We start from the raw sequence: 55357 nt of genomic DNA on the forward strand, positions 1-55357 counted from the left end.
GGGGCAAAGCGGTTGGGACAGGAGATCGCCTTATCAGGCGAAGAACGTTGAACGTTTCGCCTATCGCCTACGGCGACAATCCGAAATCGGATCGTGGGGGCCCCCCCCCCCCCCCCCCCCCCCCCCGCGGGGGGGGGGGGGGGGGGGGGGGGGGGGGGGGGGGGGCCGCCCCCCCCCCCCCCCCCCCCGCCCCCCCCCCCCCGCTCCTACACGGGATCCGCATCATGCAGGCGCCCATCACGCAGCCACAGATGCCGGTCGACGAGGCCGGGCGGCAGCGCGCCGTGGGTGATCAACAGCAGGCTGCGGCCGGCCAGCAGTTCAGGCAGTTCGCGCAGCAGCGCGTCGGCGGTGTCGTGGTCGAGGCCTTCGGTCGGCTCGTCGAGCACCACCAGCGGCGCATCGCGCAGCAGTGCGCGCGCCAGGGCCAGGCGCCGGGCCTGACCGGCCGACATTGTGACGCCTGCCTCGCCGACCCAGGCATCGAGACCGCCGATCCGCTCGGCCCAGCCCTTGAGCCGCACTTGCGCGAGCATCGCCCACAGCGTCGCGTCATCGGCCTGCGGCGCGCCGAACATCAGGTTGTCGCGCACGCGACCGGCGAACACCGGGGCGTTCTGTGGCAGCCAGGCAATGCGCGCGTACCAGTCCGCCTGCGCCATCGCGCGCAGGTCTACGCCCGCCCAGGTCACCTGCCCGGCTTGCGCTTCGGCGCTGCGCAGCAGCAGCGCGCTCAGTGTGGATTTTCCGGCGCCGCTGTCGCCGCTGATCGCGATGCGCTCGCCGGGGGCGATGCTCAGATCCAGCCCATCCAGCACCGGACGTGCATCTGCTGCCCAGGCGAAGCGCACGTCCTCGAAGCGCAACGCGCCATGGGCCGGCACTGCGACGGGTTGCGCGGGGTCTTGCACTGCAGGCGATGCGCCGGCCACCGCATCGAGACGCGTGATCGAGGCGCGCGCGGCAAGCAGCGCCTGCCAGGCGAGGCCTGCTCCGGCCCAGGCCTCGAACAATCCGATCGCGATGAAGAAGATGGCTGCGGCATGCGCGGCCGGCAGCGCGCCGGCGGTGAAGCCGGTGGCGACGCTCCACAGCAGACCGAGCAGTCCGACCGCGGCGATACCGCCGTGCAGGGCCTGCGCATCGGCCAGGCGACGACGGCGCGTGCGCTCGAGATCGGCGATGTCATTCGCGTCTGCCTCCACGCGCGCGAGCCAGCCGGCGGTCGCGTCGAGCGCGGCGAGATCGGCGCGGCCTTCGTAGAGTTCGTGCAGGCGTGCGCGCAGCGCGGCGCGTCGTTGCGCGCGCAGGGATTCCTCCGCCGCACGGCGCCAGGCCACGCACGCCGGCACGACGATCGCGAGCAGTACCGCGATCAACGCCAGCCACGCCGCACTGGGCGGATGCAGCCAGGCGACGACACCAAGTCCGAGCACGCCGATACCGAGCAAGGCCAGCAGTGGCCCGGTCGCGCGCAGCAGCAGGCCGTCGACGGCATCGATGTCGTCGAGCAGCCGGGCGAGCAGATCGCCGGTGCGCAGGCGGCCCAGCTGCGCCGGACTCAGACGCAGCGCGCGGGCGAAAAACCAACTGCGCAGATCACGCGCGATGCGCAGCATCGTGTCGTGGCCCAGCAGTTTTTCCAGATAGCGCGAGACGATGCGCGCCAGCGTCAGACCACGAATGCCGGCCGACGGGGTGAAGAAATTGAAGCTGCCGAGCACGCCGTAGGTCAGCGCCGCGCCGGTGAGAAACGCACCCGACACGCCGAGCAGCCCGACGCCGGCCAGCAGTGTCAGCAGCATCAGCGCAACGGCAAGCAGCACGCCGCGGCGATGGCCGCGCAGCAGCAACCGTGTGGACTGGATGCGGCTCAGGTCCTGACCGCTCACTGTGCGACCTCCACTGGTACGGGCACGTGCCATTGCGTGCCCGCCCAGGCCATCACCGCCTCGCTGTGGGTGGCGACGATGACGGTGCAACCCGGCAGATGGGCATCCAGCGCGGCCAGTAGCGCGGTTTCGGTCGCCGGATCGAGGAACGCCGTGGGCTCGTCGAGCAGCAGCACCTGCGGACGCAGCAGCAACGCGCGGGCCAGTGCCACGCGGCGCGCCTCGCCGCCCGACAGGCCGAACCCGCGCTCACCGATCACCGTGTCCATGCCGTCGGGCAACTGCGACACGAATCGGGTCACCTGCGCCACGCGCGCCGCCTCGGCGAGCTCGGCATCGCTGGCGTCGGGCGCGCCGATGCGCAGGTTGTCGGCGATGCTGCCGTGGAACAGCCACGGCCGCTGGCCGGCGAGCGCGATGCGCGTGCCAGGGGCGATGTCGATACGTCCGGATTCGGGCGTCAGCCAGCCGGCCAGCGCGTCGAGCAGCGTGCTCTTGCCGGAACCGCTGGGGCCGACGAGGGCGAGGCGCGCGCCGGGTTCGACTTCCAGCGATACGTGCTGCAGTGCGGGGGTGCGGGCTTGAGGATGGCGCAGGGTGATGTCTGAAACGCGGACGGCGGATGGCTGGGACGATTGCGAGGGATGGATTTCTGCGCGCACGCAAGCCTCGCCCCCATCCCAACCTTCCCCCACTTGTGAGGGAAGGAGCGAACCCGAAGCGATCATCGGCAGCCCATCGAACGCCGCTTCGATCTCCGCCACCGCTGCCAGCGCGTTCGCGCGGTCGTGGTAGTTCGCCGCCAACCGCCGCATCGGTGCGTAGAACTCCGGGGCGAGCAGCAGACAGAACAGGCCGGTCGACAGCGGCAGGGTCACGCCACGCAGGTCGAGCATGCCCAGATACGTGAAACCGAAATACACCGCGACCAGGGCCACGCTGACCGACGCGAAGAACTCCAGAACGGCGGATGACAGGAACGCGATCCGCAGCACACGCATGCTGCGCACCCGGATGGTCTCGGTCGCCTCGCCAACCTGCGCCAGTTCCGCGTCGCCGCGGCCATAGACGCGGATCAGGTCCAGTCCGCGCAAGCGGTCGGTGAAATGCGCACCGGCGCGCGCGAGTGCGGCCAGCTGGCGGCGACCGGCGGTCTCGGCGCCCATGCCGATCAGCATCATGAAGATCGGCGCCAGCGGCGCGGTCAACAGCAACACCAGGCCGACGATCCAGTCGGCGGCGAAGACGGCGATCAGAATCGCCACCGGCACCAGTGCGAGTTCGGCGCGCGCCACCAGATAGCCGCCGTAATAGCCGGCAGTCGCATCGACGTGCCCGGTCGACAGCGCGACCAGTGCGCCGCTGCGTCGGCCACGCAACCACACCGGACCACGCTCGGCGACGGCGCCGGCAAGACCGGCGCGCACGCGTGCGAGTACGGACTCGACGACATCCGCCTGCAGCCGCTGCCCCGCCCACACCAGCAGCATGCGCACGAGCAGCGTCGCGGCCAGCAGCATCAATGGCGCATGCAGGGCGTCGAGCCCGGCGCGCGCGAACAACAAGGCATCGAGCGCCCAGGCGATCGCGGCGGCCTGGGGAATCCACAGCCAGCCGGCCAATACCTGACAGGCGCAGGCGCGGCGATGACGCGTGCGCCACGGTGCGAGCTGCGTGTCGAGCCAGCGGGTGCGCTGGCGGCGCGCCTCCGCTGTCGTGTCCGGCAAGGGCGCGCTCATGCGGATGTGGTCATGCGGGGGACGGACATGCAGGTTCCGGAACGCGGACACCGCACATCGGTATCGCGAGCGCTAGTATCGCAGCCCGCCGCGTCGGGAACGCGGTCGCCATCGCCGGCGACACGCGGACGCAAAATTCCCTTCACGAAGTGCTTGCCCTCCCCGCGGGTGCATCAGTAGAATGCGCGGCTCACCTTCGGGGTGTAGCTCAGTCTGGTAGAGCGCTACGTTCGGGACGTAGAGGTCGCAGGTTCGAATCCTGTCTCCCCGACCATCCGCAGTCATGCGGTAGGTGATATCGAAAACCGGCCCTCGCGCCGGTTTTTTTCGTTTTCACGGCCGTGCCCGGTTCACGGCGATGGATGGTTCCCCCGCCGCCATGACTTCGCGCCCCATCGCGCATCCCGCGTCCCGTCTGCTGCCCGCGCTGGTGCTGGCCGGCATCGCCCTGTCGGCGTTCAACCTGCGCACCGCGGTGACATCGCTGACACCGCTGCTGGACGTGCTCGGCACGGTGTTCGGATTCGGCTCCACCACCGCCGGCCTGCTCGGCATGCTGCCGACCGCAGCGTTCGCGGTCTTCGGCGTCGTCACCCCGGCGCTGATCCGCCGCATCGGACTCGAGCGCACCGCATTGCTGGCGATGTCGCTGGCGGGCGGCGGCCTGGTGCTGCGCTCACTCGCCGACAGCGTCGGTGTGCTGGGCCTCGGCGCCGCGATCGCGCTGGCCGGCATGGGCATCGGCAACGTGGTGCTGCCGCCACTGGTCAAACGCTGGTTTCCGACGCGCGTGGGCGCGATCAGCACCCTCTACATCACCGTGCTGCAGCTCGGCACGATGCTGCCGGCATTGCTCGCGGTCCCGCTCGCCGATGCAACCAGCTGGCGCTTCGCCCTGGGCATCTGGTCGCTCACCGCGTTCGTGGCCGCGGTGCCTTGGTTGTGGCTGCTGCTGCGCCATCGCGAGGCGCTCGCCCCGCCTGCGCCGATCGTCGACCCGCACGCCGTTGCCGCATCAGCCGGGCGCGCCTGGCGTTCGCCGATCGCCTGGGGCATGGCCTTGATGTTCGGCATGACCTCGCTGATCACCTACGCGATGTTCACCTGGCTGCCGCTGCTGCTGACCGAGGCCGGCGCCTCCCCCGCCTTCGGCGGCACGATGGTCGCGCTGTTCTCCACGCTCGGCCTGCTCGGCGCGCTCGGCATGCCGTCGATCGCGGTGCGTATGCGCAACCCCTTCGTGATCGTGCTGCTGTGCGCGTGCTGTCACCTGACGGCCTTCGCCGGCCTGCTGTTCGCGCCGATGGCCGCGCCGGTGCTGTGGGTGATCCTGTTGGGCCTCGGCCCCAGCACCTTTCCGCTGGCGCTCACCCTGATCAATCTGCGCACGCGCACGCCGGTCGGCTCGGCGGCGTTGTCGGGCTTCATGCAGGGCACGGGCTACGCGCTCAGCTGCGCCGGCCCGCTACTGTTCGGCGTCCTGCATGACGCGACCCGCGGCTGGCACTGGCCGTTCGCGATGCTGGCCGTCGCGGTTGCAGTGCTGGTGGTCGGCGGCTGGCTGGCCTGCAGGCCGCGTTGGCTCGAGGACACCTGGTGACCCTGGTCGACGGTGCGGCGGCATCCGGTGTGATGCGGCAGCAGATATGTGGACGACCGCCTTGACGCGCATTTCGACGCGGATTGGCTGAATGCGATCACTTTAAAAGTGATACATACGTCACGGAATTTCCCGTACAGGTCCGGTTGAGAATTTTCTCAAGCTGCTGAATCTGTTCGGAAGTTCGCCGATTCGGCTCCTATCTTGACCCATCTGATGCACGGATCTTCCTCAAAAACACGTCCCGGCATTGCCTGAACATACGCGACCGCGACTTTCCTGTCTCCAGCATCCCGCCTCCCGCTGCGCACTGCGCGGCTGACGCCAAGCGAGATGCCGTGCGAGTTCGCCCCTGCAGTGCCGTTTCCTCCCGCCCGCCTGCACCGCGCACACGCGCACTGCGCCATGCCCTGGCGCTTGCCTGCCTCGCCGGGTCACTCGCCGGCCCGGCCTTCGCGGCCTCTGATCCTGCAGTGCGCAGCCAGGCGGAGCAGCTGCGTACACAGGACCGACCGGCGGAAGCGTTGCTGGTCGTGGAGCGCCGGCTTGCGGCCGCACCCGATGACGACGATGCCTTCCGCCTGCGGGTGTTGATCCTTACTGATCTGGGCAGCTCGCGACTCGCGGTCGAATCGATGCGTCAGCGTCCGCACCTGTTCGCGGATCACGAGCGCGAGCGGATCGAGGGCGATGCGGTCGCCCGCGCGATTGGCTGGGGCCGGGTCGAGCCGGAAACGCCCGACGCCCGCCTCGCCGAATCGCGCGCCGCGCTCGCCGAACTCGAAGCGCTGCAACGCGGTGCGCCGCGCCAAACCAATTGGGAATCCACGCGCCTGCGCGTCGACGCGTTGTCGGCGTTGAACCATCTGCAGCAGCACGAGGCTGTGGTGGCCGGCTATCAGGCACTGCTCGACGAGGGCATCGAAGTGCCGGCCTACATCCTCGGCACCGTCGGCGATTCGCTGCTGGCCCTGCGCCGCCCGGCCGACGCCATTCCGGTACTGGAAACCGCGATCACCCATGCGCCGCACGACATCAACGCCCGCATCCTGCTGGGCTACGCCTTTATCGAAACCGAGCGCTTCGATCGCGCCCTGCCGCTACTCGAGAGCCTGGCCGAATCGCAGGCCGCCTGGCCGCACCAGCCCGGCGCGTTGCGCGGCTACGAGAACTGGGACCGCTACAGCGCCGACCTCAATCACGCGCTTGCGCACTCCTACGCCAACGACAACGCACGTGCGGAACGGATGCTGCAGTCACTGGCCGGCATCGGCCCGAACAATCCGGGCCTGCAGGCCGCCTACGGCGCGGTGCAGTCGCGCAGGTCACGCCCGTCCGCCGCACTGGAACGCTACGAGATGGCACTCACCATGGCGCCGCAGGACCGCGACGCCCTCGCCGGCCGCGTCGGGGCGCTGACCGCCCTCGCCCGCATCGACGCAGCGCGCGATGCGCTGACCACCTTGCAGCGGGCGCATCCCGAGGATCCCCGGCTGGATCGTGTGGAACGCGATCTGGACCGCCACCGCGGCGTCCAGGCCACGCTGTCGGCAAACCGCGGGCGCAGCCGGCAACGCGACGGCGCGGGCACCTCGATCTCGCCGTTCGGCAGTCGCGACGGTGGCTGGGCGCTCGAAGTGCGGTCGCCGCTGATCGACGACCGCTGGCGCGTCGGCGTGTTCGCGCTCGAAGACTGGGCCGATTTCATCGACGGCCGCGTGCGGCATCGCGCGGCGGGTGTCGGCACCTGGTACCGCCACGACCGTCTCGGTGCCTGGGCGACGCTCGGCGCGGCAAGCGGTGCATCCAGCGGTGCGACCTGGACGCTCGGCGCCGACTGGCGCTTCAACGATGCCTGGCGCACCGGCGTGGAACTCGCGCGCAACGCGCAGGACACGTCGCTGCAGGCGCGCCGCCTCGGCATCGATGCCGACAGCGCGACGCTCACCGCGTCCTATTTCCCCAGCGACACCTTCGCGCTGCAGGGCCGGCTGTCGCGGTTGCGCTACGACGACGGCAATACGCGCGACCAGCTCGGCGTCGATGCCTCGCAGCGCCTGCTCACGCGCCCGCACCTGATGGTCGACGGCCTGCTGTCGGCCTACACCAGTCGCGGCTCGCGCGGCGACACGGTGGGCTACTTCAATCCAGAACGCGACGCGTCGGCGAACGTCGGTCTGCGCCTGGACCACATCACCTGGCGGCGTTACGAGACCGCCTTCCAGCAGCGCGTCGAGGTGATGGCCGGTCCGTACCGGCAGCAGGGCGCCGGCACGCACTGGGTGCCGTCGCTGGGCTATCGCCATCTGTGGCTGCGCGACGGCCACGAACTGGAATACGGCGTGGCGTGGTCACGGCCGGTCTATGACGGGCTGCACGAGCAACGCGTCGCCTTCGATGTCGAGCTGCGCTGGGGAGGTGCACGATGATCACGTCCACGCGCATCTGGATCGCGGCGGTGCTGCTAGCGCTGCTGTCCGTCTTCTCGCCGGCACAGGCCTCGCTGCTGGTGCTCAGCTACCACGACATCCGCGACGATGTCGCACCGAAGGGCGACCCCGATCCCTACGCGGTGTCGACAACCAACTTCGCCCAGCACCTCGACTGGCTGCGCGCGCACGGCTATCAGGCGGTCAGTGTGCGGCAGGTCATCGAGGCGCGCGCAGGCCGCGGCACCTTGCCGAACAAGGCAGTGCTGCTGACCTTCGACGACGGCCTGCGCAGCGTCTACACCCACGTGTTTCCGCTGCTGCGTGCCTACAACTGGCCGGCACTGGTGGCGCCGGTGACCAGCTGGGTCGAACTGCCGGCCGACCAGGCCGTGCCCTACGGCACGCGGGATTTCACCACCGGTGATTTCCTGACCTGGGCGCAGCTGCGCGAGATGCACGCCAGCGGCCTGATCGAGATCGGCTCACACAGCCACGATCTGCATCGCGGCTTGCAGGGCAACCCGTTCGGCAACCAGACCCCGGCCGCGGTCACACGCATCTGGAGCGAGGGCAGCGGCTATGAAAGCGAGAACGCGTGGCGTGCGCGCATCGAAGCCGACCTGCAGGCCAGCCGGACGTTGATCGAACGCAACGTCGGCCAGGCGCCGCGCGTGATCGTGTGGCCCTACGCCGCCTACAACGATGTCGCCAACGGCATCGCCACCGCGCTCGGCATGGACCTGTCGTTCGACCTCGAAGGCCGCGCGCAGGAAACCGACCTCGGCCTGCAGGGCGAGGACCACGCCGACCAGGCCTCACTGGCGAGCCTCGCGCGGCTGCTGATGCACGGTAATCCGGACGTGCGTGATCTCGCCGGCGAACTGCGCCGTGATCTGTCGCTCGATGGCATGCGCGCGATCCAGGTGGATCTCGACTACGTCTACGACGCGGATCCGACGCAGCTGGCGCGCAATGTCGACGTGCTGGTGCAGCGCATCCAGGACATCGGCCCGAGCCACGTGTGGCTGCAGGCGTTCGCCGATCCCGACGGCGACGGCGCCGCCGAAGCGGTGTACTTCCCCAGCCGGCACATGCCGGTGCGCGCCGACCTGTTCAACCGCGTCGCCTGGCAGCTGCGCACGCGCGCGCAGGTGCGGGTCTATGCGTGGATGCCGGTGCTCGGCTTCAAACTGGCCGACCCGGCCTTGCAACGCGACCTGCAGATCGTCGCGACCGGCGAGAACGAGATTCCACGACTGGATCCTGGCGATCCGCGCACGCTCGACATCGTCTCGGACATCTATGCCGAACTCGCCGCGAACAGCCATTTCGACGGCCTGCTGTTCCACGACGACGCCTACCTGCGCGACGACGAGATTCCCGGCTACGGCGGTGGCGTACCGGCCGCGCGCACGCAGGGCCTGATCGACTTCACGATGGCGCTCAAGACGGCGGCCCAGCGCTGGCGGCCCAAGCTCATGACCGCGCGCAACCTGTTCGCGCGGCCGGTGCTGGAGCCGGCATCCGAAGCCTGGTTCGCGCAGCGGCTCGAGCCCTTTCTCGCCGCCTACGACACCACTGCACTGATGGCGATGCCGCACATGGAGCAGGCCGACGATCCGCAGGCGTGGCTTCGTACGCTCGCCGCTGCGGTGCGTGCCACACCCGACGGCGTCGAACGCACGCTGTTCGAACTGCAGACCGTCGACTGGCGCGTGCCCGCGCCGTTGCCGGGCGACACGCTGCGCGCGCAGTCGCGAATGCTGCAGGCGGCCGGCATCCGTCACCTGGGCTACTACCCCGACGATTTCATCGGCAATCAGCCGACGCTCGAGGACGCGCGCGACGCGATGTCCGCGCGCGCCTTCCCCTACCTGGAGCGCTGAGCCGATGGACTGGTCTTCGATTGCGTGGACGCGCTGGATGTTCAATTTCGCGTTCTTCTACCCGATCATCATGGCGTTCTTCTGGATGACCGGCGGCGTCTATTACTACCTGCGGCGCGAGCGCAATGCGCCCAGGCCCGACGCGCCGCCGCCGATGCCGCATACGCCGTTCGTTTCGGTGCTGGTGCCCTGTTTCAACGAAGAGGACCACATCGTCTCGACGATCACCGCGCTGTCGGCGCAGATGTATCCGGATTTCGAGATCATCGCCATCAATGACGGCAGCAGCGACCGCACGCGGGAACTGCTCGACGCGCTGGTCGCCGACCATCCGCGGCTGCGCGTGGTGCATCTGGCGGAAAACCAGGGCAAGGCCAACGCGCTGCGCATGGGCACGCTGGCGGCCGCGTCGGATTACCTGGTCTGCGTGGATTCCGATGCCATGCTCGATCCGCATGCGGTGCGCTGGATGGTCGGCCATCTGATCGACGGCCCGCGCGTGGGCGCAGTCACCGGCAACCCGCGCATCCGCAATCGCACCACGCTTCTGGGCCGCATGCAGATCGGCGAGTTCTCCGCGATCATCGGCCTGATCAAGCGTGCCCAGCGGACTTACGGGCGGCTGTTCACGATCTCGGGCGTGATCTGCGCGTTCCGCCGCACCGCGCTGCACGACGTGGGCTACTGGTCAGACCAGATGGTCACCGAGGACATCGACATTTCCTGGCGCCTGCAGATGGCCGGTTGGGACATCCGCTACGAGCCCAACGCGCTGTGCTGGATCCTGATGCCGGAAACCCTGCGCGGGTTGTGGTCGCAGCGGCTGCGCTGGGCCTGCGGCGGCGTGGAAGTCCTGCTGAGCCATGGCCGCAGCGTGCTGGCGTGGCGCAAGCGCCGCATGTGGGGCGTCCTGCTCGAATACATGCTGAGCCTGGCCTGGGCCTACGTGATGCTGACGATCATCGTGTTGTGGCTGGTCGGCATGTTCGTGACCCTGCCACCGGCCTGGCACGTGGAGACGATGCTGCCGCGCTGGCATGGCGTGGTGCTCGCCTTCGTCTGCATGCTGCAGTTCGCCACCAGCCTGATGATCGAGCGCCGCTACGAAAGCAGGATGGCCCGGCACTTCTACTGGGTGATCTGGTATCCGATCGCCTTCTGGATGCTCGGCATGTTCACCGCCGTCGTCGCCTTTCCGCGCACGCTGCTGCGCCGTCGTCGCCGCGCCGTCTGGACCAGTCCCGATCGAGGAGCTCCCGCATGACCCCACCCATCATCGACCACATGCCCGCGCGTCGGCCACGCAAGCGCTTCGCTTCCGGCGCGCTCACGGCCGCGGCATGGACGATCTATGCCTGGCTCTGGGTGCCACTGATCACGGCCGTCGCCTGGTTCGTCGGCGTGCGCACGGCCTATCTGCGGCTGTATCTCAACGACAACGAGATCGACGCGTTCCTGCTGCTCGCGTTGCCGGTGATCGCCCTGGTCTGCAGCCTGCTGCTGCTCGGCTGGGCGGAGTACAACCGTGTGCGCTTCTCGAAAGCGGATCGCCGCAAGCGCCGCGTGCCGATCGACGACGAAGAGGTCCGCGTCGCCCTCGGCGCGAGCGCGGCCCTGGCGACCAAGCTGCGCGAAGGACGCATCGTGCAGCTCGCGCTCGACGACGACGCGAATCCTGTCGCGGCGACGACCGGCAGCTGACTCAGGGCGCGGTCGCGTTTTCGACGTGCCGCACCTGCCCCGCCCCGTCGACGACGAAGCGCTCGACGGTCAGCGCCTCCAGGCCCATCGGTCCGTAGGCGTGCAGACGCGTGGTGGAGATGCCGATCTCCGCGCCCAGTCCGAGTTCGCCGCCATCGCTGAAGCGCGACGAGGCATTGACCATGACGACGGCCGAACAGAGCGATGCGATGAAGCGCTGCGCATTGACGTCGTCGCGTGTGGCGATGACTTCGGTGTGGTCGGATCCGAATCGCCGGATGTGCGCCAGTGCGGCATCGATCGAATCGACGACGCGCGCAGCAATCACCAGATCGAGAAATTCGGCGGCGTCATCGTCTTCGCCGATCGGCACGATGCCGCCCGCGCGCGCGGCGATCTGCGCATCACCGCGGACCTCCACGCCCCGCTGCTGCAAGGCTGCGATCGCCCGCGGCACGAAGACATCGGCGATGTCCGCGTGCACCAGCAGCGTTTCCAGCGCATTGCAGGCGCTGGGCCGGCCTGTCTTGCCGTCGAGCAGCAGGCGCAGCGCGAGGTCGGGATCGGCGCTGGCATCGACGAACAGATGGCAGACGCCCTTGTAGTGCTTGATCACCGGCACGCGCGCGTGCTCGGCGACGAAGCGGATCAGGCCTTCGCCGCCACGCGGAATCGCGAGATCGACGATGTCACTGAGCTGCAGCAGTTCGAGCATCGTCTCGCGGCGCAGGTCAGTAACCAGGGTCAGCACATCGGCGCCGATGCCCTGCGCCGCGATCGCCCCGCGCAGCGCATCCGCGATCGCAGTGTTCGAATGGATCGCCTCGCTGCCACCGCGCAGGATCACGCCATTGCCGGCCTTGATGCACAGCGCCGCGGCATCGGCGGTCACGTTCGGCCGCGCCTCGTAGATCATCGCGATCACGCCCAACGGCACGCGTACCTTGCGCACGCGGATGCCGTTCGGACGCACATCGTCGCGGGTGATCTGGCCGACCGGATCCGGCAGATCGGCGACGTCGCGGATCGCGGCGGAGACGCCCGCGAGCCGGGATGCGTCGAGACGCAGACGGTCGAGCAACGCGCCGGTGATGCCGCGCGTCTCCGCGGCCTCGATGTCGCGTGCATTCGCGGCGAGGATCGCGTCGGCCCGCGTGTCGAGCGCATCGGCCATTCCGCGCAGTAACGCATTGCGCGCATCGGTATCGAGCATCGCCAACTGGGCGGCGGCATCGCGGCAGGCCAAGGCGGCGGTTCGGATCTCGCTCATGGATGTGGCTGTGATGTGGGGTGCGACAACTTAGCGCGATGCGGCAACGTGCGCGACGCTTGCGGTGGCAACTGACGGAGCCACTCATCTGTCAGCGCAGGAAATACCTGGAATCGTCATTCTGGCGAATGCCGGAATCCAGAGACTTCGACTTGACGATTTACGAGATCAGACCTGAGTCGCTGGATCCCGGCGTTCGCCGGGATGACGGCCCTCGATCATTCCGTCGATCCGTCAAACCAGCACTAGATCATCCCGATGCACGATCGTCTCGCCATAGCTGTAACCCAGCGTCGCCTCGATATCACGCGAGTGCCGCCGCGCGATCCGGCGGATGTCATCGGCCGAGTACTGGGTCACGCCGCGTGCGATCGGCTCGCGCGCTTCACCATCGCGCAGCACCACCGAGACCAGATCGCCGCGCCGGAACTGGCCTTCGGCGGCGAGCACGCCCCCGGGCAACAGCGAGGCGCCCTTCTCGACCATCGCATTCGCGGCGCCGCTGTCGACGAGAATCGCGCCGGCCTCCGCCGGTGCGTTCTGCAGCCAGTGCTTGCGCGCGGCCATGCGCGTGCGCAGTGGATGGATCCGTGTCCCGCGCAGGCGGTCATGGGCGAGACCTTCGAGCACGTCCGCGCGGCGGCCGTTGAACAGCACCGTCGCGACGCCCGCCGATGCGGCGCGCTGCGCGGCTTCGAGCTTGGTGCGCATGCCGCCGGTGCCGACATTGCTGCCGGCGCCGCCAGCGACTGCCAGCAGTGAGGCACTCATCTTCGCCACGACCGGCATCGGCCGCGCGTGCGGTTCGATGCGCGGATCCGCATCAAACAGGCCATCGATATCGGTGGCGATGAACAGCACGTCCGCATCGACCAGCGCGGCGACGATCGCGGCGAGGTTGTCGTTGTCGCCGAGCTTGAGCTCGTCGACCGAGACCGTGTCGTTCTCGTTGACCACCGGCAGCGCGCCGTGGCGCAGCAGCGCGGTCAGCGTGGCACGTGCATTGAGATAACGACGGCGATTGCGCAGGTCGTCGTGGGTCAGCAGCACCTGCGCGACCGGGCGTTCGAAGAATCCCTGCCAGAAGCCGGTCAGCCGCGCCTGGCCCAGTGCGGCCAGTGCCTGGCGCTCGGCCATCGGCGCGCCGGGCGCGGGATTCGCATGCAGGATCGCGCGGCCCGCCGCGACGGCGCCTGACGACACCACGACGATCTCGCGCCCCGCGGCATGGCTCGCGCGGACGAAGCCGGCCAGCGCCGCGGCGTACTGGTCCGACAGACCACCGCCGTCGGCCGCCAGCAGGCTGCTGCCGACCTTGAGCACCGCACGCCGCCAGGGCGGCAGCGGTTGCTCGGGAAACGCGTCGGTGTCGGGCACATGCATCGGTCGGCTGCGCTCAGCGGGTGTTCCACTCGTGGACGACGAGCTCGCTCGCATTCTGCAGTGCCAGCGGGTCAGCCGCGACGATCGCCTGCGCCTCGGCCAATGTCTCGATTCCGCTCAACAAATACGCACCGCCGGTGCCGTCCGCAAAGCCGCCGGTCATGTCCAGCAGACCACGCGCACGCAGGTCATCGAGGAAAGCCTGATGCGGCGCGACGACGGATGCATCGAAGTCCGGGCGACGCATCGCGATGACGAGAAAGCGTTTCATGTCGGCGGCTTCACGGTTGGACCGAAGGTCAGGCCAGTGCGTCCCAGCGCGCACGCAGCGTGTCCAGACGCAGGTCGGCCGCGCCGCCCGGCGAGGTGCGTGCGGCGAGGCTGCCTTCCGGCGTGCGCCCCTGCCCGGCCGTGTCGGCGCTGGCCGCGGCGGCCTGATAGGCCTCGCGGAACGGCACGCCGGCAATCGCGGCTTCCACGGCGACGTCGGTCGCGTACATGCCCGAATCGACCGCGGCGCGCAGGCGGTCCTCGCGCCACTCCAGGTTCGCCAGCAGCGCCGGCAGCAGTTCCAGCGCCGCGAGTCCACGACCGAAGCCGTGGAAGATCGCGCCCTTGGAACTCTGCAGGTCGCGGTGGTAGCCCGACGGCAGCGACAGCAGCTGTTCGATCTCGGTGCGCGCCGCGGCGACGCTGGCGTGCGTGGCGCGCATCAGCTCGACGACATCAGGATTGCGCTTGTTCGGCATGATCGAACTGCCGGTGGTGTACTGCGCCGGCAGCGCGACAAAGCCGTATTCGGCGCTGGTGAACTGCGACAGGTCCCAGGCCAGACGACGCAGGTCCAGCGTCGCGCTGCCCAGCGCCTCCAATGCGGCGAGTTCGAACTTGCCACGCGACAGCTGCGCATAGACCGGCGAGACCTGAAGCCGCGCGAAGCCGAGTGCGGCTGTGGTGTGGTCGCGATCGAGTGCGAGGTTCACGCCGTAGCCGGCCGCGGTGCCGAGCGGATTGCAGTCGATCAGCGCGAGCGTGTCGCGCGCACGTACAGCATCGTCGATGAAGGCCTCAGCCCAGCCCGACCACCACATGCCGCCCGAGGACAGCACGGCGCGCTGGATGTGCGTGTAGCCGGGAATCGGCAGCTCTGCTTCCGCTTCGGCGCGGTCGAGCGCGACCGTCGCGATCTCGCGCGAGAGCGCAGCCAAACGCGCGAGCTTTTCCTTCAGCCACAGGCGCGTGGCGACCAGCACCTGGTCGTTGCGGCTGCGGCCGGTGTGGATGCGCCGACCGGCATCGCCGAGGCGTTCGGTCAACCGGTCCTCGATCGCCGAATGGCCGTCCTCGAAGCGCGCGTCGAGCACGAAGGCACCGCTGCGGAAGTCGTCAGCCAGCGTGGCGAGTTCGCGCTTGAGCCCGTCGAGCTCGTCGTTTGAGAGGATGCCGACGCGCTGCAGGCCTTCGGCATGCGCGGCGCTCGCGGCGATGTCGTGCAGGAAGAATTCGCGGTCGAGGATCACGTCGTCACCGGCGAGGAACGCCTGGATCTGCGTGTCGACGGCGACGCCGGGCTTTTGCCAGAGGAGAGTGCTCATGTCGGTGTCCTTGCAGGAACTGTAGGAGCGCGCTCGCGCGCGATGAGGCTGTGCCGGTGAAGCGCGTTCGCGCGCAAGCGCGCTCCTACATTGAAAATCAATGCGGAATCGACGTCAGCTCGTCGAAACCCAGCGCGAGGTTGAGGTTCTGCATCGCCTGCGTCGCCGCGCCCTTGAGCAGGTTGTCGAGCGTCGCCACGACGACGACGCGACCATTTCCCGGCGCCATCGTGAACGCACCGATCTGCGCGCCGTGGCGGCCGGCGATGCGGCTGACCCACGGCGCGTCGTCGATGACCTCGACCAGCGGCTCGTCGGCATAGCGGGCCTCGTACAGCGCCTTGACCGCATCGCGCGACATCGGGGCCGAGAGCCACAGGTTCACCGTCATCGTGATGCCGCGGAAATGCGGCGCGACGTGCGGCATGAACTCGACCGGCAGTGACAGCTGCTTCGACACCTCGCGCTCGTGCACGTGGTTGGTCAGCGCATACGGCATCAGGTTGTCGGCCAGCAGCGCGGTATCGTTCTTGTCCGACGGCGTGGTGCCCGCGCCCGAGTAGCCGGACACGCCGAAGCACTGCGGCGGGCCGGCGAGATGTTCGACCAGCGGCGCGATCGCCAGCTGCATCGCGGTGGCGTAGCAGCCCGGATTGCTGATCCGGCGCTGGCCGGCGTACTGCGTACGGGTGCGTTCCGGCAGGCCGTAGTACCAGCCGGCGTCGAAGCGGTAATCGGCCGACAGGTCGACGATCACGGTGTCGGGTCTCACGGCATCGATCGCGGCGACGAACGGTGCGGCCTTGCCGTTGGGCAGCGCGAGGATCACCGCGTCGACGCCCTTGGCGGCGACCGCGTCGGCATCGAGACTTTCGAAGCGCAACTCACCCGCAAAACCGTCGTTGTGACCGGCGACGCGCTGACCGTCGAGCTCGCGCGAGGACACGAACGCCAGGTCGAGGCCCGGATGCGCGGCGACGAGACGGATCAGTTCCCGGCCGGTATGGCCGCGCGCGCCGACGATGCCGAGGCGGATGGGAGATGTGCTCATGGATGGCTATCCAGCTTGAACGTGTCGAGTTTGAAACCGAGATGGCGACGGACGGCGGGCCACTCGGCGTCGATCACCGAAAACACCACCGTGTCGCGCAACGAACCATCGGCATGCCGCGCGTGATGGCGCAGCACGCCATCCTGTTTCGCGCCGAGACGCGCGATGGCAGCGCGCGAGGCGTGATTGAACCAGCTGGTCTCGAACGACACCGACACGCAACCGAGCACATCGAATGCGTGCGCAAGCATCGTTCGCTTGGCTTCGGTGTTGAGACCGGTGCGCTGCACGCGCGGTGCGTACCAGGTATAGCCGATCTTGAGCTTGGGCACGGTGGGATCGAGATCGTAGAAGCGCGTGCTGCCGACGACGCTGCCGCCGGCATCCAGCACCGCGAACACCAGCGCGTCGCCTGCCGCCTGCGCGTCGAGCGCCTTGTCGATGTAGCGCGGCACGTCATCCGGCGCGGGCACGCTGGTGTACCAGACCGTGTGCATCGCGCTGTCGCGCGACACCGTCGCGAGCGCGTCGGCATGCGCCGGCGCCAGGGGCACCAGCGAGACATGACGACCGGTCAGTGTCGGCGTCCGTGACCACACAGCGTCGGCGGTGCGTTCGCCCACTCAGCCCACCAGCGTCGGCGGGCGGGTCGCGCAATGCGCGACGCAGCGCTGGATCTGTTCGAACCCGTCGAGGCCGTACCAGAACACTTTCCATTTCTCCTGCTTGATGCAGCCGTCGGACTCGGCGTAATAGAAGATGTTGACCTGGTTGTGGTGGCGCGAGCGCCAGAACAGTTTCGGCGTTTCCTCGCGCATCACGTTCCAGACCGCGCGGCCGAGACCTTCGCCCTGCGCATCGTCGAGTACCGCGAACTTGTCCAGGTACACCGTGTCCTCGGCGTCGGTCAGGATCACCGCGGCGCGGTAGTTCTCGCTAACGTAGGCACGCAGCAACGGCGTGCGCTCGAAGTAGTCCGGCGCGAGTTGACGGCCGAAGCTCGATTCGATCAGCGACTTGAGCCGTTCCAGATCCAGCTCCGACCAGTCGACGGCCCGCAGCACACGTTCGCCGCGACGCACCAGCGTGCCCGAGCCCTTGTGGGTGAACAGTTCCTTGGCCAGATCCGCCGGCCGCGTGATCGACACCGACGAGGCCATCGGCAGGCCTTCGAGCAGCGCCTTGATCTGTTCGATCTTGACCTTCATGCCGCCGTGGATCCACGGCTGCTCGATCAGGTGGTCGTACTCGGTCGACAGGTTGATCGAATCGATGACCTTGCCGTCGGCATCGAGCAGACCGCCGGTGCCGGTGAGGAAGATGATCTTGTAGGGCTGCAGTTCGCGCACGAGTTCGTTGGCGGCGAAATCGGCATTGATGTTGAGGATCTGGCCCGACGCGGTTTCGCCCAGGCTGGTGATCACCGGGATCGAGCCGGCCTGCAGGCTGGCTTCGATCGGCGCGAGGTTCACGGCGCTCACTTCACCGACCAGGCCGTAGGTCGCCTGGTCGAGATACGTCGCTTCGAACACGCCGCCGGTGATCGAGGTCGCGCGCGCGCCGTTGCGTTGCAGGGCCTCGACGAGACGCAGGTTCGCGGCCTGGAACACACGACGCACGATCGCCAGCGCCTCGGGCGTAGTGACACGCAGGCCGCCAACCGTCTGCTTCTCGATGCCGGCTGCGGCGAGTTCTGCGTCCAGCTGCGGGCCGGCGCCGTGCAGCACGATCGGCGTGAGGCCGACTTCCTGCAGGAACGACAGCGAGGACGTCAGATCGTCGAGTTCGTCGCGCAGCACCGCGCCGCCGACCTTGACCACGGCGAAGCGCTTGGCGTCGAGCTGCGAGAAGCGCTTGAGGTACTGGCTGATTTCCTTCGCGCTGGCCATGCTCGAGAGCAGGCGCACGATGGTCTGACGGGTCTGGACGTGGGTCGCGGGAATGTTCACGGGCTGCAATCGGTTGGGCGTGGATGACGCATGGGAATGAATCGGCGTTGGCGATCAATGATTGCCGTTGATGATCCGGTGCACCGAATCGGCATAGCACTGCAGTTGTTCGAGCATCACGAACTCGTCGCCGGTATGTGCCTGGGCGATGTCGCCCGGGCCGTAGACCAGCGCGGTGTACCCGCCTGCGGAGAACAGCGACGCCTCGGTCCAGAAATCGACGGCATTGCCGATTGGCAGATCGAAGGCGTCGGCGATATCGCGTGCGGCAAGCCGGCGGTCTTCAGCGCGATCGATGTCACCCGACGGCAGGCTCGGACCACGGAAGGTTTCCTCGAAATGCACGGCGCCCGGCTGCGCGAATCCGGCGAAGGTCTCGAGCAACGCATCGACATCCATTGACGGCAACGGCCGGAAACCGAAACGCAGTTCGGCGGCCGGCGCGATCATGTTGGCCTTGATGCCACCTTCGACCCGGCCGATGTTGAAGCGAAGGCCGGTCAGGCCGCCGAAGCGCGCATGCGCCAGCGACTCGACATGGTCGAGCGCGCGTCCGCCCCAGCGCATCGCCTGGTGCAAGGCGCTGGCCGCCGGATCCTGCTTGCCGGATGCATGCCCCGCAGTGCCTGCGAAGCGCATCAGCACCGAACTGATACCGCGATGCGCGAGCACCGCTTCGCAATTCGTCGGCTCGGCGACCAGCACCGCCTCGAACTGCAGTCCGCGCGCAAGAAAGGCGGCGATACAGCGCGGATCGTTGGCCTCCTCGTCCGACGAAAACAGGAACGCCGCGTCGCCGCCGCCGGCATTGGCCGCCGCGATCAGCGCCGCTGCCGCACCCTTGATGTCGCAGACGCCGAGCCCGACGACACGATCGTCGAGACGTCGCATCACATGCGGATCGGCGCTCCAGTCCGGCGAGTCGGGCACCGTATCCAGATGCACGTTGAACAACACCGTCGGCGTACCGCGCATCGCGAACAGGCTCACCGCGCCGTCGCCGTGGTCGATCACTTCGACCTCGAAACCCGGCAGCTGGCCACGGATGTAATCGAAGATCCCGCCCTCGGCCTGGATCGCACGCGGTGGATTGCGGGTGTCGAAGGACACCAGCTGCTCGAGATGGTCGAGGGTCTGGCTGAGCAGGTCGGTCATGGCTTCACGTCGAGTATGGCGCGTCGGACACATAGAACCAGGCGGTCTTGATCAGCGCGTCTTCGACCTCGAACACCGCCATGCTGTCCATCGGCTGCGCCTGCAGGCCGTGAATGCGTTCGTGATCGAACACCAGCCTGCCGAGCACCGTGCGCGAGATCAGCTCGGCGCGCAGTGCCGGATTATTCAAGCGATGCTCGGCATAGAACGCCTCCAGCGCCCGGATGCCCTGCAGCGACGGCTGCAGCGCGGGCATGCGGAACGCCTGGAAATCCGCGGCGAAACACGCGACGAATGCCGGCAGGTCGTGGCGGTTGTACGCCTCGAACTGCCGCGCGACGGGGATGGTGGGATCGGACATCGACGGTGCGCCCTGGAGGTTCACTGCCGCCGCTGTGCGGAACGCGCGTTCCGCCGCGGCAGACATGCTCAGCGATTGACCTGCGCGTAGAGCGTGCTGCTCATGCCGAACAGCTTGATGAAGCCCTCGGCTTCTTCGACGCCCCAGTCCGCCGACTGCGCATAGGTCGCGCCCTTGGCGTTGAGGATGTGCGGCGAGGTTACCGCCACCGCGTCGACACGGCCGCCGCGAGTTTCCAGCACCACCTCACCGGTGACCTTGGCCTGCGAGGATTCGAGGAAGGCTTCGATGTCGGCCTTGAGCGGATCGTGGAAGAATCCTTCATAGACCAGCTCGGTCCACTTGCGCGCGACTTCGGGCTTGAAGCGGTTCTGCTGCTTGGTCAGCACCGCTTCCTCGAGCGCGCGATGCGCGGCGAGCAGCGAGACCAGGCCCGGCGCCTCGTACACGATGCGGCCCTTGAGGCCGATCACGGTGTCGCCGGTGTAGACGCCGCGGCCCACGCCGTAGGGCGCGAACAGGGCGTTGAGCTTCGCCAGGATCTGCGCGCCCGGCAGCGTTTCACCATCGAGCGCGACGGCCGTGCCCTGCTCGAAGCGGACCTTGACCTGCAACGGCGCTTCCGGCCATTCGGCACGCGGCGCGCACCAGCCACGGGCACCCTCGCCCGGCGCTTCCCAGCGGTCGATCTCGCCGCCGGACATCGTCAGACCCAGCAGGTTCTCGTTGATCGTGTAGGCCTGCTGCTTGGCGCGTACGCCGAAGCCGCGCTCCTCCAGATACGCCTGTTCGTAGGCGCGCGTCTGCGTGTGTTCCTTCTGGATCTCGCGGATCGGCGCCACGATGCGGTACTCGCCCTGCGCCTTGACCGCCAGGTCGAAGCGCACCTGGTCGTTGCCCATGCCGGTGCAGCCGTGCGCGATCGCGTTGGTGCCCAGTTCGGCGGCGCGCGCGAGCGCGGCGTCGACGATCAGATAGCGGTCCGACACCAGCAGCGGGTACTGGCCCTGGTAGGCCTCGCCGGCCCAGACGAAGGGCTTGACGAAACCGTCCCAGATCGCGGGACCACCATCGACGGTGACGTGACTGGCGACGCCGAGTTCGGCCGCACGCTGCTCGATGAAGGCACGCTCTTCGGCATCGACGCCGCCGGTGTCGGCGAACACGGTGTGCACGGTCCAGCCCTGCTCTTTCAGGTAGGGCACGCAGAAGCTGGTGTCGAGGCCGCCGGAGAAGGCGAGGACGATGTCGCGGGAGGTGTGGGCGCTGGTCATGGAGATGTCCGTGGGGATGCGGAAAAGAATTCGGAAGAAGTGCGGTGTGCGCGTCAGCGCATCAGGGTCGCCATGACCGCCTTCTGCACGTGCAGGCGGTTCTCGGCTTCGTCGATGGCGATGCACTGCGGCGAATCCATGACCGCATCGGTGGCCTTGACGTTGCGGCGCAACGGCAGGCAGTGCGAGAACACGCCGTTGTTGGTCAACGCCATCTTCCGCTCGTCGACGATGAAGTGCTGGTACTGGTCGCGGATCGGCTTCTCCGGCGCCCAGTTGCCGAAGAACGGCAGCGCGCCCCAGCTCTTGGCGTAGACGACGTCAGCACCGGCGTAGGCGCTGTCGATGTCGTGGCTCACATTGAGCGAGCCGCCGCTTTCGGCGACGTTCTGCGCCGCCCAGTCCATGTAGCGCGCGTCGAGCACATAGTCCGGCGTCGGGCACAGCAGGGTCACGTCCATCCCTAAGCGCGTGGCAATGGTCAGCGCGGAGTTCGCGACCGCGGTGTTGAGCGGCTTGGGGTGATAGGTCCAGGTCAGCACATACTTCTTGCCGCGCAGGTCCGCGGTGCCGAAGTGCTCCTGCAGCGCCAGCGCGTGCGCCAATTCCTGGCAGGGATGGGTGATGGTCTCCATGTTGATGACCGGCACCGGCGAGTACTGCGCGAACGCCTTGAGCACCTTGTCTTCGCGATCGACCGACCAGTCGACGAACTTCGGGAACGCGCGCACGCCGATCATGTCGACGTAGCGGCCGAGCACGCGCGCGACCTCGGCCACGTGCTCCTCGGTGTCGCCGTCCATCACTGTGCCGAGATCGAATTCGATCGGCCACGCATCCTTGCCCGGCTGCAGCACGATGGCGTGCCCGCCGAGCTGGAACGCGCCGAGCTCGAAACTGGTGCGCGTGCGCATCGACGGATTGAAGAACACCAGCGCGATCGACCTGCCCTTGAGCGCGTCGCCGAGCTTCTCGCGCTTGAAGCGGGCGGCATCGGCCAACAAGGCGTCGAGGTCGGGACGGGACCAGTCCTGCGTATTGAGGAAGTGTCGGATCGCGGTCATCGGTGGGAATCTCGTGGAGGCGATGGAGGAAGGATCGGATGGATCGATGAAACCGGTGTTTCGGAAACGAAAAAACCCGGCACCGGCCGGGTTTTCTGCAGAACAGCACGCATACGCGAACGACGTTCCGACTAGCCCGGGAGGATGTGGGCTTCCGGTCGGCGGGCACGCGAGGTCATCCCCGACGCCATGCGGGCGGAGGTGAGGATATCGGCGTTGGCGCGCAGGGCGTTCATGAGGCGCGAATCCTCGCACGCGGAGCCTTGCACTGCAACAGCGGCGGACGCGACATTCAACGCTCGCCGGCCGGTGGCACGATCGGCGTGACCGACACGCGCACACGGAGCCGGTTGCCGGGGTCATACGGCAGCCGCGAACGGTACTTGACGCCCTTGTGCACGTAGTCGACGTCGTAGGCGATCGGCCGGCGGAACTCGCGCTCGATCGGCACCATGCGGCAGTCGCCACCGGCGGAGCGGTCGGTCTCCTCGACCCGGTCTTCGTCCGAGCGCAGCACATCCTTGACCGCGCCGACCATGCGCGCGAAGCCGCGGCGCTGGTCTTCCGACGCGACCGGCGTTGTCGCCTCGCAGCGTTCGACCATACTGGTCGCGCGCAGGGTCTGGTAGACCGGTTCGGCACGCAGTACCTGGGCGTATTCGAGGCGCGCGTTCTCGGGCGCCGGCGGGGGGCTCTGGGCGAAGGCCGGGCACGCGCACACGAGCAGCGCTGCCAGCACAGGCAACGCAGGTTTCGCACGAGGGCAGTTTCGGAGCGCGATCGACACCGTTGCAGTGTAGGCCGCGCCCACCGGCGGGGGCTGAATCGATGCTGTCGTGTACACGAGCTGCGCCCGTCATCACGCAGCTTGCGGGCCGCTGACGCCCGGAGGCAGCGCAGCGCGGCGAGCGCCGTTAGAATCGTCCGGTTATCCCGGCGAGCCCGCCATGTCCCTGCATCTCTACAACAGCCTGACCCGCCGCCTCGAACCGTTCGCGCCCCTCGATCCCGCGTGCCCGACGATGTACGTCTGCGGCCCGACGGTCTACAACTATGTCCACATCGGCAATGCACGCGGTCCGGTCGTGTTCGGCGTATTGGCCGACCTGCTGCGGCGCCGCTTCGGCGCACTGAAATACGCGCGCAACATCACTGACGTCGACGACAAGATCAACGCCGCGGCGCGTGACCAGGGCGTGCCCATCTCGACGATCACCGACCGCTTCGCTGCCGCCTACCGCGCAGACATGGCCGCGCTGGGCATCGCCCCGCCGGACATCGAGCCGGCCGCGACCGCACACATCGGCGAGATCGTCGCGATGATCGAGCGCCTGATCGACAGTGGCCATGCCTATGCGGCGCAAGGCCACGTGCTATTCGCGGTCGGCAGCTTCGACGGCTACGGCAAGCTCTCGCGACGCGACACCGACGACATGATCGCCGGCGCCCGCATCGAGGTCGCGCCGTACAAGCGCGACCCCGGCGACTTCGTGCTGTGGAAGCCGTCGACCGATGATCTACCAGGCTGGGACTCGCCCTGGGGCCTCGGGCGTCCGGGCTGGCACATCGAATGTTCGGCGATGGCCGCCGCGCATCTGGGCGAGACGATCGACATCCACGCCGGCGGTGTGGACCTGCAGTTCCCGCACCACGAGAACGAGATCGCGCAGAGCGAATGCGCTCACGGCGGCGCGCCGTTCGCGAAGGTCTGGCTGCACAACGGCATGCTGACCTTCGCCGGCAGCAAGATGTCGAAGTCGATTGGCAACATCGAGCGTGTGCATGATCTGGTACAGACCCATGCACCCGAAGCGCTGCGCTATGCCCTGCTCTCGGCGCACTATCGTCAGCCGCTGGACTGGTCGGACGCGCTGATCGAGCAATCGGTGCGCACGCTGGATCGGCTCTATGGCACGTTGCGCGACCTCGCTGATGTCGAGGCCGAGGCGCGGATTCCAAATAGTATCGAGCGCGCGCTCGACGAGGATCTCAATACCCCGGCCGCACTGGCCGAGGTCGCCCGCATCGCCGGCGAGGCGCGCAAGGCCACGGATGCGTCCGCGCGCGCGACGCTCAAGTCGGAATTGCTCGGCGCCGGCCTCGCGCTGGGCCTCCTGCAGCAGCCCCCCGCTGACTGGTTCGCCCGCGGCGCCAGCGACGATGACGACGCGCGTATCCAGACCTTGATCGACGAACGCATCGCCGCCAAGCAGGCCCGCGACTTCGCCCGCGCCGATGCGATCCGCGACCAGCTGGCGGCCGAGCAGATCGTGCTCGAGGACACGCCACAGGGCGTGCGCTGGAAGCGCGGCTAAGGCGTCCTGTAGGAGCGGGGGGGGGGGGGGGGGGGGGGGGGGGGGCCGCCCCCCCCCCCCCCCCCGCCCCCCCCCCCGCTCCTACAGGAAGACAGGAAAAAGGCCCGCTTGCGCGGGCCTTTTGCTTCATCAGTCCAACGCTGCCTCAGACCTTGCGGAGCACCAGCGTGCCGTTGGTGCCGCCGAAGCCGAACGAGTTCGACATCACGTACTCGACCTGGTGCTCGCGCGCGGTCAGTGGCACGTAGTCGAGGTCGCAGCCCTCGCCCGGCGTGTGCAGGTTGATCGTCGGCGGAATGATGCCGGTGTGCAGCGCCATCGCCGAGAACACCGCCTCGATGCCGCCGGCCGCGCCCAGCAGGTGCCCGGTCATCGACTTGGTCGAGCTGACCATCACCTTCGACGCATGCGCGCCGAGCACGCCCTTGATGCCCATCGTCTCGGCGACATCGCCGGCCGGCGTCGAGGTGCCGTGCGCGTTGATGTAGCCGATCTGCGACGGATCGATCCCGGCATCATTGATCGCGGCGCGCATGCAACGCCCACCGCCCTCACCGTTCTCGCTGGGCGAGGTCATGTGGAACGCGTCGCCGCTCATGCCGAAACCCGCCACCTCGGCGTAGATGCGCGCGCCGCGCGCCTTGGCACGCTCGTATTCCTCGAGCACCAGCACGCCCGCGCCATCGCCCATGACGAAACCGTCGCGCTCCACGTCCCACGGACGCGAGGCGCCGGTCGGATCATCGTTGCGGGTCGACATCGCCTTCATCGAGCAGAAGCCGCCGACCGAAGTCGGCGTGGTCGCGAACTCGGCGCCGCCGGCGATCATCACGTCGGCATCGCCGTACTGGATCATGCGCATCGCCAGGCCGATGTTGTGCGTGCCCGTGGTGCAGGCGGTGACCGCCGCGATGTTCGGGCCCTTGGCGCCGGTCATGATGGAAACCTGGCCGGAAATCATGTTGATGATCGTGCTGGGCACGTAGAACGGCGAGATCTTGCGCGGGCCGCCCTCGGCGTATTTGATCGCGGTTTCCTCGATGCCCTTGAGGCCACCGATGCCCGCGCCGATCGCCACGCCGATGCGCTCGGCATCGGACTCACGCACGTCGATGCCCGCATCGGCGATCGCCATCAGGCCGCCGGCGACGCCGTAGTGCACGAAGGGATCCATCTTCTTGACGTCTTTCGGCGCGATCCACTGGGTCGCGTCGAAGCCCTTCACCTCGCCGGCGATACGCGTGGCGAAATTCGTGGCGTCGAAATGGGTGATCGGGCCGATGCCCGACCGGCCGTTGACGATGCCGTCCCAGCTCGACGCCAGATCGTTGCCCAGCGGCGAGAGGATGCCGATGCCCGTGATGACGACGCGGCGCTTGGCCATTGTTCAACTCCTGAGAAGTCGGTGGCGGCGCGGTGGGTCGCCGCCAATATGCACAAGGCCGCAACGCGGCCTCGTGCTGGAACCTGTGTGCCCTGCCGCGTCGCGGCCGGACCGGTCACACGCCCATCGGATCAGACCGTGGGCGCGGACGCGGGCATCAGCCCTTGGCGTGCGTCTTGACGTAGTCGATCGCCTGCTGCACCGAGGTGATCTTCTCGGCTTCTTCGTCCGGAATCTCGCACTCGAACTCTTCTTCCAGCGCCATCACCAGCTCGACGGTGTCGAGGGAATCGGCACCGAGGTCGTCGACGAAGGACGCGCTGTTGCTGACTTCTTCTTCCTTCACGCCCAGCTGCTCGATGACAATCTTCTTGACGCGCTCTTCGATGTTGCTCATGGGTAGTCTGCTCCGGGGAGGCGATTTTCGGTGGATAGTGTAAGGGAAAGCCGGGCGATGGGCGCACCACCATCAATGCCCTTGCCATTCAACGGCTTGCCCGAGGAAATAATGCGTGACTGCGGCCCGTTTCAGGGCATGTACATGCCACCGTTGACGTGCAGGGTTTCACCGGTGATGTAGGTCGCCGAAGGCCCCGCGAGGAATGCCACTGCCTGCGCGATGTCGTTCGGCTCGCCGAGACGGCCGAGCGCGATGCGTTCGGTCAACGCGGCCTTCGATTCCTCCGGCAGGTCACGGGTCATGTCGGTGGCGATGAAGCCGGGCGCGACCACGTTGACAGTGACGCCGCGCGAACCGATTTCCTTCGCCAGCGATTTGCTGAAGGCGATGATGCCGGCCTTGGCGGCGGCGTAATTCGCCTGGCCCGCATTGCCGGTCACGCCGATCACCGACGCGATATTGATGATGCGGCCCTTGCGCGCCTTCATCATCCCGCGCATCACTGCCTTGGAGCTGCGGTAGACGCTGGTCAGGTTGGTATCGAGGATGGCCTGCCAGTCCTCGTCCTTCATCCGCATCAGCAGGTTGTCGCGGGTGATGCCGGCATTGTTGACGAGGATCGAGATCGCGCCGAACTCGGATGCGATCGACTCGACCAGCGCTTCAATCGTGCCCGGCTGCGAAACATCCAGTACACGGCCATGGCCACCGTGCGCGGACAGGCGTTCGCCGATCGCGGTCGCGCCGGCTTCGCTGGTCGCGGTGCCGATCACGGTCGCGCCCTGCGCGGCCAGGGTGTCGGCGATCGCGGCACCGATGCCGCGGCTTGCGCCGGTGACGAGAACGATCTCGCCCGAAAGAGGTGCGCTCATGAGGACTCCAGTGAAACGTATAGGGCAGCGGATCCGACGGAGACAGTGCCTGTCGTGCCGGCCACGCGCAGTGTGCGCCGATCCGAGGCCGCCGGCTCAGACCTTCCAGTCTGCCAGCGCGGCGTCGAACTCGTCCGGGGCGCCGAGCGTACGCGTGTCGATCGACCTGTCGATGCGCTTCACCAGACCGGCGAGCACCTTGCCCGGACCGCACTCGGCGATACGCACCACACCGCGCGCCGACAGCGCCTCGACGCAGCGCGTCCACTGCACCGGCAGATAGAGCTGGCGCACGAGCGCATCGCGGATCGCATCGACACTCTCGTGCACCGTGGCATCGACGTTCTGCACCACCGGCAGCGACGGCGCATGCCATGCGACCGTCGCCATGGATTCGGCCAGCCGATCCGCAGCCTCCCGCATCAGCGGGGTATGCGAGGGCACGCTGACCACAAGCTTGACGACCTTGCGCACGCCGCGCGCACCGAGCAGCGAGATCGCGCGATCGACTGCGGCGGCGTGCCCACCGATGACGACCTGCCCGGGCGAATTGAAATTGGCCGGCACGACGACGCTGCCGTCCTCGGACGCATCGCGGCAGAGCTCGGCGACGAGCGCATCCTCCGCGCCGATGACCGCAGCCATCGCCCCCACGCCCGCCGGCGCAGCCGCCTGCATCAACTGGCCACGCAGGTGCACGAGCCTCGCACCGTCGCCGAGCGACAGCGCCCCGGCCGCGACGAGCGCGGTGTACTCGCCCAGGCTGTGGCCGGCCAGCGCGACCGGTGCGGGCCCGCCAGCCTGCTGCCACGCGCGCCACACCGCGACGCCAGCAGCGAGCAGCGCAGGCTGGGTGAATTCCGTCTGGTTGAGCCGTGCCTCGGGGCCTTGCTGCGAGAGCGCCCACAGGTCCACGCCCGCGCCTTCGGATGCTTCGGCGAATGCTTCGACGATCACCGGATGACGCTCGGCAAGATCACCCAGCATGCCCAGCGACTGCGAACCCTGGCCCGGAAAGACGATTGCGAGGTGCGATGTGGTCACGCGGACTTCCAGCCTAAAAACTGGTGGCGATGATAAGTGCGAAGCCGCGACATTGTCTGTACCCGGGCGTATGCGGTCGCGGCCAGGCACGTGCGCATACGCGCTTCAGAACAACATCCGCAGCAGCTCGATCTCGCCATCCTCGATCCAGTCCCACAGCACGGCGGCGACGAGCAACCCAGGCAGCAGCGTCGCGGCACGGACGACCAGGATCGAATGCGCGACGCGGCGCGCGGAACGCCCGAGCCACCGTATGCGCTGCGCAAAGCCCTCCAGACGCCCGACGCGGCCGGCGTGTGCGGCCACTTCCGGCTCGCGCTGCATCGCCCGCGACAGCAAGTCGGCGAGCACATCGGTGCGGCCGTCGTAGTACCTGGCCATCCCGAACGCAAACAGCAGCCAGTCGCGCGCCTGCGCCTGCGGCAGCGACATCACTTCAAGCGGGTCTTCCTCGAAATCGATGAAACCCACGCGGCCGCTGTCGTCGAGCGTGATGTTGCGCGGCATCGGCTGTCCCAGATAGGCGCCGCGCGCATGCGCATCGGCGATCGCGTCGATCACCGCGGACGTCAATGCATCGATACGTGCGACATCGCCAGCGGCGGCGCGCAACTGCGCGGCGAAGGTGTCACCGAGATTGCTCAGCAGCAGCGTGGATGCACCCTCGCCCAGCACTCGCGGCACGCGTACGCCCTGGGCGTCGAGTTCACCAAGCCGACGCGCCTCGATCCGCTTGGCCTCGCCGCCACCGGGATGGGACGGCGGGCGCAGCGCTTCGATGTCGAGGCCGCGCGCGATCGCATCGAGGATGCCGAGACCGAACCTGCGTTTGTCGCCGTCGGCGTAGGCCTTGAGCCAGGCATCGTCCCCGGCCACGACGATGGATTCGACGCCCATGCGGGAGCCTCCGTGTCGTGCGGACACGCAGGTCCGCGAAAATGGATCACTTGCAGGCCTGCGGCCCGCGGCGGGTCGACTCAATAGCGAAGTAGCGCCGAACCCCAGGTGAAGCCGCCACCGAAGGCCTCGAGCAGCAGCAACTGGCCGCGCTGGACGCGCCCCGAGCGCACGGCCTCGTCGAGCGCCAGCGGCACCGAACCGGACGAGGTGTTGCCGTGCTTGTCGACCGTGACCACGACGCGATCCATCGGCATGTCCAGGCGCTTGGCCGTGGCTTCGATGATGCGCAGGTTGGCCTGGTGCGGAATCAGCCAGTCGATGTCGTGGCGATCGAGACCATTCGCCAGCAGCGTTTCCTCGACAACCGAATCCAGCGCCTTGACCGCGTACTTGAAGACATCGCTGCCGGCCATCTGGATCCGCACGCCAGCGTTGGGCTGGTCGTCACGGAAGCCCGCGGATACACCGACCGGATTCCACAGCAGTTCCTTCTTCGCGCCGTCGGCGTGCAGATGGGTGCTGAGGATGCCGGTTTCGGCATCGGCCTTGAGTACGACCGCGCCGGCGCCATCGCCGAACAGCACGGCAGTGGTGCGTTCACTCCAGTCGACCATGCGGGTCAAGGTTTCAGCGCCGACCACCAGCACGGTTTTCGCATCGCCCGACTTGATGAACTTGTCGGCGATCGAGAACGCGTACAGGAAGCCCGAACACGCGGCATTGACGTCGAACGCGCCGCAACCGTTGGCGCCCAGCCGCGCCTGCAGCAGGCAGGCGGTGGACGGGAAGATGATGTCGGGCGTGGTGGTGCCGACGATGATCAGATCGAGTTCGGACGCGGAGACACCGGCCGCTTCCATCGCGCGCGTTGCCGCGTGGAACGCGAGATCGCTGGTGGTCTCGCCCTCGGCAGCGATGTGACGCTCGCGGATGCCGGTACGGCTCGCGATCCATTCGTCGCTGGTGTCGACGAACTGGGCGAGGTCGTCGTTGGTCAGCACTTTCTCGGGCAGATAGCTGCCGGTGCCGGCAATGCGGGAATAGATGCGTTCGCTGGTCATCTGCGGAGCGGCCCTCGCGTCAGGCGCATGTTCGAAAGGCGGCATCCCTGCCGACGGCAGACGCAGCCGCCCGTCAGAGACGGTGGCTGCGCCCGGTACATCGTGCGCCCGCCAACGATCTGGCGGACAGCGGGAATCAGTCTGCCTCGACGACGCGCGTCTTCGGCTGGATCACCTGCTTGCCGCGGTAGTAGCCGTCAGCAGTGATGTGGTGACGGATATGGGTCTCACCCGTCGTCTGGTCGGTCGACAGCAGCTTGGCACTGAGCTTGTCGTGCGCGCGACGCATGCCACGACGGGACGGGGTGACACGGGATTTCTGCACAGCCATGGGAATTGCTCCAACAGGTTCTAGTTGTTTCGATCGTTCTTCAAACCCGCCAACGCCGAAAACGGGTTGACGCGTGTCTCTTCTTCGCTCGACACCGGCCAGTCGCGTTCGATCGCTTCCGAGCCAGGCGCGACGGGAATCGCGGGTATTGCCAGAATCAGTTCGTCCTCGACCAGCGCGACCGGCGACAACGCACCATCGCCTTCCAGCAGCAGCGCCTCGTAATCGGGCAGCAGGCCGGCCTCTTCCGCTTCGTCGCGGATCAGCCCCAACCGCTGCTCGAGATCGAGCGGCCACACGAAGCGCTTGAGCGTCCGCTGACACACCAGCGGCAAAGCCGCCTGGATGCGCAACAGCGCGGACGGTTGCTGCAGCGCGTCGCGACCAAACTCGATCGAGCAGATCACGTCATCGCCTTCGACATCGGCCAGCAGGTCGCGCAAGCGCGTCAACGACGCCAATGGCAGACGCCCGTCGAGGCGAGCGCCGCCTGCGACCATGCGCCAGGCATCGACCAACTCGGGCATGTGCGCGGACATAGCCGCCGAATGTTAAAGAGGCGATGGCGCACTGTCAAACTGCGCTGGGCCCGGTGCGCGACAGCGCGGCGGATTTGCCGTTGCCGCACTCGACCGGGCAGACTGGCCCGCCGCGCCACAGGACCCGCCGCTTGCAGCCGATCCCCAGCCTGCTGCTGGCCATCTGCCTGGCTGCGGCCATTGTAGTGGTCTGGCGTCATCACGTCCGGCGCAGGCATCGCGCCTACGCGCGCGTGCTCGACGCCGCCGACGCCCTTGAGGCGCGACTGCGTATCGCACGCGCGCAGATCGGCCCAACCGGCGGCGATCCAGTGCGCGATGCCCTGCAGGAGATGTTGCGGCAGAGGCTCTGGCTGCAGCAGCACGGCGCGCACGCGGATCTCGCTGCGCTCGCAGCAATGGAGGCGTCCATCGCGCAGGCACTGGCCCGCATAGACCGGCAGCTCGCCCAACTGGCACTGGCGCGCGCCGGGGGTGGTGCATGAGCGCGCCGCTGATCCTGGGTTCGACATCCGCCTACCGCCGTGCCCTGCTGGACCGCCTGCGGCTGCCGTTTACCTGCGCACGGCCCGCTGTCGACGAGACACCCCGCGACGGCGAGGCCCCACACGCGCTCGCGGTCCGGCTGGCGCTGGCCAAGGCCGAGGATGTTTCCATGCGGATGCCCGGCGCCTGGGTGATCGGCTCCGACCAGGTCGCCGCGCTGGAGGGCCGGCCACTCGGCAAGCCCGGCGGTCGCGAGGCCGCCATCGCACAATTGACCTCGATGTCCGGCCGCCGCGTGGTGTTCCACACCGCCCTGGCACTGGCCCAGACAGGACAGGCCACGCTTGAGCCCAGGACCGCACCGACGTCGTCTTCCGCACGCTCCGCGCGGACGAGATCGCGCGCTACGTCGATGCCGAACAGCCGTTCGACTGCGCGGGCAGTTTCAAATGCGAGGGGCTCGGCATCACACTGTTCGACGCGATCCACAGCGAGGATCCGACCGCACTGGTCGGGTTGCCGCTCATCGCCACCGCGCGGTTGCTGCGCGACGCAGGCTACGCCCTGCCCTGATCAGCGCTCTTCGAACGGTGCGAAGCCTTGGCTATGGAGCACGTCCAGCCGGGCTTTCGCCTGTTCGCTGCGGCCGAAATAGATCTCCTGCAAGATCGCATCGTCTACGGCCGGGTACTGATCGCGGATCGCGGCCGCAGTTTGAACGCTTCGCTCCGCCACCTCGCGCGCCTTCTTGGTCATGTGTAGGGCATTGAAGGCGCCCAGAATCAGCACAACCATCACAAAGCCCCGGAGCAGACTTCTCATGGATGGCCGCATTCCCTGCAGAGTGAGCGCCACAATGCCGAGCCAGCCGATCCAGAACATGGAGGAAAAACTCACGTAACGCGATACAAAGGCATGGTCGTGACCGAAGTCGGCGACGCGCCCCAGCGCTGTAAGCGCCGCCGCGCCCAGCGAGAAGGCCATGCAGGCCAACCAGAAGCGAGCCCGTTGATCCCTTCGCGACAGCAGCGTGCAGGCACAGCCCGAGATCAGGGCGAGCACCGTCAGCCACGGCGCCAGGCCTGTCGCGAAGCGGGCGACGCTGCTGCCGATGTAGTTCAGCACATAAGCCGCGAAGTCCGCGGGCGCTGGCATCTGCAACGCGGTGCTGCCGGACGCGATCATCACGATCGCAATTGCGGCCAGCGCCCAAGGCGCGGCCAGCGCCAAGCGCCGGCGCCACGACAGGACCGGACACACAAGGATCAGGCCTAGCGCTACCGGCACAACGGCCAGCCCGGTACTGAAACTGGTGACCGCCACCAGCATCGCCAGCAGCGCGACTCCGTTGTCACGCCAGTTTGGCGCGGGCCGCGATAGCACTGCCAGCACGACAGCGCATCCAGCCAGGCACAGGAATACGGCGACCTGCCAGCCCCATTGTGTATTTGCCAAGTGCCCGGGATGCAGCGCAAAGCCCACCAGCGCAGGCAACAGCCAAGCAGGCGCCGTATCCGGCAAGGCGCGCCGCATAGCGCGCAACATCAGCCATGCATAGATAGCCAGCAGCGACCACGCGAGCACGCAATCGAGCAGAGTCTGCCCGCCGGACAGCCACGTCGTGCCGAGCAGCAGCGCATACGCGGGGAAATGCAGGTGGCTGCCGTCGTGCATGCGCAATGCTTCGGACGACAGGAAGGCGCCGCGCTGCCATGCCTCGTACATCGGCACCAGATCCAGATGATCCCAAAGCATCATCGGCACATGCCAGGCCAGCGTTGCGGCAAGCAACAGCAACGCCATACCCCAGGCCATTCCAATCGTCGCCCATCCGAAACCGGCGGCGTCCCGCATCCTTGCTTCCATCAAAACCCCCGTCCTTGCGCGAATTCTAACCGGCGAGACGGAAGCGTGTCGGCTTAACGTGTCGCCGGCGCGACTTTGATCGGCTGCTCGGCCCAGCGCTCGACCGAGCCGTCGTTGCCTCTGATCTCCAGCCCGAGCCAATGACGGCCCGGCCCAAGTGCGGACGGATCGACCATTGCTGTGAATCCGATGTTGACGCCCACCGGATCGCGCGAAGCGCCGGCCAGGAACTGCTCGACGATCCAGGGGTTGGGCGCGCCGTATTGCGCCTCGGCGACCGGCACACCATCGAGCGTGACCGCGATGGATGCGATGCCGCTGCCGTCCTTGAGCGCCCAGCCACGCATTTCGAACGGCGCGTCGACGCTTGCACCCGCCACGGGAGTATCGACATAGGCGATCGCCGGCGTCACGCACTCGCCTCCAGCTGCTCCCACATCCGCATCGAACCGCGACAGGATGAAACGCTGCGCGCCGCGATCCGCATTGACCACGCGCGAAACCGGCAGCGCCCCCATGCGCGCGCAGACGGCCTGGTAGCGCTGCAGCAGGGCACTGAACTTCACGTCATTGGCACCGGTGACCAGCAGGACCGGGCGCCCCGAGAGTTCCGCGCGATCATCGAGCTGCAGGTTCCAGAGCTGCAGCTGGGGCGCGCGGCCGTGGTGTCGGTTGAGCGGATGATCGAGCACGCGGATGCGCGGATCACCGAGTGCGAACCCGAGTTCGGCGCCGATCTTGAAGTTGTCGGCGACGAGCACCGTGTCGGCCGGCATGGCCGCGAGTTCCTCGCGTACCGCGTCGGCCAGCGTGTCCCAGCCGGCGAAGTTCGACGGATACCACTTGAGCCCCGCACTGCGCTCGCGCACTTCGGGCGCCGAGACGGCCGCGTAATAGCCGATCACCCCGATGAAGCCGAGCGCCAGCGTCGCCCACATCGCGATGCGCAGCCAGCGCGGCCAGGCCATCAGCACGAATCCGACCAGCGGCAGCAATGCGAGATAGCCCGGCAACGGCCAGTGGAAGCTCGCGCGCTCGGTGTCAGCGACGAAACCCAGTGCGAAGAATCCGAGCACCATCAGGCCGCCGGATATCGCGAGGAAACGCGCCGCGTCATCCTGCGCCCGGCGCAGACGCCACGCCGCGATCAGCAGCGCGGCGAACAGCAGCGGCGTCACCATCACCGCCTGGATCACGATGAACTGCCAGCCGTCGGCGTGCAGCGCCCAGGGATGCCGATCGACCATTTGGAAGCGCAGTCCGGCTTCGGCGTTGTCGACGTTCCACACCAGTAGCGGGATCCACGCTGCAGCGCCGGTCGCAATCGCAATCCACACGCGCGGATCACGCAGGGCGTCCCGGCCCTTGGCGATTGCGAACAGGGCGACGATGCCGACACCGATCACGGCGATGAAGCGGTAGTGGCTCAGCGCGCCGAGCGACAGACCGAGCGCAAGCAGCAACGCACCGCCATGGGTCACCCCACGCAGCAGGCGCACGCCGGCATCCAGACACAGCACCGTCGCCAGCGCCAGCATCGCGTCGGGCAGCGCCATCACCCCGAGCGACCCGAGCAACGGCAGCAGCAGTGCGGCGCAGCCCGAGAGCCATGCCGCCTGCGGATCGAACTCACGCGCGGTCAGGCGCACCACCAGCCACGGCACCAGCGCCGAGATTGCGATGAAGGGCAGCCGCACAGCAAGCAGACCATCGCCGAAGACTTCGGTACCGATACGGATCAACCAGGCCGTGAGGCCCGGCAGGTCGGAATAGGCGAACGCGGGGTGCTGGCCTTCGAGCCAGTAGAAGGCCTCGTCGACGAACAACGGCAGGCGCGCGGCAATGGCGAGTTTGAGCAGCACGATCGCCGTCCACAAAACGACGAACACCGTGCGAATTTCCATCCGCCGCATTGAACTCGACCTCGCTACACTCGGGGGGACCGCCGAAGGAACATCTACATGCCCGACCCGACGACGCCCGCCATGCTAACCGACACCCAGCGTGAAGCCCTGTCGTCGTCGCTGGCCCAGGTGAACCGGCTGGTGCTGGGCAAGCCGACCGCGGTGACGATGAGCTTCGTCGCCCTGCTCGCCGATGGCCACATCCTGATCGAGGATCTGCCCGGTCTCGGCAAGACGACTCTGGCCCACGCGATCGCCGCGACAGTGGGCCTCGATTTCCAGCGGGTGCAGTTCACGTCAGATCTGTTGCCGTCGGATGTCGTCGGCGTCTCGGTGTACGAGGGCAGTGCGCGGCGCTTCGAATTCCACGGCGGCCCGGTGTTCACCAACGTGCTGCTGGCCGACGAGATCAACCGTGCGCCACCACGCACACAAAGCGCCCTGCTCGAAGCGATGGCCGAGCAGCAGGTCACCGTCGACGGCACCACGCATCGCCTTCCCGATCCGTTCTTCGTCATCGCCACGCAGAACCCCGTCGACCTGTCGGGCACCTATCCCCTGCCCGATTCACAACTCGACCGCTTCCTGCTGCGGCTCACGCTCGGATATCCCGATCGCGATGCTGAGCGCGCTCTGCTGTCGGGCAGCGATCGCCGCACGCTGATCGCCGAAACCGTGCCGCGACTCGGCGCCGATGATCTGCGCGCGCTGCGCCAGGCCGTCGCGGCGATCCACGCCAGTCCGGCGTTGATCGATTACGTGCAGGCGCTGATGGGACGCAGCCGTCAACATCCCGGCGTGCGCGTGGGTCTGTCTCCACGCGCAGGCTTGGCCCTGTTGCGCGCGGCCCGCGCGTTCGCGCTGCTGCAGGGGCGCGATCACGCCCTGCCCGACGACGTGCAGACCCTGTTTCCATTGATCGCCAGTCATCGCCTGGTCGCCGAGGCCGATGCAGCCGGTGACGGCCTGGCGGCCTCGATCCTGCAGGCCGTGCCGGTCGACTGATGCGCGTGTTCGCCGGCCTGCGCCGTCGTGTCGAAGCCTGGGCGCATCCGCGTCGGCCGGAAGCGCTGCCGGTGCGCCTCGACCGCAAGCGCATCTACATCCTGCCCACCGGGTTCGGCGCCTTCGTCACGGCGCTGTTGGTGACGATGGCGATCGGCGCGCTCAACTACAACAACAATCCGGCCCTGCTGCTGTGTCTGCTGCTGGTCGGCGCGACGCTCGCCAGCCTGCTGTGGACCCAGCTGCAGCTCAGCGGACTCGAGATCCGTGCAGTACATGGTGAGCCGGTGTCGGCCGGCACGCCGATGCCGTTGCATGTACACGTCGAAGCGGCGCCCGGCCGCGAGCGTCGTGGCTTACGGGTCGCCCTGGCCGACAGCGCGGCCGTGCTGTCGCTGGACGACAGCGGCGGCGAATCGACAGTGACACTGCCGACCGTGCGTCGGGGCTGGTTGACGCCGCCGCGGTTGCGCATCAGCACCACGCGCCCGCTAGGTCTGGCGCATGCGTGGTCCTGGGTCTGGCCGACGGCGCGCTTTCTGGTCTATCCCGCACCCGAAGCGTCCGGTCCGCCGTTGCCACATGGCGGCGGCGATGAGGCGCAGGCCCGGCTCAATCCCGCCGGCGAGGAATTGCATCATCTGCGCGACTGGCGCTCGGGTGATGCGCCGCGGACGATCGCGTGGAAGGCCTCGGCGCGGCGCGATGCTCTGATCGTGCGCGAGTTCGAGCGTCCGCAGGGCGATGACCTGACGCTGGACTGGCAGCAACTCGGCGCACTCGACCCCGAGTCGCGGATCCGCCGGCTCGCGCGCTGGGTCGACGAGGCGGAACGCGAGGCCGTGCGCTATCGACTGCAGCTGCCCGGCCAAGCTGTGATCGGTCCGGATCGGGGCGCCGCGCATCGCCACGCCTGCCTGCGCGCGCTCGCGCTGCTGCCGGACGCCGGCTGATGGCACGCACCTCGCTCGCGCTCGATACGCTTGGCCGCCGCTGGACGCTGATCGCGGCAGGCCTATGCCTGCTGCCCTTGCTACTGCAGTTGCCGATGCCGCTGCCGGTGGTCATCGCGGTCGCAGGCGCGATCGCCGCCGCCATGGCTGCACGGGGCGCGGCCCCCGGCTGGCTGCGGACCGTGCTCGCCCTCGCCGTGTTCGGCCTCGTGCTTGCGCAAAGCGGCATGCATGTCGGTCGCGACACCGGCTGCGCGCTGCTCGCTGGCATGCTCGCGATCAAGCCGTCCGAACTCAGGACCGTGCGCGATGCCCGCAGCCTGCTCGGCTTCGCCCTGTTCGCACCGTTCGCGACCTTCCTGCTCGATCAGGGCCCGCTGTCGCTCGCGCTCGGCTTGTGCGGCGCGGTGCTGGTGCTGGCGGCGCTGGCGCGGGTGTCGGAACAGGAGTCCGGACTGCCCGCGGCGGGCGTGCGCCATGTCGCGCGCATCGGCACGGTTGCGCGCCTGATTGCGATCGGCCTGCCGCTGGCACTCGCGGCGTTCTGGCTGTTCCCGCGCCTGGCGACACCGCTGTGGGGCATTCCCGAGCGCTCCACTGCGCGACCAGGCTTGTCGGACGAGATGTCGCCAGGCGACTGGATCGACCTCATTGCCGACGATACGCCGGCCATGCGTGTGACCTTCCGCGGCGCCGAACCCACGACCCGCGACATGTACTGGCGCGGCCCGACGCTGACGCAATACGACGGCCGCACCTGGACGGCGTCGCCGTGGCTGCGCAGCCTGCCGCCGGCAACGGTCGAGCATGGCGCGCCGACCTGGGAATACGAAATCGCGCTGGAGCCCACCGAGCGGAATCTGCTCGTTGCACTGGAGATGCCGCTCGAACTCCCCGACGGCATGCGCGCCGCACACGAATACACGTTCACCAGCGAGCGCAGGCTCGACCGGGTGACCCGCTGGCAACTGCGTTCGGCACCGCCGGTCCGCTTCGAAGCCGATCTGCCTGATTCCCTGCGCCGACTCGCTTTGCAACTGCCCGCCGACTTCAACCCGCGTACGCGTGCGCTCGCGCAACAGTGGCGCGCCGAAACGAACGACGACGGGGCGCTCGTCGCACGTGCGCTGGCATGGATCCGCAGCGACTTCGCCTACACCCTCACCACGCCGCTGCCCGGCCGGCACGCGGTCGACGAATTCCTGTTCGAGTATCGCGCTGGCTTCTGCGAACATTTCAGCTCTGCGTTCGCGGTGCTGATGCGCGAAGCCGGTATCCCGACGCGCGTCGTCACCGGCTATACCGGCGGCACCCGCAACCGCTACGGCAACTACTGGATCGTCCGGCGCATGGATGCCCATGCCTGGAACGAGGTGTGGCTGGAGGGCCGCGGCTGGGTGCGGGTCGATCCGACCGCCGCAGTCGCACCCGAACGCATCTACGACACGTTGGAAGACCGGCTCGGCGCGGGCGGCGGGGCCGACGCCCTGCTGCCGATGGCGGATCTTGGCGACTGGGCACTGCGTGCCTGGAACGACTTCGTGCTGGGCTTCGACGCCGCGCGCCAGCAGCGCATGCTGCAGCGGATCGGCTTCGAGAACATCGACGCCCGCGGCCTCACCGCGCTGTTCGCGCTGAGCGCGGCGCTCGCCCTGGGCTGGATGCTGTGGCTGGTCGCGCGCACCGAACGCGAGCGCGACCCCCTGCTCCGCGCTTGGCATCGCCTCGGCCGCCGTTACGCGCGCCTCGGCCTGGGGCGGGAGCGCCACGAGCCTGCCACGGCCTGGGCCAGGCGTGTCACGGGCGCACGGACGGGCGAGGATGCGCTGCTCGCCCTCACCCACCGTTTCGTCGCGGCCCGCTACGCTGCGCCAGCGTCTGATGCGACGCTGGTGCGGGCGTTGCGCGCGCACCGTCCAGCCCGGGAGACCACTCGATGACCGCCCTTCGCCTGCTGTCCATTGTCGCTGGCGCGCTGCTGCTCGGCGCATGCGCCTCGCAACCCAAGCCGCTGCAGGGCGGTTACCTTGAAGCTCTGACGCCGCATGCCGCGGTGCAGGGCGAACACACCGGCGCGATGGTGCGTTGGGGTGGCCGCATCGTGCAGGTGGAACCGCGCACCGACGCGACCTGCTTCGAGATGATCGCCACGCGCCTGACCGCGACCGGTCGCCCCTACTGGGCCAGCGACGACACCAACGGCCGCTTCATCGCGTGTCGCGCGGGGTTCTATGACCCGGCAGTGTTCGAGGTCAACCGCGAAGTGACGTTCACCGGGCGCATCGCCGGCTATGACTCGCGCCGCGTCGGCGAGTACGACTACCGTTTTCCGCGCGTCGAGGCTGATGTGGTCTATCTGTGGCCGAAGCGCGAGCGTGTCGACGTGATCACGCGCCCGGCGCCCTGGCCGTGGTGGGGATATTGGTGATTCTCTTCTTGTAGGAACGCGCTCGCGCGCGATGCGCCGTGCAGGGAAGGCCCATAGCGCGCGAGCGCGCTCCTACAGGGTCACGCCGCTGTCCCAAAGCGCCCGAGCTGCGCACCCGCCAGCAGGTGCAGATGGATCTGAAACACCGTCTGCCCGCCGTGCTCGTTGCAGTTCATGACGATACGGTAGCCGTCGTCGGCAAACCCCTGCTCTTTCGCATAGCGCGCAGCAGCGACCGCAAGGCGACCGATGATCTCGGGCGCGTCTGTCGGCACATCGTTGAGCGTGGCGAAATCCTGTTTCGGCACGAACAGCACGTGCACCGGCGCCTGCGGCGCGATATCCCGGAACGCAACGACGTGGTCGTCCTCGAAGACGATATCGGCCGGAATCTCGCGCTGGATGATCTTGTGGAAGATGGTCGTCATGGGGACACCGTGATTCGTGATTCGTGATTCGTGATTCTTGAAAGCATATCCCCGCATGCCTCGGTGACTCGCCTCTTCCAACCACCGCTTTCAACGGACGAATGTCCGGTCATCACCAATCACCGATCACCGCCCTCAGGCCACTTCGCTGCGACTGCCGAATGCATGCAACAGCGTGCCACGATCGACGTACTCCAGTTCGCCGCCTAGCGGCAGCCCGTGCGCCGGACGGCTCGGGCGCACGCCATGCTGGCGGGCAATCTGCGCCAGGTAGTGCGACGTCGCCTCGCCTTCGACCGTCGGATTGGTCGCGATGATCAGTTCCTGCACCTCACCTTCGGCCAACCGCGCGCCGAGCAGGTCCAGTCCGAGTTCGTGCGGACCGATGCCGTCGAGCGGGCTCAACCGGCCCTGCAGCACGAAGTAGAACCCGCGGAAGCCCGTGGCCTGCTCGATCGCGAGCCGGTCTGCCGGCGTTTCGACCACGCACAACGTCTGCGCGTCGCGAGCGGCGCTGCTGCAGGTCGGGCAGACCGGTGTTTCGCTGAAGTCGCGGCAGCGCTGGCAATGGCCGATTTTCTCGACCGCCTCGGCCAGCGCCAGTGCCAGCCTCGCTCCACCCTCGCGCCCGCGTTCAAGCACGTGATAGGCCATGCGCTGCGCGGACTTCTGTCCCACGCCGGGCAACACGCGCAAGGCGTCGATCAATTGTTCGAGCAGGGAGGACATTCTGCTGGTGATTCGTAATTGGTCACTGGTAATTCGCGAAAAACGAAAGCGTGCGCGGCCCGCCTTCTCGAATCACGAATCAACGCAACTCAGAACGGCAGCTTCATGCCGGGCGGCAGCGGCATGCCTGCCGTCGCTCCGGACATCCGCGCCTTCGATTCTTCATCGACCTTGTTCGACGCGTCGTTGAACGCGGCGGCGATCAGGTCTTCGGCCATCTCCGGGTCCGACAGCACGCTCGGATCGATGCGCACCTTGCGGCATTCCTTGTTGCCGGTCAGCGTAATGGCGACCATGCCGCCGCCGGCGCTGCCCTCGACTTCGAGACTGGCGAGTTCCTGCTGCACGCGCTGCATGTTTTCCTGCATCTTCTGCGCCTGCTGCATCAACTGGGCAATGTTTCCACGCATCACTGAAATCCTCGTTCTTCAAAAGGGCGTATCGAATCGGGCACCAGTTTGGCGCCCTGTTGCGACATCAGCCGCTGCACGTCCGGATCGGACATGAAGCTGTTTTCGGCATTGGACTGGCGCGCATCGCGCTCGCGCGCATTGCGCTCGTGCAGCGTCACGGTTTCGCTGGCGACCGCAGTCTCGAAGCGGATCTGCGGCGCGCCGCCGAGCGGGCCTGCCAGCGCCTCGCAGAGCTGATGGACCATGATCGGCGCTTTCAGATGTTCGTCGGCTTCGGGCAGCGCGAGCCTGAGCACAGCGCCATCGAGCGCGACGAACGCGGCACTCGCCGCGAGTTCGCGCACCGGGCCACGCAAGGGCAGATCCGCAACGAGATCGAGCCACTGGTGCGCATCGAGCGTTCGCAGTGTCGCGGCAGCAACCGGGGGTGGCGCGTCGGCTCGCGGCGGCGCAGCCGGCGGCATATGGGGAGCCGGGGCTGTGCGCGCAGGCTGATGCGACGGGCGCGCGGGTGGCGTTTCGACGACCGCGCGTGGCGGCGTCGGCGTCTCGTGTACGGGCTGCGGTGGCGGCGCGGCTGTACGCGGCGCAGGTGCAGACTCGGGCGCCGCCTGTGCAGCCAGCGCCGCACGTGCCGCCGCAGGACCGCTCGCGCGATGGCCGCTGCCCGCAGCCGGCGCCGCAGCGCCATCCTCGGCAGGACGGAATGCCAGCATGCGCAGCACAGTCATCTCGAAGCCCGCGCGCGGGCTCGGCGCGAGGCCGACATCGCGACGTCCGTTGAGCGCCATCTGGTACCAGAGCTGCACCACTTCCGGACGCACCGCCGATGCGATCGCATCGACATCGACGCCGTCACTTTCCACCGAGACTTCCGGCACCAGCTGCCGCACCTGGATGCGATGCAGCGCCTCGGACACCGCATCGAGCACGCCGCCCCAGTCGGGCGAGAATTCGGCCAGGGTCGCGACCTCGGCGAGCAGCGACGCGCCGTCGCCATCGGCCAATGCGGACAGCAAGGCGCCCACGCGTGTGCGGTCGACACTGCCGAGCATCGTCGCCACCGCTGCATCGCCCAGCGCACCGCCCTCGCCGCCCGCACCGGTATAGGCGATCGCCTGGTCGAGCAGCGACAGCCCGTCGCGCAGGCTGCCGTCGGCGGCCTTCGACAGCTGGCGAATGGCGCCCGCCTCGACTGCGATGCCCTCGGCTTCGAGGATCCGCGTCATCTGGCCCTGGATCTGCTGTTCGTCGAGCCGCTTGAGGTTGAACTGCAGGCAGCGCGACAGCACGGTCACCGGCAGCTTCTGCGGATCGGTCGTCGCCAGCAGGAACTTCACGTGTCCCGGCGGCTCTTCCAGCGTCTTGAGCAGCGCGTTGAACGCCGACTTCGACAGCATGTGCACTTCGTCGATCAGGTAGACCTTCACCCGGCCGCGCGAAGGCATGTACTGGGCGTTGTCGATCAACTCGCGCACGTCGTCGACGCCGGTGTTACTGGCGGCGTCGATCTCGAGCAGATCGATGTAGCGGCCTGCGTCGATCGCCAGACAGGTCTCGCATTCACCGCAGGGATCGGACGAGGTGCCGGTCTCGCAGTTCAGGCTCTTGGCGAAGATGCGCGCGATCGTGGTCTTGCCGACCCCGCGGGTGCCGGTGAACAGAAAGGCGTGATGCACGCGGCCGGTTTCCAGCGCATTGGTCAGCGCACGGACCACGTGCTCCTGGCCGACGAGCTCGGCGAACCGCTTCGGGCGCCACTTCCGGGCGAGGACGAGATAGGACATCCCTGTATTCTGCCACGCCCCCAACGGTTCCTTGTGACCGCAGGCGCCGCCGGATAGAATGGCCGGCCCGCGGCGTCCAAACGCCGCTGCGAAGCGCCCAGGCGCCTCGCGAAGGGCCAGTTCTGGAGAGGTGTCCGAGCGGTTGAAGGAGCACGCCTGGAAAGTGTGTAAGCGTCTAAACCGCGCTTCGGGGGTTCGAATCCCCCTCTCTCCGCCAGAAACGCAAAACGCCCCCTCGTGGGGCGTTTTGCGTTTCTGGCGGAGAGAGGGGTTGAGAGAACCCCCGCGGGTTCGACGGATTCGCCCGGAGCGAATCCGGACAGCCGAACGGCTGGCCCCGCAGGCGCAGCGCGCCGTAGGGGTGAGGCCCATGGATAGGCCGAACAATCCGCTCGTTGCTCAGACCGTTCGCCCCATCCCGGACCTTAGCGGAGATCAAAATGGATCCCAGCGTGACCAGACATTCGTCTGTTGGAGGCCGCTGGGATGACGACTTGGTACTCACACGCTTGTTCGGAGACACGTATAGCTATTCCTTGAGCAGTGATGCCTCCCCTACAACAACACGTTCACGCATCAAAGCGTATCGCTGCACGACTCAAGGGTCCGCGCCCCCAATCCTCATCCGGCGCCCGCCCGCATCGCATCCCACCCGGAGATCCGCCATGCTGACCCGCCGCCTTGCCGCACCGCTCCTCATGTCCATCGCATTGCCGCTGTCCACATTCGCCATGGCCCCAACTTCCACGCCGCAGGACACGCCCACCACCGCCGCAACTGCGGCAGCCGCGCCTGTCGAAGGCAGCTGGCGGCTGGTGTCGTACGAGGTCGAGGTGAAGGCAGACGGCGAGACCTTCCCACCGATGGGCGACCATCCCACCGGCTACGTGATGTTCGCCCCCGAAGGCCGCGTGTGGTTCGTGCTGACCGGCGAAGGTCGCGAGCCGGGTGAGAGTGCGCAGGAAAAGGCGCGCCTGCTGGAAACCGTGATCGCCTATACCGGCCGTTACCGGATCGAGGGCGATACCTGGATCACCGCGGTCGACGTGGCCTGGAACCCGGCGTGGGTCGGCACCGAGCAGCGCCGCCAGTTCAAGCTCGAAGGAGATCGCCTGCAGGTGTTGACGCCGTGGCGGGTCATGCCGAACTGGGCCGACAAGGGCGAGACGCGCAGCATCATCACCTTCGAGCGCGCACGCGAGACGCGTTGAGCCCCGACGCGACGGACTGGCGCAACGTCGATCCGCCGCAGCGCACGCGCTGCGACACACGACAAACAGTTGCAGATACCGGAAAAGGTGATGACCCCGCCGACTGACCTCGGCGCCCGCATCGACCGATACCGTTGCTGCCTTCCGGCCCTGGCGGGATTTTCGATCTAGCGTCGCGAGGGGCCGACGGGGCCACCATAGAGACACACACCGGGCTTTGCGCCCGCCCCCGCCATGACGACGGGACGCGGAGTCTAGCAGGCCCGCGGCGACTCGCCTATCCGCCGCACCACATCACGGCGCGCCGATGCGCTCGACCTCGGGCGTGCCGGCCTGCTGGCTGAATCGGAACGCGTAGGACAGGCGCACGGCGGTCGGCGTCTCGATGACGTTGTCGGCCTGGCAGGCGTCAGTGCTATCGAAGCTTTCGGGCGCCACGCACAGCAGTGCGGGCGCATAGGTCCATTGGCGTACGGCGGCGAGCGCTGCGTCGATGAACCCCGCGACTTCGATCCCCGCAGGCGCTTCGCACGTCGCATCCGTCCGGGCCGCGGCCGCAGCCACCGTGCCCGTCGCGTCGATGGCGGCATCAATGCACACCACGACCGGCGCGAGACGCAGCGCCAGCTGGTCCGCCGGATAGATCGGCATTACGGCCGGCGTGTCGAGATTGGGATGGATGAAACGGCGGTTGCGCTGCATCGCCATGCGCCGCGTCTCCGCGGCCGGCTCGATCAGCGATGCGCCGACCGCGCCTTGCGGTGACGGTTCGGGCGGCTGGAGCGGTGCGATCGGCGGCGCCGAGGCGCAGCCGACCAGACCCGCCATGCAGACGAGCCACCCGACGCGGCGGATCAAGGCACCGCCTCGCCCGGCACCAGGGCCAGCGCATCGGGCTCGCGCCCGGTCTTCCAGTATTCGAGAACGTTCCAGTGGCGCGTATCGATCACTGCAATCCGATCCGCGCCGCTGATCGCGACATAGGCGCGCGGTGCGTCCGGATCAACGACTGCGCCGATCGGCAGCGGCCCATTGCCGAGCAGTGTTGTCTGCAACGCGGCATCTTTCGGCGCCAGTGCGACCGATGCCACCGCCCGGCGCGATGCGGCATCGAACACCGAGAGCGTCGCGGCAGTCGCGTTGGTGACCAGTGCATGGCGACCATCGGGCGTGAACACGACACGGATCGGGAAACCCGCACTCGGCAGCGTCGCGATGGTGTCGAGCGAATCGGGGTCATGCACGGTCACGGTGTCGTCGGCGCGATTGGTCACCCAGACGCCGCCATCAGGCGCGACCGCAATGCCTTCCGCGCCAGCGCCCGCCGGCCGCTCCTCGGTTGCGTGCATCGTCGCCAGGTCCACGCGCACCACGGTGCCGGCGCGAATCTTGCTGACGTACGCGAACGCGCCGTCCTTTGACACCGCAACCATGTGGCCGATGCCGTCGCCAACCTCTGCGACGCCCGTCACCGCGCCGCGCGCGATATCGACGCGCAGCAGGGAACCGCTGGCCTCGGTGGTGACCAGTGCGTCGCCATTGGCGAGCAACGCCAAGCCGTGCGGGCGCCCATGTATGCCCAGATCGATGGCGCGCGTGTCGCCATCGACGAGGTCGATCACGGTCAGCGCGTGATGCGCATCCTGGTGGCCGTAGGTGGTGACCACGGCCGTGCGACCATCATGCGAAACGGCGATTTCGTGCGGCGCCGGACCGGTCGCGTATTCCGCAAGACGCGCGCCGGTCGCACGGTCGAGCGCCCAGACCGTGTCGGCCGCCTTGTTGCCGACCAGCAGCCGTGGCGCTGCGTGCACGCCAAACGTGATCACCAGCAACAACGCTGCCAGCACCAGCCGCCTCATGCATCACCTCCGCGTGGCGACTCCGGGTGCAGCCAGCCGGCATCGCCGTCGACATAGCGCTCGTGCTTCCAGATCGGTACGCGATCCTTGATCTCGTCGATGATGTATCGGCAGGCGTCGAACGCCGCGCCGCGATGCGCGGCGGTCACGCCGACCCACACCGCCATCTCGCCGATCGCCAGATCGCCGATGCGATGCACGCACAGGGCCGCGCACAGGTCGAACCGTTCGCGCGCCTCGGCGACGACCTTCGCGCCCTCGGCCTCGGCCAATGCAACATAGGATTCGTAACGCAGGCCGCGCACCGGGCGCCCGTCATTGTGGTCGCGCACCCAGCCTTCGAAACTCGCGAACGCGCCTGCACGGTCGTGCTGCACGCGGCGGCGCAGCGGCGCCAGATCGACCGGCGCATCGGCCAGCCAGAAGTCTCGGTCGTGCATTTCAGCCTCCGCTGACCGGTGGAATGAAGGCGATCTCGCTGCCGGCCTGCAGCGCATCGTCCCAGTGCGCGAATGTGCCATCGACAGCGACGCGCAGGCGATCGACCGGCAACGCAAAACCATGACGCGCACTCAACTCCGCGTACAGCGCTCGCAGATCGGCCGCATCGGTGGTCCAGGTTTCCTCGCCCTGCCCGGCGGCATCGCGCAGGCTGGCGAAATACAGCACGCGCACCGCGCTCATCGCGCACCGTCCGCGATCGAGCCGACATCGCGCTTGCCGCCGCGCTTGCCGACGAGCTTCGCCGGGCCCAGCACGATCGCGTGCGACAGCGCCTTGCACATGTCGTAGACGGTCAGCGCCGCGATGGTCGCGCCGGTCAGTGCTTCCATCTCCACGCCGGTGCGGTGCGTGGTCTTCACCGTGCATTCGATGCGCAGCTCGCGTTCACCCTGCCAGTCGATCGCGACGGCGATGCCGTCGATCGGCAGCGGATGGCAGAACGGAATCAGTTCGTGCGTGCGCTTGACGGCCATGGTGCCGGCGATGATCGCGGTATCGACGATGCCGCCCTTGGCGCTCTTCAAACCATTGGCGTGCAACTGCGCGGCGACATCCGCGGGAAAGCGCACGCGGCATTCGGCGCTGGCGACGCGCGCGGTCGTCGGTTTCGCGGACACATCGACCATGGTCGGTCGGCCGGCGGCGTCGATATGGGTCAGCGCTGCGGGCGCCTTTGGTTTCGTGCGGGCCATGCGCCTGCGTCGTAACTGCGGAACCTCAGATGGTACCGGCCCCGGTGTCTGGCGTCCCTTGATGGAAGACCATGCGCCAGCAGCCGTCGGCATCCAGGCGCCGCCAGGAACTGCCTAGCGAGCGGCGCACGTCGCCATCGGCGTCGCGACGCACGGTGTACAGGACGCGCGCGACATCGGCGCTGATGCGTTGCACGCGCATCGGCAGCGCCTCGTAGGCGACACCGGATTCGTCCGGCAATTGCGCCAGGACTTCAGGCTTGCCGAAGACCGCGCCCGACGCGCCGATCTCCAGGAAGTCCTCGGCGATCAGACTGTCGAGACGCACACGGTCGGCGCGGACCACCGGATCGAGCAGTGCACGCTCCAGCGCTTCGAGATGCGTCTGCAGAGCGTCCGCATCCACACTCAGCCGCCGACCAGAAACATCTCGACGTGCTTGCGCGGTGCGCGCACGCTGCCGCGCAGTTCGCTGTAACGATCGGCGCGACGCGACCACAGGTCGGCCAGCCGCGCCGAGAACGCAGCCTCGCCATCGCCGAGCCAGCTGCGCATCGGCTGGCCGCTGCCGGAGAACAGGCAGGTGTAGAGGCTGCCGTCGGCGGACACGCGGGCGCGCTGGCAGTCGCCGCAGAACGGCGCGGTGACCGAGCTGATGAAGCCGATCTCGCCAGCGCCATCGATGAAGGCGTGGCGCTCGGCGACTTCGCCGCGGTAGTTCGCATCCAGCGCGCGCAACGGCCAGCGGGCGTCGATACGCGCATGCAGTTCACGCGAGGGCACGACGCGCGCGCGATCCCAGCCGTTGCAGGTGCCGACATCCATGTATTCGATGAAACGCAGCACGTGGCCGCTGCCGCGGAAATGCGCGGCCATGCGTTCGACCTCGTGGTCGTTGACGCCGCGCTGGACGACGCAATTGAACTTGATCGCCGAGAATCCCGCGCGCTCGGCTGCGGCGATGCCGGCGAGGACGTCTTCGATTTCGCCGCGTCCACCCGACAGGGTGCGGAACAGTTCCGGATCGAGTGCGTCGAGACTGATCGTCAGCCGCTGCAGACCTGCGTCGCGCAGGGCCTGCGCGTGGCGCGCCAGAAGCGACGCATTCGTGGTCATCGCCAAGTCTTCGATGCCCGGCACCTTCGCCAGGCGTTCGACCAGCGCCGGCAGGCCCTTGCGCAGCAGCGGTTCGCCGCCGGTCAGACGCAGCTTGTGCATGCCCAGTCGCGCGAAGCCGCGCACCAAGGTCTCGATCTCGTCGAAGGACAGGCGCCCGGCCTGGTCGAAGCCGTAGTCGTCTGGCACACGATCAGCCGGCATGCAATAGCCGCAGCGGAAATTGCAGGCCTCAATGACCGACAGACGCAGGTCATGCAGCGGGCGTCCCAGCCGGTCGAGCGGCGCCTGGGGCGGATGTGGCAGGGCGCTCATGGGGCGAAAGCCTGGCCCATCGCGGGTGGACGCAATGCGAAACGTGCGCCTGGCCGCGCGATGCGCTGGCCGCGCGCTTCCAGCGCGGCGCCGTCGGCTTCAGAGGTGTAGTGATAGAGCACGCAGCGCGCGAGCAGGTCTCGCGGATACTCCCGCTCCAGGTCGGCAATGCCGCTGTGTGAGGGATTGCCGTGCAGACCGCAGTCGTGGGCGACGAGTTCGTCCTGATCGGCGAAGCGCGCCAGCATCTCGGGAATCGGCCGTGTATCACCGCTCCACACCAGACTGCCCGGAAGGCGCAGGCCGTAGGCGGTTTCCGGCCAGTGATGACGCACCGGAAACACTTGCAGTCGCACGCCCTCGTGCCAGAACGCATCGCCGACCGGAATCAACTGGAACGCATCCCAGAAGTTCGCGCCGCCTTCGGCCAGCACGTTTGGATAGTCGCCCACCCGTTTGTGCAACAGCGGCACCACCGGCGCCGGCACGTAGATCGGCAGGCGGCCGCGCCGCGCGGGGTCGAAGTAGCGGTCGACGAACAGGCGCTCGAATCCGGCGACGTGATCCAGATGCACGTGGGTGACGAACAGCGCCCGCGGCGCTTCGCCGTAATGGTCCAGATACGCGGTCAGGCCTTCAGCGCCGCAGTCGATCGTCAGCCACGGGGCGCCCTCGCGCTCGATCGTGGCCATCGGCGAGCCGAGCGACACCGCCGAGGCATTGCCCACGCCCTGGAAGCGCAGCGCCCAGTCGACACTGGCCGTCATCAAGTGCCCCGGCTCCACAACGCGTCGTAGGACCGCCGCAGTCGCGCGAAGTCCTGCTCGACGTCCGCCTCCGGTCGCGCGCCGCGCAACTTCAGCAGCGAACGCTTGAGCCGCGCGAGATTCTGCTCGCGCCAGCGGGTTTCAGGAATGCGCAGGCGCCCGCGGTCCAAATCGATCAGCCAGCCCTTGCCGACACCATCGAACAGGATGTTGTGGGCGTTGAGATCGGCATGGTCGAGACCGGCGCGGTGGAAGCGCGCGATCAGGCGCCCGGTCTGCTCCAGCGGCGCATCCACAGGCGCGTCGACCATGTGATCGGCCAGCGAGCGCACGTCCGGCAGCCGCTCCATCAGGATCCAGGCGCGGTAGCCGAGCCCGCGGCGTAGATAGCTCGCGGCGATCGGCTGCGGCACCGGCAGATCGCGCCGAAGCAGCTCACGCAGCAGGCGGAATTCCACGAAGCTGCGCACATGCTGCGTACCGCGCCACAGATGCTGATCGCGATTGAAGCGCCCGACCATGCCGCCGCGCAGGTATTGCCGCAGCACGCAGGGCCCGTGCGACGCATCGATGAACCACGCGCCGCCGCGGCCGCTGCCGTCGACGCGCTGGGCGCGTTCGCCCCAGGCTGCGGGATCGAACCAGCGCGGATCGGCTTGCCGCAGCTGCGTGCCGTCGAACAGAATGGCCCCGTACATGCCCCCCTGTCCGCTCGCGCGATCGCCCGCCGGTATCGGCGTCAGGCTCTCGGCGGGATCGAATCTGCTCATCGAAGCGAGTCTATCAAGCCTTGACGCCCGCCCTGCCCGGTTCCGACACCTCGACACGGGTTTCCAGCCCTGCGTGCGTGCCACGTTCGATCTGTCTGCTGCGCCTGTCCGCGCTCGGCGATGTCACCCATGTGCTGCCGCTGATCCGCACCCTGCGCGCGGCCTGGCCGGATGTCGCGCTGACCTGGGTGATCGGCAAGGGCGAGCACCGTCTGCTCGAAGGCCTGCCGGGCGTGGACTTCGTGGTTTACGACAAGAAGACCGGCATCGCCGGCATGCGCGCGTTGCGCCGTGAACTCAAGGCGCGCCTCGGCGCAGCCGGCCGGTTCGACGTGCTGCTGCAGATGCAGGTGGCCGCGCGCGCGAACCTGCTGTCGGCGTTCATTCCCGCGCGCAAGCGCGTGGGCTTTGATGCGGCGCGCTCGAAGGATCTGCACGGGCTCTTCGTCAATACGCGCATTCCCGACCGTCCCGGCATCCATGTGCTCGACGCGCTCGGCAGCTTCTGCGAACCGCTCGGTTTGCGGCAGGACCGCGTCGAATGGGAAGACATGCCGGTGCCGGCCGAGGCCTTCGAATGGGCGCGCGCGCAGTGGCCGAACGACGGCCGTCCGGTGCTGATGATTTCACCGTGCTCCAGCCACGTGCGCCGAAACTGGTATCCCGACCGCTACGCGGCGCTTGCCGATCACGCCGCCAATGCCGGCTGGCGCATCGTGCTGTGCGGCGGTCGCAGCGATCTGGAGCGTGAGACGACCGACGCGATCCTCGCGGCGATGCGCCACGACGCACTCGATCTCGTCGGCAAGGACACGCTCAAGCAACTGCCGGCCCTGTTGTCGCGCGCGCAACTGCTGGTCACACCGGATTCCGGGCCGATGCATATCGCCAACGCGATGGGCACCAAGGTGCTGGGCCTGCACGCGGCCAGCAACCCGGAACGCAGTGGCCCCTATTCCGACCGCCGCTTCTGCGTGGACCGTTATGACGATGCCGCGCGCAAGTTCCTCGGCAAGCCGGCCGCGGATCTCAAGTGGGGCACGAAGATCGAGTTCGATGACGTGATGGCGCTGGTCACGGTGGAGGATGCGATCGAAGCCTTCGAACGCCGTCGCGCCGACCTGGAGCGCGCCTGATGGACCCGATCGTCGCCGGCCTGCTCGCCACCCTCGTCGGCGCGATCGTCGGCGGCGGGGTCAGCTTCCTGCTCAACCGGCAACTGCACGCGCAGCAGCTCGAGCGTCTGCGCACCGAACACAAGACCGAGTTCGCCGCCGAGGACACCGCCCGGCATTTCCTGTCGCACCGCGGCTACACCGACCGCTCCTTCGACGTGCTGCGCAAGCACCTCGGCGGCTTCGAGGACGACGAACTGCGGCGCATCCTCGTGCGCGCCGGCGCGGTGCGCACCTATCGCGACGACGGCAGCGAGTGGTGGCGGCTGCTCAGCCGCATGGACGAGTACATCGAACAGAAGGTGCGGCGCGCGGAAGTGACGGCTGCCGACTGAGCCTCAAGTCGGGGTCTTGCCGCCCCGGTAGTCGGCGTAGGACTTCTCTTCGACATAGGCCGAGCCGAGCGCCAGATTGATCGCCTTCTTGATCCGCGCGCGCTCGTCGTTCTCGAAATAGACGCTGCGCGCCAGCTGCACGAAATCCTCGCCGAACTCTCCAGCGCGCTCCTTGACCCGCACCGCGTCCTCGATGTCCCACAGGCGCTCGTTGACCGCCTTGAGCTCGGCGCGCAGCCGCACGATGTCGTGGCCCGCGGCCGGATGGGCCATCCACGTCTGCTCGAGCGCGCTCAGCTCGGTCCGCACGTTGGCAAGCTTGGCAGGATCGTCCATCCGCTCGGACTTGATCTGCAGGATCGAGAGCTTGTCGAGAAGTTCGCCGAAGGACACGGGGACGGAGATTTCGGACATGGACAGCGCCGTGGAGGTGAACGGGCTTGCCAGTGTAACGCCGCGCTTGTCGCCCACGCAGAGCGCCCGTATCATTGCGCCCCCGGCAGCCGCGAGGCGATCGGAGACCATCTGGAGAGGTGGCAGAGCGGTTGAATGTACCTGACTCGAAATCAGGCAGGCGTTTATAGCGCCTCGGGGGTTCGAATCCCCCCCTCTCCGCCAGATTTAGCGTTAAGTGATTGAAATTAAAGCCATCCTTCGGGGTGGCTTTTTTCGTTCCCTACTTCCATCCCACCGTTGACTCTCCTGCTTGCGCACTCGAAACTTTCCAGCCACCAAGGAGGGCGGTATGCAGCAAGAATTCACAGTGGAAGTAATGGAAGAGCCGGCGGACTTCGACACTCTCTTGCGCGGGACGCGCTACCGGCTGTGTCGCGAGGGCGACAAACGTGCGGCGCACTTCCGTGCATCCGCGCCGGCGCAGACCTATGACAGGTTCGCCTCCTATCTGGATCAAGCCGAAGCAGAGAGGGAAAGCGGTAACCATGATCTGGCTTGGTCCCTCCTCGTAAGGGCTGTAGAGATCGCATCCTTTGAGCAGGGCAAGGCTGAAGGTGTGTTCTTGGCAGAAACGAAGCCGCTGAGCGATCACATGAGTGTCAGCGGGAAGGCTGGCGCCACAAAGCAGGCTGCAAGGAAGGTCAAGGCGACTCGAGAGATCTTGGATGCAGTGCTTGAGCGGCATGCCAGTACGCCGTTTGCTTCTGAAACCGAGCTCCGCGAGGCCATGCGCCTTGCAGGCCGCAAGACAGGCTACTTCGTCTTCAACGAGTTGAGCGACGGAAGCTACAAGACACTTCGCGCGAACCCTGAGGTCGCACCTATTCTTGATCATCTCGCTGGGATCGTCGGGGGCCTCAACGGCCCCCGACACCCGGTCAAACGTCCTCGCCGTGACGATCTTTGGCGAACCGTGTCAATCCAAACGTCCGGGCCTTCCCGGGAGCCTGGAAGCGAATGAAGTTGTCGATCTTCGTCAGGTAGCGAACAGCGCGAGTCAAGTAGTCCCACATCTGGTCGTCGCTGCGCGACAAAGTTCCAACGCCGCAGCGAACGTAGGCTTCCTTGCGCTTGTTGCAGTTGAAGAAGAACCCCTTCCCCCGGGTCGTCACCTCCTTCCACTGAGCGCCCAGTGCATCGGCGATAACAATGTCCTGGCGGACCTTCTGTCCATCGAAGAAGATGGCGAAATGGAAGTGGAAGCCCTTCTCGCATCCAAATTCCATCTTCCAGATGTAGCCGATCAGGTGCTGAGAGAAAGGACCGGTACGGAGGTACTTCAGGAAGGCGTCTCGATGGACTTGCGCGTCCTTGAAGGTGATCGCTTGAGGGTGCATTCCCTCACGCGGACCGTAGAGGGAGTAGTACTCAAGGTCCAGCCGGATGGCCAAGACCTTCGAGTGCTTAGTCCGGAGCGCCTCCAGAAGACCGCTAGCGCTACGTGCATTCGCACGCTCGCAACGCCGAAGGTTGCTCAAGCGGCGCTGGACAGCAGGACCCTTGCCCAAGCGACGGATCTGGGCGACTGCCCGATTGAACTGCTCAACCTGATCCAGGTGCAGCCGATCCCCTCCGTACCAGAGGTGCTTGGCGTACCGCTTGAAGACGGTGTACAGCGGATTGCACCGCCGCTCACTGAAGCGACGGTCGATCTCATGGAAGTCGGCCTTCGCGCAGATCAGGAAACTGGCGCCCAACGGGGTCGCGCGGATGTGGGGCCTCCCCCGCTCCACAACGATCTTCCAGAGCGGCCCCTTGGTACGGAGCACCTCGCCGACAACGTCCACGATCCGCTTGAGATCGTGGGTGCAGCTAAGCTCGTGGGTGACCACACGCGTGCCATCTTCCGCAGTCGCGATGGTCCAGTCGGACAGTGTGGTGATGCTCTCGCTCATGTCTAGTTGCCTCTTTCGTTACTTGATAACTAACAACGTTCATTCCTACGACGATGACCCGATCGAATCGATCGAATTCATCAGCATTCGTGGACTTCACGTCAGGAATAAGGTGGGGTATCAGGCTCGCGAAGCCTGGCGAGTTAGCGTCGCGACCCCTCCCGTTCCTCAGAGAGGCTGAGAAGAAATTCATTGATCTCGTGCTCGTAGAACCGAGTCGACCGACCGATTCGAACCGGCTTAGGCATGCTCGGCTGATAGCGAGCTGATCTGCTGTCGAGCAACTCGTACAACGTTGACCGACCGATGCTGAGGCGCGCCAGCACCTGCCGGATAGACAGCATCTGAACAGAGAGACGTTCAGTGTTTTCCACGGGTTTTTCCCAAGCGACGAATCTTGGGAGAACCGTAAAGATCGCCTCTGGCCGAGGCCACGAGCAGCGGCCGCTGTAAAAATTTACACCGGCTCCGGGCTTTGTCCCCATCCAAAAATCAATGGCTTAGATGACTGGGGGAGCTAGCCTTTGAGGCATGCGGAGCTAGCTTCGACCCGCCGCTCTCCCGAGCGGCGGGTCTAGCGGACAAGGGGCTGCAACTATTCGCGTTGCTTGGTTGCTCGATCGATGATCAATCGGACGGCGATGATTGCCAGGCTGGCTACAAGCTGCTCCAAATGGAAGAAGCCTTTCGGTTGAAACACGCTGAACCTCCGTGTGCGGCCTTCGCCGCATTGCGAGAGCACCTGCCCTCGGGAAGGTGATATGCGTTTGAAAACGGTTTCAATCGACGGGCAATCGTCCACAGCTCATCCGGCCACTTATGATCGCGCTGGGGAGGGACCGGAGCGGATGCCGGCCCTTGGTCTCATCGCCAAGATGGCAGGGGAAAGAAATGAAGCGTCTTTTAATTGGCTGCGTTGTCGCAGCCGTGCTGAGCGGGTGTGCGTCTTCCAGCGTGGTTGTCGGAACGGTCCGCGCGCCAATCGATCCGGCGCAGGTGCAGCTCTATGTCGAGCCGCCCGCGCACTACGAGAACGTGGCACTCCTACAGGCAAGTAGCGAA

General features: G+C 67.5%; 55 protein-coding genes, 3 tRNA genes, 1 other RNA gene and 1 pseudogene (1 of these 60 cut by a window edge). 20 read left to right on the top strand and 40 right to left on the bottom strand.

Annotated elements, in window-relative coordinates:
* Nucleotides 1–206: 206 nt before the first annotated feature.
* Nucleotides 207–1877, bottom strand: a complete 1671-nt coding sequence (cydC, locus tag J2X52_RS12385; RefSeq protein WP_310154039.1) for a thiol reductant ABC exporter subunit CydC — start codon at nucleotides 1875–1877, stop codon at nucleotides 207–209.
* A gap of 11 nt (nucleotides 1878–1888) precedes the next feature.
* Nucleotides 1889–3631 (bottom strand): thiol reductant ABC exporter subunit CydD, encoded by a 1743-nt coding sequence (gene cydD / locus J2X52_RS12390; RefSeq protein WP_310153716.1) that lies wholly within the window; start codon nucleotides 3629–3631, stop codon nucleotides 1889–1891.
* A 197-nt stretch (nucleotides 3632–3828) separates the two neighbouring features.
* On the opposite strand from cydD, the gene J2X52_RS12395 reads away from it, so the two are divergent.
* The 6 genes from J2X52_RS12395 (at nucleotide 3829) to pgaD (ending at nucleotide 11250) form a co-directional block, all read left to right on the top strand.
* Nucleotides 3829–3905: transfer RNA gene (locus J2X52_RS12395), tRNA-Pro, on the top strand.
* A 105-nt stretch (nucleotides 3906–4010) separates the two neighbouring features.
* Nucleotides 4011–5231, top strand: coding sequence for an MFS transporter (locus J2X52_RS12400; RefSeq protein ID WP_310153720.1), 1221 nt, complete (start codon nucleotides 4011–4013; stop codon nucleotides 5229–5231).
* Nucleotides 5232–5704: 473 nt separating this feature from the next.
* On the top strand, nucleotides 5705–7660 hold the full coding sequence (gene pgaA / locus J2X52_RS12405) for a poly-beta-1,6 N-acetyl-D-glucosamine export porin PgaA (protein ID WP_310153723.1): 1956 nt from the start codon (nucleotides 5705–5707) through the stop codon (nucleotides 7658–7660).
* Nucleotides 7657–9549 carry a poly-beta-1,6-N-acetyl-D-glucosamine N-deacetylase PgaB gene (pgaB, locus tag J2X52_RS12410; protein WP_310153725.1) on the top strand — a complete coding sequence of 631 codons (1893 nt, stop codon included), beginning with the start codon at nucleotides 7657–7659 and terminating at the stop codon, nucleotides 9547–9549. The genes pgaA and pgaB overlap by 4 nt, the downstream gene beginning before the upstream one ends.
* Nucleotides 9550–9553: 4 nt before the next feature.
* Nucleotides 9554–10813, top strand: a complete 1260-nt coding sequence (gene pgaC, locus J2X52_RS12415; RefSeq protein ID WP_310153729.1) for a poly-beta-1,6-N-acetyl-D-glucosamine synthase — start codon at nucleotides 9554–9556, stop codon at nucleotides 10811–10813.
* On the top strand, nucleotides 10810–11250 hold the full coding sequence (gene pgaD / locus J2X52_RS12420; RefSeq protein ID WP_310153732.1) for a poly-beta-1,6-N-acetyl-D-glucosamine biosynthesis protein PgaD: 441 nt from the start codon (nucleotides 10810–10812) through the stop codon (nucleotides 11248–11250). The genes pgaC and pgaD overlap by 4 nt, the downstream gene beginning before the upstream one ends.
* Nucleotide 11251: 1 nt before the next feature.
* Here pgaD and J2X52_RS12425 read toward each other — a convergent pair whose 3' ends face one another.
* From J2X52_RS12425 to J2X52_RS12480, 12 genes are all read right to left on the bottom strand, one after another.
* Nucleotides 11252–12520, bottom strand: coding sequence for a glutamate-5-semialdehyde dehydrogenase (locus tag J2X52_RS12425; RefSeq protein ID WP_310153735.1), 1269 nt, complete (start codon nucleotides 12518–12520; stop codon nucleotides 11252–11254).
* Between the two features lie 234 nt (nucleotides 12521–12754).
* Nucleotides 12755–13903 carry a glutamate 5-kinase gene (gene proB / locus J2X52_RS12430; protein WP_310153738.1) on the bottom strand — a complete coding sequence of 383 codons (1149 nt, stop codon included), beginning with the start codon at nucleotides 13901–13903 and terminating at the stop codon, nucleotides 12755–12757.
* 13 nt (nucleotides 13904–13916) lie between these two features.
* Nucleotides 13917–14174, bottom strand: a complete 258-nt coding sequence (locus J2X52_RS12435; RefSeq protein ID WP_310153741.1) for a YciI family protein — start codon at nucleotides 14172–14174, stop codon at nucleotides 13917–13919.
* Nucleotides 14175–14202: 28 nt separating this feature from the next.
* Nucleotides 14203–15498 carry an argininosuccinate lyase gene (argH, locus tag J2X52_RS12440; RefSeq protein ID WP_310153744.1) on the bottom strand — a complete coding sequence of 432 codons (1296 nt, stop codon included), beginning with the start codon at nucleotides 15496–15498 and terminating at the stop codon, nucleotides 14203–14205.
* Between the two features lie 97 nt (nucleotides 15499–15595).
* Nucleotides 15596–16549, bottom strand: coding sequence for an N-acetyl-gamma-glutamyl-phosphate reductase (gene argC / locus J2X52_RS12445; RefSeq protein WP_310153747.1), 954 nt, complete (start codon nucleotides 16547–16549; stop codon nucleotides 15596–15598).
* On the bottom strand, nucleotides 16546–17172 hold the full coding sequence (locus J2X52_RS12450; RefSeq protein ID WP_310153750.1) for a GNAT family protein: 627 nt from the start codon (nucleotides 17170–17172) through the stop codon (nucleotides 16546–16548). Before J2X52_RS12450 ends, argC begins: the two co-directional genes overlap by 4 nt.
* Nucleotides 17173–18438 (bottom strand): acetylglutamate kinase, encoded by a 1266-nt coding sequence (locus J2X52_RS12455; protein WP_310154043.1) that lies wholly within the window; start codon nucleotides 18436–18438, stop codon nucleotides 17173–17175.
* 114 nt (nucleotides 18439–18552) lie between these two features.
* Nucleotides 18553–19653, bottom strand: a complete 1101-nt coding sequence (locus J2X52_RS12460) for an acetylornithine deacetylase (RefSeq protein WP_310153753.1) — start codon at nucleotides 19651–19653, stop codon at nucleotides 18553–18555.
* A gap of 4 nt (nucleotides 19654–19657) precedes the next feature.
* Nucleotides 19658–20014 (bottom strand): nuclear transport factor 2 family protein, encoded by a 357-nt coding sequence (locus tag J2X52_RS12465; protein WP_310153757.1) that lies wholly within the window; start codon nucleotides 20012–20014, stop codon nucleotides 19658–19660.
* Between the two features lie 68 nt (nucleotides 20015–20082).
* The gene (locus tag J2X52_RS12470) at nucleotides 20083–21288 is read right to left on the bottom strand and encodes an argininosuccinate synthase (RefSeq protein ID WP_310153760.1); all 1206 of its coding nucleotides are present in this window, start codon (nucleotides 21286–21288) and stop codon (nucleotides 20083–20085) included.
* A 53-nt stretch (nucleotides 21289–21341) separates the two neighbouring features.
* Nucleotides 21342–22352, bottom strand: coding sequence for an N-acetylornithine carbamoyltransferase (locus tag J2X52_RS12475; protein WP_310153762.1), 1011 nt, complete (start codon nucleotides 22350–22352; stop codon nucleotides 21342–21344).
* A gap of 292 nt (nucleotides 22353–22644) precedes the next feature.
* On the bottom strand, nucleotides 22645–23139 hold the full coding sequence (locus tag J2X52_RS12480) for a hypothetical protein (protein ID WP_310153764.1): 495 nt from the start codon (nucleotides 23137–23139) through the stop codon (nucleotides 22645–22647).
* 160 nt (nucleotides 23140–23299) lie between these two features.
* On the opposite strand from J2X52_RS12480, the gene cysS reads away from it, so the two are divergent.
* Nucleotides 23300–24667 (top strand): cysteine--tRNA ligase, encoded by a 1368-nt coding sequence (gene cysS, locus J2X52_RS12485; RefSeq protein ID WP_310153767.1) that lies wholly within the window; start codon nucleotides 23300–23302, stop codon nucleotides 24665–24667.
* A 145-nt stretch (nucleotides 24668–24812) separates the two neighbouring features.
* Here the strand turns inward: cysS and fabF are convergent, their stop codons facing one another.
* The 8 genes from fabF to J2X52_RS12525 form a co-directional block, all read right to left on the bottom strand.
* On the bottom strand, nucleotides 24813–26051 hold the full coding sequence (gene fabF, locus J2X52_RS12490) for a beta-ketoacyl-ACP synthase II (RefSeq protein ID WP_310153770.1): 1239 nt from the start codon (nucleotides 26049–26051) through the stop codon (nucleotides 24813–24815).
* A 157-nt stretch (nucleotides 26052–26208) separates the two neighbouring features.
* On the bottom strand, nucleotides 26209–26448 hold the full coding sequence (acpP, locus tag J2X52_RS12495) for an acyl carrier protein (RefSeq protein WP_232135906.1): 240 nt from the start codon (nucleotides 26446–26448) through the stop codon (nucleotides 26209–26211).
* A gap of 131 nt (nucleotides 26449–26579) precedes the next feature.
* Nucleotides 26580–27323, bottom strand: coding sequence for a 3-oxoacyl-ACP reductase FabG (fabG, locus tag J2X52_RS12500; RefSeq protein WP_310153775.1), 744 nt, complete (start codon nucleotides 27321–27323; stop codon nucleotides 26580–26582).
* 96 nt (nucleotides 27324–27419) lie between these two features.
* Nucleotides 27420–28367: an ACP S-malonyltransferase gene (gene fabD, locus J2X52_RS12505; protein WP_310153777.1), complete on the bottom strand. Its 948-nt coding sequence runs from the start codon at nucleotides 28365–28367 to the stop codon at nucleotides 27420–27422.
* Between the two features lie 105 nt (nucleotides 28368–28472).
* On the bottom strand, nucleotides 28473–29264 hold the full coding sequence (locus tag J2X52_RS12510) for a serine/threonine protein phosphatase (protein WP_310153778.1): 792 nt from the start codon (nucleotides 29262–29264) through the stop codon (nucleotides 28473–28475).
* Between the two features lie 80 nt (nucleotides 29265–29344).
* Nucleotides 29345–30328, bottom strand: a complete 984-nt coding sequence (locus tag J2X52_RS12515) for a beta-ketoacyl-ACP synthase III (protein ID WP_310153781.1) — start codon at nucleotides 30326–30328, stop codon at nucleotides 29345–29347.
* A gap of 136 nt (nucleotides 30329–30464) precedes the next feature.
* Complete coding sequence (gene rpmF / locus J2X52_RS12520; RefSeq protein ID WP_310153785.1) at nucleotides 30465–30659, bottom strand: 50S ribosomal protein L32; 195 nt, start codon at nucleotides 30657–30659, stop codon at nucleotides 30465–30467.
* Nucleotides 30660–30679: 20 nt separating this feature from the next.
* Entirely contained in the window at nucleotides 30680–31198 is a 519-nt protein-coding gene (locus tag J2X52_RS12525; RefSeq protein ID WP_310153788.1) for a YceD family protein, read from the bottom strand.
* A 131-nt stretch (nucleotides 31199–31329) separates the two neighbouring features.
* Between J2X52_RS12525 and J2X52_RS12530 the strand changes: the two genes are divergently transcribed.
* Nucleotides 31330–31683: a hypothetical protein gene (locus J2X52_RS12530; RefSeq protein ID WP_310153790.1), complete on the top strand. Its 354-nt coding sequence runs from the start codon at nucleotides 31330–31332 to the stop codon at nucleotides 31681–31683.
* Nucleotides 31680–32257, top strand: a pseudogene (locus J2X52_RS12535) (Maf family nucleotide pyrophosphatase). Before J2X52_RS12530 ends, J2X52_RS12535 begins: the two are co-directional and overlap by 4 nt.
* Here the strand turns inward: J2X52_RS12535 and J2X52_RS12540 are convergent.
* Both J2X52_RS12540 and J2X52_RS12545 read right to left on the bottom strand, forming a co-directional pair.
* On the bottom strand, nucleotides 32258–33538 hold the full coding sequence (locus J2X52_RS12540) for a hypothetical protein (protein WP_310153793.1): 1281 nt from the start codon (nucleotides 33536–33538) through the stop codon (nucleotides 32258–32260). It lies immediately after the preceding pseudogene.
* A 65-nt stretch (nucleotides 33539–33603) separates the two neighbouring features.
* Nucleotides 33604–35454, bottom strand: coding sequence for a glycosyltransferase family 39 protein (locus J2X52_RS12545; protein ID WP_310153796.1), 1851 nt, complete (start codon nucleotides 35452–35454; stop codon nucleotides 33604–33606).
* Nucleotides 35455–35511: 57 nt separating this feature from the next.
* Here J2X52_RS12545 and J2X52_RS12550 point away from each other — a divergent pair, with 57 nt between their 5' ends.
* The 4 genes from J2X52_RS12550 to J2X52_RS12565 are packed head-to-tail and all read left to right on the top strand — an operon-like array spanning nucleotide 35512 to nucleotide 39840.
* A complete protein-coding gene (locus J2X52_RS12550) occupies nucleotides 35512–36459 on the top strand; it encodes an AAA family ATPase (RefSeq protein ID WP_310153799.1) in 948 nt (315 codons plus the stop codon).
* Complete coding sequence (locus J2X52_RS12555; protein ID WP_310153803.1) at nucleotides 36459–37412, top strand: DUF58 domain-containing protein; 954 nt, start codon at nucleotides 36459–36461, stop codon at nucleotides 37410–37412. The genes J2X52_RS12550 and J2X52_RS12555 overlap by 1 nt, the downstream gene beginning before the upstream one ends.
* Nucleotides 37412–39352, top strand: a complete 1941-nt coding sequence (locus tag J2X52_RS12560) for a DUF3488 and transglutaminase-like domain-containing protein (RefSeq protein ID WP_310153806.1) — start codon at nucleotides 37412–37414, stop codon at nucleotides 39350–39352. Before J2X52_RS12555 ends, J2X52_RS12560 begins: the two co-directional genes overlap by 1 nt.
* A complete protein-coding gene (locus J2X52_RS12565) occupies nucleotides 39349–39840 on the top strand; it encodes a Slp family lipoprotein (RefSeq protein ID WP_310153809.1) in 492 nt (163 codons plus the stop codon). The genes J2X52_RS12560 and J2X52_RS12565 overlap by 4 nt, the downstream gene beginning before the upstream one ends.
* Nucleotides 39841–39920: 80 nt before the next feature.
* On the opposite strand, the gene J2X52_RS12570 is transcribed toward J2X52_RS12565, so the two are convergent.
* The 4 genes from J2X52_RS12570 to dnaX form a co-directional block, all read right to left on the bottom strand.
* Nucleotides 39921–40268 carry a histidine triad nucleotide-binding protein gene (locus J2X52_RS12570; RefSeq protein WP_310153811.1) on the bottom strand — a complete coding sequence of 116 codons (348 nt, stop codon included), beginning with the start codon at nucleotides 40266–40268 and terminating at the stop codon, nucleotides 39921–39923.
* A 135-nt stretch (nucleotides 40269–40403) separates the two neighbouring features.
* Nucleotides 40404–40997: a recombination mediator RecR gene (recR, locus tag J2X52_RS12575; RefSeq protein WP_310153814.1), complete on the bottom strand. Its 594-nt coding sequence runs from the start codon at nucleotides 40995–40997 to the stop codon at nucleotides 40404–40406.
* An 89-nt stretch (nucleotides 40998–41086) separates the two neighbouring features.
* On the bottom strand, nucleotides 41087–41407 hold the full coding sequence (locus tag J2X52_RS12580; RefSeq protein WP_310153817.1) for a YbaB/EbfC family nucleoid-associated protein: 321 nt from the start codon (nucleotides 41405–41407) through the stop codon (nucleotides 41087–41089).
* Nucleotides 41407–43197 carry a DNA polymerase III subunit gamma/tau gene (gene dnaX, locus J2X52_RS12585; protein WP_310153821.1) on the bottom strand — a complete coding sequence of 597 codons (1791 nt, stop codon included), beginning with the start codon at nucleotides 43195–43197 and terminating at the stop codon, nucleotides 41407–41409. The genes J2X52_RS12580 and dnaX overlap by 1 nt, the downstream gene beginning before the upstream one ends.
* A 124-nt stretch (nucleotides 43198–43321) precedes the next feature.
* Here dnaX and J2X52_RS12590 point away from each other — a divergent pair.
* Together J2X52_RS12590 and J2X52_RS12595 are read left to right on the top strand one after the other, a co-directional pair.
* Nucleotides 43322–43414, top strand: a tRNA-Ser gene (locus J2X52_RS12590).
* Between the two features lie 448 nt (nucleotides 43415–43862).
* Nucleotides 43863–44408: a lipocalin-like domain-containing protein gene (locus tag J2X52_RS12595; protein WP_310153824.1), complete on the top strand. Its 546-nt coding sequence runs from the start codon at nucleotides 43863–43865 to the stop codon at nucleotides 44406–44408.
* Between the two features lie 93 nt (nucleotides 44409–44501).
* Here the strand turns inward: J2X52_RS12595 and ffs are convergent.
* The 10 genes from ffs to J2X52_RS12645 all read right to left on the bottom strand — a co-directional run bounded on the left by ffs (nucleotide 44502) and on the right by J2X52_RS12645 (nucleotide 50434).
* Nucleotides 44502–44598: signal recognition particle sRNA small type (ffs, locus tag J2X52_RS12600), an RNA gene on the bottom strand.
* A 104-nt stretch (nucleotides 44599–44702) separates the two neighbouring features.
* A complete protein-coding gene (locus J2X52_RS12605; protein WP_310153826.1) occupies nucleotides 44703–45266 on the bottom strand; it encodes a hypothetical protein in 564 nt (187 codons plus the stop codon).
* A complete protein-coding gene (locus tag J2X52_RS12610; protein WP_310153829.1) occupies nucleotides 45263–46270 on the bottom strand; it encodes a gluconolaconase in 1008 nt (335 codons plus the stop codon). The genes J2X52_RS12605 and J2X52_RS12610 overlap by 4 nt, the downstream gene beginning before the upstream one ends.
* Nucleotides 46267–46710 carry a molybdenum cofactor biosynthesis protein MoaE gene (locus J2X52_RS12615; RefSeq protein ID WP_310153832.1) on the bottom strand — a complete coding sequence of 148 codons (444 nt, stop codon included), beginning with the start codon at nucleotides 46708–46710 and terminating at the stop codon, nucleotides 46267–46269. Before J2X52_RS12615 ends, J2X52_RS12610 begins: the two co-directional genes overlap by 4 nt.
* Nucleotide 46711: 1 nt before the next feature.
* On the bottom strand, nucleotides 46712–46954 hold the full coding sequence (moaD, locus tag J2X52_RS12620) for a molybdopterin converting factor subunit 1 (RefSeq protein ID WP_310153835.1): 243 nt from the start codon (nucleotides 46952–46954) through the stop codon (nucleotides 46712–46714).
* Entirely contained in the window at nucleotides 46951–47466 is a 516-nt protein-coding gene (moaC, locus tag J2X52_RS12625; protein ID WP_310153838.1) for a cyclic pyranopterin monophosphate synthase MoaC, read from the bottom strand. Before moaC ends, moaD begins: the two co-directional genes overlap by 4 nt.
* Nucleotides 47467–47491: 25 nt before the next feature.
* On the bottom strand, nucleotides 47492–47872 hold the full coding sequence (locus J2X52_RS12630; RefSeq protein WP_310153841.1) for a nuclear transport factor 2 family protein: 381 nt from the start codon (nucleotides 47870–47872) through the stop codon (nucleotides 47492–47494).
* Between the two features lie 2 nt (nucleotides 47873–47874).
* A complete protein-coding gene (gene moaA / locus J2X52_RS12635; protein WP_310153844.1) occupies nucleotides 47875–48897 on the bottom strand; it encodes a GTP 3',8-cyclase MoaA in 1023 nt (340 codons plus the stop codon).
* Nucleotides 48894–49664 carry an MBL fold metallo-hydrolase gene (locus J2X52_RS12640; protein ID WP_310153849.1) on the bottom strand — a complete coding sequence of 257 codons (771 nt, stop codon included), beginning with the start codon at nucleotides 49662–49664 and terminating at the stop codon, nucleotides 48894–48896. Before J2X52_RS12640 ends, moaA begins: the two co-directional genes overlap by 4 nt.
* Nucleotides 49664–50434 (bottom strand): 3-deoxy-D-manno-octulosonic acid kinase, encoded by a 771-nt coding sequence (locus J2X52_RS12645; protein ID WP_310153852.1) that lies wholly within the window; start codon nucleotides 50432–50434, stop codon nucleotides 49664–49666. Before J2X52_RS12645 ends, J2X52_RS12640 begins: the two co-directional genes overlap by 1 nt.
* Before the next feature lie 77 nt (nucleotides 50435–50511).
* Between J2X52_RS12645 and J2X52_RS12650 the strand changes: the two genes are divergently transcribed.
* Both J2X52_RS12650 and J2X52_RS12655 read left to right on the top strand, forming a co-directional pair.
* Complete coding sequence (locus J2X52_RS12650) at nucleotides 50512–51570, top strand: glycosyltransferase family 9 protein (protein ID WP_310153856.1); 1059 nt, start codon at nucleotides 50512–50514, stop codon at nucleotides 51568–51570.
* Nucleotides 51570–51944, top strand: coding sequence for a hypothetical protein (locus J2X52_RS12655; RefSeq protein ID WP_310153858.1), 375 nt, complete (start codon nucleotides 51570–51572; stop codon nucleotides 51942–51944). The genes J2X52_RS12650 and J2X52_RS12655 overlap by 1 nt, the downstream gene beginning before the upstream one ends.
* Nucleotides 51945–51947: 3 nt before the next feature.
* On the opposite strand, the gene J2X52_RS12660 is transcribed toward J2X52_RS12655, so the two are convergent.
* Nucleotides 51948–52358: a DUF6165 family protein gene (locus J2X52_RS12660; RefSeq protein WP_310154047.1), complete on the bottom strand. Its 411-nt coding sequence runs from the start codon at nucleotides 52356–52358 to the stop codon at nucleotides 51948–51950.
* A gap of 113 nt (nucleotides 52359–52471) precedes the next feature.
* On the opposite strand from J2X52_RS12660, the gene J2X52_RS12665 reads away from it, so the two are divergent.
* Both J2X52_RS12665 and J2X52_RS12670 read left to right on the top strand, forming a co-directional pair.
* Nucleotides 52472–52562 (top strand) — tRNA-Ser (locus tag J2X52_RS12665).
* A 127-nt stretch (nucleotides 52563–52689) separates the two neighbouring features.
* A complete protein-coding gene (locus J2X52_RS12670) occupies nucleotides 52690–53361 on the top strand; it encodes a hypothetical protein (protein ID WP_310153861.1) in 672 nt (223 codons plus the stop codon).
* Here the strand turns inward: J2X52_RS12670 and J2X52_RS12675 are convergent.
* Nucleotides 53279–54295: an inovirus-type Gp2 protein gene (locus tag J2X52_RS12675; protein WP_310153865.1), complete on the bottom strand. Its 1017-nt coding sequence runs from the start codon at nucleotides 54293–54295 to the stop codon at nucleotides 53279–53281. The genes J2X52_RS12670 and J2X52_RS12675 overlap by 83 nt on opposite strands.
* Before the next feature lie 891 nt (nucleotides 54296–55186).
* On the opposite strand from J2X52_RS12675, the gene J2X52_RS12680 reads away from it, so the two are divergent.
* A protein-coding gene (locus J2X52_RS12680) for a hypothetical protein (RefSeq protein ID WP_310153868.1) crosses the window boundary here: on the top strand, nucleotides 55187–55357 show its beginning. The gene runs 429 nt beyond the window's last position; 171 of the gene's 600 nt are visible here — the first part of the coding sequence; it begins with the start codon at nucleotides 55187–55189; the stop codon falls past the right edge of the window.

The sequence above is a fragment of the Luteimonas sp. 3794 genome, assembly GCF_031456825.1.
GTDB lineage: Bacteria > Pseudomonadota > Gammaproteobacteria > Xanthomonadales > Xanthomonadaceae > Luteimonas.

Bases quoted from the DNA above. Each gene is read 5' to 3' on its own strand.
- cydD (WP_310153716.1), bottom strand. From the start codon at position 3,631: ATGAGCGCGCCCTTGCCGGACACGACAGCGGAGGCGCGCCGCCAGCGC.
- J2X52_RS12400 (WP_310153720.1), top strand. From the start codon at position 4,011: ATGACTTCGCGCCCCATCGCGCATCCCGCGTCCCGTCTGCTGCCCGCG.
- pgaB (WP_310153725.1), top strand. From the start codon at position 7,657: ATGATCACGTCCACGCGCATCTGGATCGCGGCGGTGCTGCTAGCGCTG.
- pgaC (WP_310153729.1), top strand. From the start codon at position 9,554: ATGGACTGGTCTTCGATTGCGTGGACGCGCTGGATGTTCAATTTCGCG.
- pgaD (WP_310153732.1), top strand. From the start codon at position 10,810: ATGACCCCACCCATCATCGACCACATGCCCGCGCGTCGGCCACGCAAG.
- J2X52_RS12425 (WP_310153735.1), bottom strand. From the start codon at position 12,520: ATGAGCGAGATCCGAACCGCCGCCTTGGCCTGCCGCGATGCCGCCGCC.
- proB (WP_310153738.1), bottom strand. From the start codon at position 13,903: ATGCATGTGCCCGACACCGACGCGTTTCCCGAGCAACCGCTGCCGCCC.
- J2X52_RS12435 (WP_310153741.1), bottom strand. From the start codon at position 14,174: ATGAAACGCTTTCTCGTCATCGCGATGCGTCGCCCGGACTTCGATGCA.
- argH (WP_310153744.1), bottom strand. From the start codon at position 15,498: ATGAGCACTCTCCTCTGGCAAAAGCCCGGCGTCGCCGTCGACACGCAG.
- argC (WP_310153747.1), bottom strand. From the start codon at position 16,549: ATGAGCACATCTCCCATCCGCCTCGGCATCGTCGGCGCGCGCGGCCAT.
- J2X52_RS12455 (WP_310154043.1), bottom strand. From the start codon at position 18,438: ATGGCCAGCGCGAAGGAAATCAGCCAGTACCTCAAGCGCTTCTCGCAG.
- J2X52_RS12460 (WP_310153753.1), bottom strand. From the start codon at position 19,653: ATGACCGACCTGCTCAGCCAGACCCTCGACCATCTCGAGCAGCTGGTG.
- J2X52_RS12465 (WP_310153757.1), bottom strand. From the start codon at position 20,014: ATGTCCGATCCCACCATCCCCGTCGCGCGGCAGTTCGAGGCGTACAAC.
- J2X52_RS12470 (WP_310153760.1), bottom strand. From the start codon at position 21,288: ATGACCAGCGCCCACACCTCCCGCGACATCGTCCTCGCCTTCTCCGGC.
- J2X52_RS12475 (WP_310153762.1), bottom strand. From the start codon at position 22,352: ATGACCGCGATCCGACACTTCCTCAATACGCAGGACTGGTCCCGTCCC.
- cysS (WP_310153767.1), top strand. From the start codon at position 23,300: ATGTCCCTGCATCTCTACAACAGCCTGACCCGCCGCCTCGAACCGTTC.
- fabF (WP_310153770.1), bottom strand. From the start codon at position 26,051: ATGGCCAAGCGCCGCGTCGTCATCACGGGCATCGGCATCCTCTCGCCG.
- acpP (WP_232135906.1), bottom strand. From the start codon at position 26,448: ATGAGCAACATCGAAGAGCGCGTCAAGAAGATTGTCATCGAGCAGCTG.
- fabG (WP_310153775.1), bottom strand. From the start codon at position 27,323: ATGAGCGCACCTCTTTCGGGCGAGATCGTTCTCGTCACCGGCGCAAGC.
- J2X52_RS12510 (WP_310153778.1), bottom strand. From the start codon at position 29,264: ATGGGCGTCGAATCCATCGTCGTGGCCGGGGACGATGCCTGGCTCAAG.
- J2X52_RS12515 (WP_310153781.1), bottom strand. From the start codon at position 30,328: ATGACCAGCGAACGCATCTATTCCCGCATTGCCGGCACCGGCAGCTAT.
- rpmF (WP_310153785.1), bottom strand. From the start codon at position 30,659: ATGGCTGTGCAGAAATCCCGTGTCACCCCGTCCCGTCGTGGCATGCGT.
- J2X52_RS12525 (WP_310153788.1), bottom strand. From the start codon at position 31,198: ATGTCCGCGCACATGCCCGAGTTGGTCGATGCCTGGCGCATGGTCGCA.
- J2X52_RS12540 (WP_310153793.1), bottom strand. From the start codon at position 33,538: ATGCGGGACGCCGCCGGTTTCGGATGGGCGACGATTGGAATGGCCTGG.
- J2X52_RS12545 (WP_310153796.1), bottom strand. From the start codon at position 35,454: ATGGAAATTCGCACGGTGTTCGTCGTTTTGTGGACGGCGATCGTGCTG.
- J2X52_RS12550 (WP_310153799.1), top strand. From the start codon at position 35,512: ATGCCCGACCCGACGACGCCCGCCATGCTAACCGACACCCAGCGTGAA.
- J2X52_RS12555 (WP_310153803.1), top strand. From the start codon at position 36,459: ATGCGCGTGTTCGCCGGCCTGCGCCGTCGTGTCGAAGCCTGGGCGCAT.
- J2X52_RS12560 (WP_310153806.1), top strand. From the start codon at position 37,412: ATGGCACGCACCTCGCTCGCGCTCGATACGCTTGGCCGCCGCTGGACG.
- J2X52_RS12565 (WP_310153809.1), top strand. From the start codon at position 39,349: ATGACCGCCCTTCGCCTGCTGTCCATTGTCGCTGGCGCGCTGCTGCTC.
- J2X52_RS12570 (WP_310153811.1), bottom strand. From the start codon at position 40,268: ATGACGACCATCTTCCACAAGATCATCCAGCGCGAGATTCCGGCCGAT.
- recR (WP_310153814.1), bottom strand. From the start codon at position 40,997: ATGTCCTCCCTGCTCGAACAATTGATCGACGCCTTGCGCGTGTTGCCC.
- J2X52_RS12580 (WP_310153817.1), bottom strand. From the start codon at position 41,407: ATGCGTGGAAACATTGCCCAGTTGATGCAGCAGGCGCAGAAGATGCAG.
- dnaX (WP_310153821.1), bottom strand. From the start codon at position 43,197: ATGTCCTATCTCGTCCTCGCCCGGAAGTGGCGCCCGAAGCGGTTCGCC.
- J2X52_RS12595 (WP_310153824.1), top strand. From the start codon at position 43,863: ATGCTGACCCGCCGCCTTGCCGCACCGCTCCTCATGTCCATCGCATTG.
- J2X52_RS12610 (WP_310153829.1), bottom strand. From the start codon at position 46,270: ATGAGGCGGCTGGTGCTGGCAGCGTTGTTGCTGGTGATCACGTTTGGC.
- J2X52_RS12615 (WP_310153832.1), bottom strand. From the start codon at position 46,710: ATGCACGACCGAGACTTCTGGCTGGCCGATGCGCCGGTCGATCTGGCG.
- moaD (WP_310153835.1), bottom strand. From the start codon at position 46,954: ATGAGCGCGGTGCGCGTGCTGTATTTCGCCAGCCTGCGCGATGCCGCC.
- moaC (WP_310153838.1), bottom strand. From the start codon at position 47,466: ATGGCCCGCACGAAACCAAAGGCGCCCGCAGCGCTGACCCATATCGAC.
- moaA (WP_310153844.1), bottom strand. From the start codon at position 48,897: ATGAGCGCCCTGCCACATCCGCCCCAGGCGCCGCTCGACCGGCTGGGA.
- J2X52_RS12640 (WP_310153849.1), bottom strand. From the start codon at position 49,664: ATGACGGCCAGTGTCGACTGGGCGCTGCGCTTCCAGGGCGTGGGCAAT.
- J2X52_RS12645 (WP_310153852.1), bottom strand. From the start codon at position 50,434: ATGAGCAGATTCGATCCCGCCGAGAGCCTGACGCCGATACCGGCGGGC.
- J2X52_RS12655 (WP_310153858.1), top strand. From the start codon at position 51,570: ATGGACCCGATCGTCGCCGGCCTGCTCGCCACCCTCGTCGGCGCGATC.
- J2X52_RS12660 (WP_310154047.1), bottom strand. From the start codon at position 52,358: ATGTCCGAAATCTCCGTCCCCGTGTCCTTCGGCGAACTTCTCGACAAG.
- J2X52_RS12670 (WP_310153861.1), top strand. From the start codon at position 52,690: ATGCAGCAAGAATTCACAGTGGAAGTAATGGAAGAGCCGGCGGACTTC.
- J2X52_RS12675 (WP_310153865.1), bottom strand. From the start codon at position 54,295: ATGAGCGAGAGCATCACCACACTGTCCGACTGGACCATCGCGACTGCG.